The 55,946-nt window shown below is 69.6% G+C and carries 49 protein-coding genes and 1 pseudogene (1 of these 50 running past the window's edge); 22 read left to right on the top strand and 28 right to left on the bottom strand.

The genetic code is table 11. The features are described from left to right. Together D7Y15_RS11920 and D7Y15_RS11915 are read left to right on the top strand one after the other, a co-directional pair. Positions 1-1,123, top strand: the 3' portion of a protein-coding gene (locus tag D7Y15_RS11920) for an imelysin family protein (RefSeq protein WP_121752626.1). Its footprint begins 104 nt before the window's first position; the window shows 1,123 of its 1,227 coding nt (coding positions 105-1,227); its start codon lies beyond the left edge, outside the window; its stop codon occupies positions 1,121-1,123. Continuing rightward, positions 1,116-2,549 (top strand): HTTM domain-containing protein, encoded by a 1,434-nt coding sequence (locus tag D7Y15_RS11915; RefSeq protein ID WP_121752625.1) that lies wholly within the window; start codon positions 1,116-1,118, stop codon positions 2,547-2,549. The genes D7Y15_RS11920 and D7Y15_RS11915 overlap by 8 nt, the downstream gene beginning before the upstream one ends. Positions 2,550-2,558: 9 nt before the next feature. Here D7Y15_RS11915 and D7Y15_RS11910 read toward each other — a convergent pair whose 3' ends face one another. Then, positions 2,559-2,975 carry an EamA family transporter gene (locus D7Y15_RS11910; protein WP_120575235.1) on the bottom strand — a complete coding sequence of 139 codons (417 nt, stop codon included), beginning with the start codon at positions 2,973-2,975 and terminating at the stop codon, positions 2,559-2,561. Positions 2,976-3,103: 128 nt separating this feature from the next. Next, positions 3,104-5,098 (bottom strand): S8 family serine peptidase, encoded by a 1,995-nt coding sequence (locus tag D7Y15_RS11905; protein ID WP_121752624.1) that lies wholly within the window; start codon positions 5,096-5,098, stop codon positions 3,104-3,106. Between the two features lie 149 nt (positions 5,099-5,247). On the opposite strand from D7Y15_RS11905, the gene D7Y15_RS11900 reads away from it, so the two are divergent. From D7Y15_RS11900 to D7Y15_RS11880, 5 genes are all read left to right on the top strand, one after another. Further along, positions 5,248-5,667, top strand: a complete 420-nt coding sequence (locus tag D7Y15_RS11900; protein ID WP_148712747.1) for a MarR family transcriptional regulator — start codon at positions 5,248-5,250, stop codon at positions 5,665-5,667. Positions 5,668-5,726: 59 nt separating this feature from the next. Then, entirely contained in the window at positions 5,727-6,110 is a 384-nt protein-coding gene (locus tag D7Y15_RS11895) for a hypothetical protein (protein WP_148712746.1), read from the top strand. Positions 6,111-6,178: 68 nt separating this feature from the next. Further along, positions 6,179-6,787, top strand: a complete 609-nt coding sequence (locus D7Y15_RS11890; protein WP_158629040.1) for a TetR/AcrR family transcriptional regulator — start codon at positions 6,179-6,181, stop codon at positions 6,785-6,787. Further along, a complete protein-coding gene (locus D7Y15_RS11885) occupies positions 6,784-7,629 on the top strand; it encodes an alpha/beta fold hydrolase (RefSeq protein WP_120575240.1) in 846 nt (281 codons plus the stop codon). Before D7Y15_RS11890 ends, D7Y15_RS11885 begins: the two co-directional genes overlap by 4 nt. 37 nt (positions 7,630-7,666) lie before the next feature. Next, positions 7,667-9,346 (top strand): hypothetical protein, encoded by a 1,680-nt coding sequence (locus tag D7Y15_RS11880; protein ID WP_121752620.1) that lies wholly within the window; start codon positions 7,667-7,669, stop codon positions 9,344-9,346. Positions 9,347-9,376: 30 nt separating this feature from the next. On the opposite strand, the gene D7Y15_RS11875 is transcribed toward D7Y15_RS11880, so the two are convergent. The 4 genes and pseudogenes from D7Y15_RS11875 to D7Y15_RS46745 all read right to left on the bottom strand — a co-directional run. After that, positions 9,377-9,772, bottom strand: a complete 396-nt coding sequence (locus D7Y15_RS11875) for an SRPBCC family protein (RefSeq protein ID WP_121752619.1) — start codon at positions 9,770-9,772, stop codon at positions 9,377-9,379. Between the two features lie 63 nt (positions 9,773-9,835). After that, complete coding sequence (locus D7Y15_RS11870; protein ID WP_120575243.1) at positions 9,836-10,195, bottom strand: VOC family protein; 360 nt, start codon at positions 10,193-10,195, stop codon at positions 9,836-9,838. A gap of 27 nt (positions 10,196-10,222) precedes the next feature. Then, positions 10,223-11,065 (bottom strand): helix-turn-helix domain-containing protein, encoded by an 843-nt coding sequence (locus D7Y15_RS11865; RefSeq protein WP_121752618.1) that lies wholly within the window; start codon positions 11,063-11,065, stop codon positions 10,223-10,225. Between the two features lie 248 nt (positions 11,066-11,313). Then, positions 11,314-11,568 (bottom strand): annotated as a pseudogene (locus tag D7Y15_RS46745) (DUF2917 domain-containing protein); the annotation flags it as partial. 183 nt (positions 11,569-11,751) lie between these two features. Between D7Y15_RS46745 and D7Y15_RS11850 the strand changes: the two are divergent. Next, complete coding sequence (locus tag D7Y15_RS11850) at positions 11,752-13,203, top strand: PLP-dependent aminotransferase family protein (protein ID WP_121752617.1); 1,452 nt, start codon at positions 11,752-11,754, stop codon at positions 13,201-13,203. Here the strand turns inward: D7Y15_RS11850 and tam are convergent. Then, on the bottom strand, positions 13,184-13,954 hold the full coding sequence (gene tam / locus D7Y15_RS11845) for a trans-aconitate 2-methyltransferase (protein ID WP_121752628.1): 771 nt from the start codon (positions 13,952-13,954) through the stop codon (positions 13,184-13,186). The genes D7Y15_RS11850 and tam overlap by 20 nt on opposite strands. Positions 13,955-14,201: 247 nt before the next feature. On the opposite strand from tam, the gene D7Y15_RS11840 reads away from it, so the two are divergent. Then, positions 14,202-17,732, top strand: a complete 3,531-nt coding sequence (locus D7Y15_RS11840; RefSeq protein ID WP_233604904.1) for a VIT domain-containing protein — start codon at positions 14,202-14,204, stop codon at positions 17,730-17,732. On the opposite strand, the gene D7Y15_RS11835 is transcribed toward D7Y15_RS11840, so the two are convergent. From D7Y15_RS11835 to D7Y15_RS11820, 4 genes are all read right to left on the bottom strand, one after another. Beyond that, a complete protein-coding gene (locus D7Y15_RS11835) occupies positions 17,724-18,803 on the bottom strand; it encodes an alpha/beta fold hydrolase (RefSeq protein ID WP_121752615.1) in 1,080 nt (359 codons plus the stop codon). The genes D7Y15_RS11840 and D7Y15_RS11835 overlap by 9 nt on opposite strands. 101 nt (positions 18,804-18,904) lie before the next feature. Beyond that, entirely contained in the window at positions 18,905-19,126 is a 222-nt protein-coding gene (locus D7Y15_RS11830) for a hypothetical protein (RefSeq protein ID WP_121752614.1), read from the bottom strand. Positions 19,127-19,183: 57 nt separating this feature from the next. Then, positions 19,184-19,390: a hypothetical protein gene (locus D7Y15_RS11825; RefSeq protein ID WP_126933772.1), complete on the bottom strand. Its 207-nt coding sequence runs from the start codon at positions 19,388-19,390 to the stop codon at positions 19,184-19,186. A gap of 151 nt (positions 19,391-19,541) precedes the next feature. Next, positions 19,542-20,687 carry a NosD domain-containing protein gene (locus D7Y15_RS11820; protein WP_126933773.1) on the bottom strand — a complete coding sequence of 382 codons (1,146 nt, stop codon included), beginning with the start codon at positions 20,685-20,687 and terminating at the stop codon, positions 19,542-19,544. 180 nt (positions 20,688-20,867) lie between these two features. Here D7Y15_RS11820 and aac(3) point away from each other — a divergent pair, with 180 nt between their 5' ends. Then, positions 20,868-21,665, top strand: coding sequence for an aminoglycoside 3-N-acetyltransferase (aac(3), locus tag D7Y15_RS11815; RefSeq protein ID WP_120575251.1), 798 nt, complete (start codon positions 20,868-20,870; stop codon positions 21,663-21,665). A 13-nt stretch (positions 21,666-21,678) separates the two neighbouring features. On the opposite strand, the gene D7Y15_RS11810 is transcribed toward aac(3), so the two are convergent. Both D7Y15_RS11810 and D7Y15_RS11805 read right to left on the bottom strand, forming a co-directional pair. Beyond that, positions 21,679-22,539, bottom strand: coding sequence for a hypothetical protein (locus tag D7Y15_RS11810; protein WP_233604903.1), 861 nt, complete (start codon positions 22,537-22,539; stop codon positions 21,679-21,681). A 121-nt stretch (positions 22,540-22,660) separates the two neighbouring features. After that, a complete protein-coding gene (locus tag D7Y15_RS11805) occupies positions 22,661-23,104 on the bottom strand; it encodes a putative immunity protein (RefSeq protein ID WP_121752613.1) in 444 nt (147 codons plus the stop codon). Between the two features lie 101 nt (positions 23,105-23,205). On the opposite strand from D7Y15_RS11805, the gene D7Y15_RS11800 reads away from it, so the two are divergent. Beyond that, on the top strand, positions 23,206-24,216 hold the full coding sequence (locus D7Y15_RS11800) for a hypothetical protein (RefSeq protein WP_121752612.1): 1,011 nt from the start codon (positions 23,206-23,208) through the stop codon (positions 24,214-24,216). A 4-nt stretch (positions 24,217-24,220) separates the two neighbouring features. Here the strand turns inward: D7Y15_RS11800 and D7Y15_RS11795 are convergent, their stop codons facing one another. The 3 genes from D7Y15_RS11795 to D7Y15_RS11785 form a co-directional block, all read right to left on the bottom strand. Beyond that, positions 24,221-25,585 carry a sigma-54 dependent transcriptional regulator gene (locus D7Y15_RS11795; RefSeq protein WP_121752611.1) on the bottom strand — a complete coding sequence of 455 codons (1,365 nt, stop codon included), beginning with the start codon at positions 25,583-25,585 and terminating at the stop codon, positions 24,221-24,223. Then, the gene (locus D7Y15_RS11790; protein WP_126933774.1) at positions 25,582-26,931 is read right to left on the bottom strand and encodes a PAS domain-containing sensor histidine kinase; all 1,350 of its coding nucleotides are present in this window, start codon (positions 26,929-26,931) and stop codon (positions 25,582-25,584) included. The genes D7Y15_RS11795 and D7Y15_RS11790 overlap by 4 nt, the downstream gene beginning before the upstream one ends. Positions 26,932-27,089: 158 nt before the next feature. Beyond that, positions 27,090-28,679: a hypothetical protein gene (locus D7Y15_RS11785; protein WP_233596711.1), complete on the bottom strand. Its 1,590-nt coding sequence runs from the start codon at positions 28,677-28,679 to the stop codon at positions 27,090-27,092. Between the two features lie 363 nt (positions 28,680-29,042). Here D7Y15_RS11785 and D7Y15_RS11775 point away from each other — a divergent pair, with 363 nt between their 5' ends. The 6 genes from D7Y15_RS11775 (at position 29,043) to D7Y15_RS11750 (ending at position 36,010) form a co-directional block, all read left to right on the top strand. Then, the gene (locus D7Y15_RS11775; RefSeq protein ID WP_148712745.1) at positions 29,043-30,041 is read left to right on the top strand and encodes an HlyD family secretion protein; all 999 of its coding nucleotides are present in this window, start codon (positions 29,043-29,045) and stop codon (positions 30,039-30,041) included. Next, the gene (locus D7Y15_RS11770) at positions 30,038-30,964 is read left to right on the top strand and encodes an ABC transporter ATP-binding protein (RefSeq protein ID WP_120575259.1); all 927 of its coding nucleotides are present in this window, start codon (positions 30,038-30,040) and stop codon (positions 30,962-30,964) included. The genes D7Y15_RS11775 and D7Y15_RS11770 overlap by 4 nt, the downstream gene beginning before the upstream one ends. Then, on the top strand, positions 30,961-32,097 hold the full coding sequence (locus tag D7Y15_RS11765; protein ID WP_121752608.1) for an ABC transporter permease: 1,137 nt from the start codon (positions 30,961-30,963) through the stop codon (positions 32,095-32,097). Before D7Y15_RS11770 ends, D7Y15_RS11765 begins: the two co-directional genes overlap by 4 nt. A 248-nt stretch (positions 32,098-32,345) precedes the next feature. Continuing rightward, positions 32,346-34,385, top strand: coding sequence for a hypothetical protein (locus D7Y15_RS11760; protein ID WP_121752607.1), 2,040 nt, complete (start codon positions 32,346-32,348; stop codon positions 34,383-34,385). 138 nt (positions 34,386-34,523) lie between these two features. Beyond that, positions 34,524-35,675, top strand: coding sequence for a M4 family metallopeptidase (locus D7Y15_RS11755; protein ID WP_120575262.1), 1,152 nt, complete (start codon positions 34,524-34,526; stop codon positions 35,673-35,675). Positions 35,676-35,692: 17 nt separating this feature from the next. Continuing rightward, positions 35,693-36,010 (top strand): protealysin inhibitor emfourin, encoded by a 318-nt coding sequence (locus D7Y15_RS11750; protein WP_121752606.1) that lies wholly within the window; start codon positions 35,693-35,695, stop codon positions 36,008-36,010. Here D7Y15_RS11750 and D7Y15_RS11745 read toward each other — a convergent pair. After that, on the bottom strand, positions 36,007-37,536 hold the full coding sequence (locus tag D7Y15_RS11745; RefSeq protein ID WP_121752605.1) for a M91 family zinc metallopeptidase: 1,530 nt from the start codon (positions 37,534-37,536) through the stop codon (positions 36,007-36,009). The two genes, D7Y15_RS11750 and D7Y15_RS11745, sit on opposite strands and share 4 nt — an antisense overlap. Positions 37,537-37,885: 349 nt before the next feature. On the opposite strand from D7Y15_RS11745, the gene D7Y15_RS11740 reads away from it, so the two are divergent. Beyond that, positions 37,886-39,199, top strand: coding sequence for a porin (locus tag D7Y15_RS11740; protein ID WP_120575265.1), 1,314 nt, complete (start codon positions 37,886-37,888; stop codon positions 39,197-39,199). Position 39,200: 1 nt separating this feature from the next. Here the strand turns inward: D7Y15_RS11740 and D7Y15_RS11735 are convergent, their stop codons facing one another. From D7Y15_RS11735 to D7Y15_RS11715, 5 genes are all read right to left on the bottom strand, one after another. After that, positions 39,201-41,759, bottom strand: a complete 2,559-nt coding sequence (locus D7Y15_RS11735; protein WP_121752604.1) for a polynucleotide kinase-phosphatase — start codon at positions 41,757-41,759, stop codon at positions 39,201-39,203. Then, the gene (locus tag D7Y15_RS11730; RefSeq protein ID WP_121752627.1) at positions 41,756-43,156 is read right to left on the bottom strand and encodes a 3' terminal RNA ribose 2'-O-methyltransferase Hen1; all 1,401 of its coding nucleotides are present in this window, start codon (positions 43,154-43,156) and stop codon (positions 41,756-41,758) included. The genes D7Y15_RS11735 and D7Y15_RS11730 overlap by 4 nt, the downstream gene beginning before the upstream one ends. Positions 43,157-43,235: 79 nt before the next feature. Further along, positions 43,236-44,240 carry a fumarylacetoacetate hydrolase family protein gene (locus D7Y15_RS11725; protein WP_121752603.1) on the bottom strand — a complete coding sequence of 335 codons (1,005 nt, stop codon included), beginning with the start codon at positions 44,238-44,240 and terminating at the stop codon, positions 43,236-43,238. Continuing rightward, positions 44,237-45,547 (bottom strand): homogentisate 1,2-dioxygenase, encoded by a 1,311-nt coding sequence (hmgA, locus tag D7Y15_RS11720; protein WP_121752602.1) that lies wholly within the window; start codon positions 45,545-45,547, stop codon positions 44,237-44,239. The genes D7Y15_RS11725 and hmgA overlap by 4 nt, the downstream gene beginning before the upstream one ends. 41 nt (positions 45,548-45,588) lie before the next feature. Continuing rightward, complete coding sequence (locus D7Y15_RS11715; RefSeq protein ID WP_120575270.1) at positions 45,589-46,056, bottom strand: MarR family winged helix-turn-helix transcriptional regulator; 468 nt, start codon at positions 46,054-46,056, stop codon at positions 45,589-45,591. Between the two features lie 128 nt (positions 46,057-46,184). On the opposite strand from D7Y15_RS11715, the gene D7Y15_RS11710 reads away from it, so the two are divergent. Then, positions 46,185-46,520, top strand: coding sequence for a hypothetical protein (locus tag D7Y15_RS11710; protein WP_121752601.1), 336 nt, complete (start codon positions 46,185-46,187; stop codon positions 46,518-46,520). 5 nt (positions 46,521-46,525) lie between these two features. Here the strand turns inward: D7Y15_RS11710 and D7Y15_RS11705 are convergent, their stop codons facing one another. Beyond that, positions 46,526-46,924 (bottom strand): hypothetical protein, encoded by a 399-nt coding sequence (locus D7Y15_RS11705; RefSeq protein ID WP_121752600.1) that lies wholly within the window; start codon positions 46,922-46,924, stop codon positions 46,526-46,528. Positions 46,925-47,142: 218 nt separating this feature from the next. Between D7Y15_RS11705 and D7Y15_RS11700 the strand changes: the two genes are divergently transcribed. Continuing rightward, a complete protein-coding gene (locus D7Y15_RS11700; protein WP_121752599.1) occupies positions 47,143-48,852 on the top strand; it encodes a tetratricopeptide repeat protein in 1,710 nt (569 codons plus the stop codon). 2 nt (positions 48,853-48,854) lie between these two features. Here the strand turns inward: D7Y15_RS11700 and D7Y15_RS11695 are convergent, their stop codons facing one another. The 5 genes from D7Y15_RS11695 to D7Y15_RS11675 form a co-directional block, all read right to left on the bottom strand. Next, positions 48,855-49,346, bottom strand: a complete 492-nt coding sequence (locus D7Y15_RS11695) for a hypothetical protein (protein WP_121752598.1) — start codon at positions 49,344-49,346, stop codon at positions 48,855-48,857. Positions 49,347-49,415: 69 nt separating this feature from the next. Next, entirely contained in the window at positions 49,416-50,816 is a 1,401-nt protein-coding gene (locus D7Y15_RS11690) for a hypothetical protein (protein ID WP_120575275.1), read from the bottom strand. 53 nt (positions 50,817-50,869) lie between these two features. Next, positions 50,870-52,150: an MFS transporter gene (locus tag D7Y15_RS11685; RefSeq protein WP_121752597.1), complete on the bottom strand. Its 1,281-nt coding sequence runs from the start codon at positions 52,148-52,150 to the stop codon at positions 50,870-50,872. A gap of 12 nt (positions 52,151-52,162) precedes the next feature. Beyond that, complete coding sequence (locus tag D7Y15_RS11680; protein WP_120575277.1) at positions 52,163-52,900, bottom strand: dienelactone hydrolase family protein; 738 nt, start codon at positions 52,898-52,900, stop codon at positions 52,163-52,165. Between the two features lie 129 nt (positions 52,901-53,029). Beyond that, a complete protein-coding gene (locus D7Y15_RS11675) occupies positions 53,030-53,896 on the bottom strand; it encodes a hypothetical protein (RefSeq protein ID WP_121752596.1) in 867 nt (288 codons plus the stop codon). A 309-nt stretch (positions 53,897-54,205) separates the two neighbouring features. Between D7Y15_RS11675 and D7Y15_RS11670 the strand changes: the two genes are divergently transcribed. Both D7Y15_RS11670 and D7Y15_RS11665 read left to right on the top strand, forming a co-directional pair. Next, a complete protein-coding gene (locus D7Y15_RS11670) occupies positions 54,206-55,321 on the top strand; it encodes an alpha/beta fold hydrolase (RefSeq protein WP_121752595.1) in 1,116 nt (371 codons plus the stop codon). Positions 55,322-55,339: 18 nt separating this feature from the next. Further along, entirely contained in the window at positions 55,340-55,840 is a 501-nt protein-coding gene (locus tag D7Y15_RS11665) for a GNAT family N-acetyltransferase (protein WP_121752594.1), read from the top strand. Positions 55,841-55,946 lie beyond the last annotated feature (106 nt).

The following is a 55,946-nucleotide window of genomic DNA, read 5'->3' as shown; positions in this document are numbered from 1 at the left end:
GCCGGTGGAGCCTGGCCCCGGGGACGGCGGCACGGACGTGCGCGCGCAGCTGTTGAGCGCCGCGGGCGAGTGCATCCTGGGGACGGCGCGGGAGTTCCTGCCCAAGGCCACGGCGCTCCAGACCGCGACGGCGGCGTTGCGGGACGCGCCGGACGCGGCGGCGCGGACGGCGGCGCGCACGGCGTTCCACGAGGCGATGGACGTCTGGCAGGTGATGGAGCCCATGCAGGTGGGGCCCGCGGCGCCGCGCAGCAGCCCGGGCGGCGCGGAGATCCGCGACAACATCCACTCGTTCCCGCTCTACAACCGGTGCTCCATCGAGGAGCAGCTCGTGTCCAAGGGCTACGAGTCGGCCAGCTTCTCCTCCAGCCTGGTGACGCGGCGCGGGTTCCTGGCGCTGGAGTACCTGCTCTTCTACGAGGGCGCGGAGACGGCTTGTGGGCCGAACTCCGTCATCGTGGCGCAGGGGACGTGGGCGGCGCTGTCCGCGGACGACCGGGCGGCGCGCAAGCGGGCCTACGCGGCGGTGGTGGCGGCGGACGTGCACAAGCACGCGCAGGCGCTGGTGACCGCGTGGGCGCCGGAGGGCGGCAACTTCCTGAAGACGCTGGCGACGGCGGGCTCCGGCAACGCGGTGTTCCCCTCGACGCAGGTGGCGCTCAACGCGATGAGCGACGCGCTCTTCTACGTGGAGCGAGAGGGCAAGGACCAGAAGCTGGCGCGGCCGCTGGCGCTGCGCGACTGCTCGTCGTCCATCTGCCCGGAGCTCTTGGAGTCGCAGTTCGCGGGCCGCTCGAAGCAGAACCTGCGTCAGAACCTGGTGGGCTTCCGCCGCCTCATGGACGGCTGCGGCCCGGACTTCACGGGCCCGGGCTTCGACGACGTGCTGGCGGCGGTGGGCGCGGAAGGCGTGGCCACGCGGATGCGCCAGGAGGTGGTGGAGGCCGACGCGGCGCTGGTCGCGGTGGAAGAAGCAGACCTCGCTCAGGCGCTGGTGCAGGACAAGCCGTCGGTGATGACGGTCTACAACGACTTCAAGGGCATCACGGACACGCTCAAGACGGACTTCATCACCACGCTGGACCTGGAGCCGCCCGCGGGCCTCGAGGGAGACAATGACTGACGTGGCTGGCGGCGGGAGCAGGCCGCTGGCACGGGTGTGGGCGTGGCTGCTGGCGCCCCGGGACATCGCCGCGCTGGCGGCGTTCCGGGTGGCGCTGGGGCTGCTCATCACCGTATCGGCAGTGCGCTTCCTGGCCTACGGCTGGGTGGGCGTGTTGTTCGCGCAGCCCCGCTTCCGCTTCACCTATTGGGGGTTCGGCTGGGTGCCGGTCCTCCCCGGTGACTGGATGCCCGCGCTCTTCATGGCGATGGGCGTGCTGGGCGCGCTGTTGATGGTGGGGTTGTTCTACCGGGTGACGGTGGTGCTGCTGTTCGGGGTGTTCGCCTACGTGCAACTGCTCGACGTGACGAACTACCTCAACCACTACTACCTGGTGAGCCTGCTGCTGGGGCTGATGTGCTTCGTGCCCGCGCACCGGGCCTTCTCCGTGGACGCGTGGCGCAAGCCGGCGCTGCGGAGGGACTGGCTGCCGGCGTGGTGCACGGTGCTGCTGCGCTTCCAGGTGTCCGTCGTCTACGTGTTCGCGGGGCTGGCGAAGGTCACCACGGACTGGCTGGTGCACGCGCAGCCGCTCAACATCTGGCTGGCCGCCCGCACGGGGCTGCCGTGGGTGGGGCCGCTCCTGGAGCAGCGCTGGATGGCGTACGCGGCGGCCTGGGGCGGGATGCTGTTCGACACCACCATCGTGCTGTTCCTCATGTGGCGCCGCACGCGGCCGTTCGCGTACGTCGTGGTGCTGGGCTTCCACGCGGTGACGTTCGTGCTGTTCCCCATCGGGATGTTCCCCTTCATCATGGTGACGGCGGCGCTGGTGTTCTTCGACCCGTCGTGGCCGCGCGTGCTCGCGGCCCGGGTGCGGCGCCTTCCTTTGGCCGTGCGTCCTTCCGGGGTGGGCGAAGGCGCGACCCTGGTGGTGCCGGGTTGGAAGTGCCGCCTGGCGCTGGGAGCGGCGTTGACCTACGCGGTCCTCCAGGTGGCGCTGCCGCTGCGCACGCACGCGTATGGCGGCAACGTGCTCTGGCACGAGCAGGGGATGCGCTTCTCGTGGCGGGTGATGACGCGGGAGAAGAACGGCAGCGCGACGTTCCTGGTGCGTGACAGCGTCACCGGCCGGGAGTGGCACGTTCCGCCCAGCCAGTACCTCACGCGGTTGCAGGAGCGGGAGATGGCGGTGCAGCCGGACCTCATCCTGCAACTGGCCCACAGGATTGCCCGGGACTTCGAGGCGAACACGCACCACCCCATGGAGGTCCGGGCCGACGTGCGGGTGTCCTTGAACGGCCGGATGTCGGAGCCGCTGGTGGATCCGCACGTGGACCTGGCGAAGGAGGAGGACAGCCTGGGACCCAAGGCGTGGATCCTCCCCGCGCCCGAAGGGCCCCCGGTGCACCTGCGCCCCTCGCGGCGAAGCGCCCCCGGCGCCTGACGCTGGCCGTCAGCCCAGCGTCAACAGCGCGCCGCAGACCATCAGCCCCACGCCCACGACGAGCTTCCACGACATGGGCTCGCCCAGCAGGCCCCACGCCAGGACGAGCGTGAGGGCCAGGCTGAGCTTGTCGATGGGAGCCACCCGCGAGGCGGGAGCGAGCTGGAGCGCCCGGAAGTAGGCCAGCCACGACAGGCCCGTGGCCACGCCGGAGAGCGCGAGGAAGAGGAGCGTGCGGCGGCTGAGGGTGGGAAGGGCGGCGCCTTCTCCCCGGGCCAGCGCGATGGTCCAGGCGAAGACGAGCACCACCACGGTGCGCAGGGCGGTGGCGAGCGTGGAAGGCACGCCCTCCACACCCACCTTCCCAAGAATGGCGGTCAGCGCGGCGAAACCCGCGGAAGCCAGAGCGTAGATCCACCACGTCATGTGCGTGACTCCCAGGGCGGTCGCATGGCCCTGACACCGAGCGTCCGCCGGCACCTGACACCGAAAAGAGAAGCCCAGCAACCCGGTGGGGTTGCTGGGCCTCTGGACATCGACTTCCCGCCGGCGGACTACCGGACGACGGTCAGCGCCGTGTCGTCAATGAAGAAGCTCGTCTGCAGCGACGAGTCCTCCGTGCCGTTGAAGTAGATGCGGACGGTCTGGCCCTTGTACGCGTCCAGGCTGAACGTCCGCTGAACGTAGGCCGTGCCCTTGTCCAGGTTGCTGTACGTGGCCAGCGTCGCCAGCACCGTGCCCGCGCTGTTGCGGACCTGGACGGCCAGCTTGTCGTAGGCCGTCGAGGTCGTCGTCTCCGCCGTGGTGATGCGCGCCCAGAAGGTGAACGTGGCGCTGCACGCCGTGGCGGGGATGGTGACGTCCTGGTAGGCGAACTCGGTACGCGTGCTGCCGTAGCCGTTCATGTAGGCCTTGTACGTGCCCGTGCGCGGCGCGCTGCCGGACGTGGTGCCGTCGATGACGCCGGAGGACGTGGTCCAGCCCGTGTTGCCGCTCTCGAAGCCCGCGTTGGCGAGGAGTTGCTCGGTGATGGAGCAGCTGCCCGTGCCGTTGTTCACCGTCACGGACACCGTGGCGGACGTGCCCACGTTGTTCGCCGCGTCATACGCCTTCGTGGTCAGCGCGTAGGTGCCGTTGGCCACTGTCGCCGTGTTCCACGAGAAGCTGTACGGCGAGGCCGTCGCCGTGCCCAGCAGCGTGGTGCCCGCGAAGAACTCCACGCGAGACACGCCCACGTTGTCGGTGGCGCTGGCGCTCAGGCTCGCGGTGCCGCTCAGCGTCGCGCCGCCCGCGGGCGAGGTGATGGACGTGGTGGGCGGGGTGGTGTCGCTGCCGCCGCCGCCGGTGATGAAGAGCGTGTACAGCAGCTTGTTGGGCGAGCCGGTCCCCGGGCTGGTGACCTTGTTCGGCGTGGAGTTGTTCACCAGCGCGTCGCGCACCTGCGCGGGCGTCGCGGTGGGGTTCGCGCTCAGGTAGAGCGCCGCGGCGCCAGCCACGTGCGGCGACGCCATGGACGTGCCGCTCATGGACGTGCTGGACGAGTTGCCGGAGTTGGACGCCGAGGTGATGCTCGAGCCCGGCGCGAAGATGTCCACGCACGTCCCGTAGTTGGAGAACGACGAGCGGGCGTCCGTGCTGGTGGTGGAGCCCACGGTGATGGCGTTGGGCGTACGGGCCGGCGAGTAGTTGCAGGCGTTGGCGCTGTCGTTGCCAGCGGCGACCACCGTGGTGACGCCCGCGGCGATCAGCCGCTCCGTCGCATCGTCGATGGCCTGGATGCCGACATCGCCCAGGCTCATGTTGGCGACCGCCGGCTTGACGTGGTTGGCCGCCACCCAGTCGATACCGCCGATGACCTGCGCGTCGTTGCCGTAGCCCGTGCAGTCCAGCACGCGCACGCCGTGGAGGGTGACCTTCTTCGCCACGCCCCAGGTCGTGCCGCCCACCGTGCCCGACACGTGCGTGCCGTGGCCATGGCAGTCGGACGGGTCGCTGTCGTTGTCGATGAAGTCGTAGCCGTTGCCGATGCGGCCGGTGAACTCGGTGTGGGTCTGCCGGATGCCGGTGTCGATGACGTACGCGTGCACGCCGGTGCCGTCGACGTTGTACGTGTAGGAGCTGTTGCGCGGCAGGTCCCGCTGGTCGATGCGGTCGATGCCCCAGGTCGCGCCGGTCTGCGTCGCGGACACGTGGATGAGGCCGTTCTCCTGCACGTACGCCACGCGCGGGTCGGACAGGAGGCGGCGGGCCTCGGCCTCGCTCATGTTCGCCAGGAAGCCGTGGATGGAGTGCTCATAGGTCCGCAGCACGCGGCCGCTGGTGAGGGACACCATCTCCCGGGCGATGTTCGCCGCTCCCTGCTGCCGGACCTCCTGCGTCGAATCGCGCAGGACCACGATGTACTCGTTGGGGATGGCCCGCTCGCGGCGGATCATCTGCGCCGTCTGACCGATCTGCTCGCTGTCGGACTCCGGGCCCTCCGGCATCGGGCCGCACGCCGCGGCCAGAAGGGAGATGGCGCTCACCGCCTGGGTCAGTTTCAGTTTCATTCGGCCTCTCAGGGAACGTGCGGGCACCGGGACGGAAGCCCTCGCACAAACAGTGAAATTATATTTTCGTGAATAAACGGTCAATCCCGTGGTGCCCCGCATGGGAGCACAAGCTGACACACTGTCATCCGGACGGAGGTGGATGAACGGTGGCTGCATCGAAGTCGATGGTGGGATTGACCGCGGGGCTCCTGGTGGGTGGGCACAAGGCGGCCAGGCTGTTGGAGGCCGAGCTGGAAGCCACCGGTCTCAGCGCCGGTGAAGCGGTCCTGCTGTCCGTGCTGGCGTCTGGCGCCATGACGATGACCGGTGTCATGTCCGCGCTGCACATCGGCGCGTCCACGGCGACCAGCCTGGTGTCGCGGTTGGAGAAGCACGGCTACGTGCGGCGCTCCCGCAACCCCGAGGATGGACGCTCCCTGCTGGTCGCGATCACCGACGCAGGAGCTGTTCAGTGCGAGGCGGCGGAGGAGGCCTTCACGAAGGTCGACGCGAAGCTCGTGGAAGCAGGCCGTGACGCTGTCCGGGGACACACCGCGCTGATGAAGCGGCTCTCTGACCTCCCCTGAATCTTTCGTCTACTACGAAACCGTAGTACATTTTCGTAGTAGATGGAGGAGGCATGGCCATGGATGACGACGTGTTTCTCGAAGGATTCTCACGGGGGGAGCTGAGCGGGTTCGCCCATCTCGACCATGTGCGGGTGGTCTACCTCTACACGCTCAGGGCGGGGCGTGATGCGGCCGTCGAGCTCACCCGCGCGGGTCTGCGGGTGCTGACGGGCCGACTCGGAGTTCCGGAGAAGTACCACGAGACCATGACGGTCGCGTGGGTCCAGCTCGTCAGTGCGCGGGCGGCGGCGGGGCCAGGGCGCGACTTCACGGCGTTCGTCAATGACAACCCACGATTCCAGCGCAAGGACCTCCTCGAGGACTACTACTCCCGAGAGGTCCTCTTCGGCGCCGAGGCGCGGACCCGGTTCGTCGAGCCGGACCTGATGCCCCTGGCGTAGGTGGGTGGGGCGGCGTGCCTGCCTGAAGTTCTTTACATTGAGCGAACGTTCACTCAATGATTCGGGGCATGCCTCGTACGGCTGACGCCAATGCAGTCCTCCGGGAGAAGACGCGGGAGCGCGTGCTCCAGGCCGCGGTGCGGCTCTTCTCCCGCCACGGCTTCGACGGGAGCAGTGTCCGCGCGCTCGCGCAGGAGGCGGACATCGCCGTGGGACTGCTCTATTCGCACTTCGAATCGAAGGAGGCGGTGCTCGCGGCGCTGATGCAGTCGTCGATGCTGGACGTCGCGCACACGCTGGAGGCCGCGGACCGCGAACCCTCCGCGCGGGGATTCGTCACGGTCCTGCTCACGTCCGCCGTGGAGATGATGGACGCGCACCGGGACCTCTGGCGACTGAGCCATGGCCTGCGTCACCAGCCGGAGGTGCTGGCGCGGCTGAAGCTGCCGCTGGAGCACTTCCTGGGGGCCACGCACCAGCGGTTGTCGCAGGCGTTGGCGGCGCGCGCGGTGCCCGAGTCTGACATTGAAGCGCGGGTGCTCTTCGCCATGGTGGAAGGCATTTCCCAACAGTACTTGCAGCACGAAGGCGGCTACCCCGTCGCAGAAGTGATTCGTGCCGCGGCCCGAAGGTGGCCCGCGACTCCCTCACGCAAGCGAAAGGCAGACACCCCATGAAGCGGCTGAAGGTCCCCGGCGGTGAGATGGCGTGGCATGAGGAAGGACAGGGCACGCCGGTGGTGCTGGTGCACGGGACGCCGTCGTCCTCGCGTGAGTGGCGGGACGTGGCCCGGCGTCTCTCGCCGTCGTATCGCGTGCTCGCGCCCGAGCACCTGGGCTTCGGTGACAGCGAAAGGCCCGGGGACTGGCGCACGTATTCACTGCCCTGGCACGTGGAGAACCTGCGCGCATGGTTCGACCAGATGTCGCTGGGACCGTTCCACCTGGTGGTGCATGACTTCGGGGGGCCCATCGCGTTGCCGCTCGCCATCGCGGCGCCGGAGCGCGTGCTGAGCCTCACCGTGGTGCAGAGCTGGCTGTGGGACCTGAAGGGCCCCAATGTCGACAACGCGCTGATGCGGTGGCTGTATTTGTCCTGGAACTTCTCCGCGCGGACGCTGGTGAAGATGTCCTGGGGGCGCCGCACGAAGCTGACGCGGGAGTTGCACCAGTCCTTCCTGTCGCAGTTCCCGGACCGGGCGTCCCGGATGGGCACCTGGGGCTTCGCGCGCTCCATCTCCCATGAAGGCCCGTGGATGGACGAACAGGGGCCGGGCCTGGGCCGGCTCGCGGACATTCCGGCGCTGGTCGTCTGGGGCAAGGCGGACAAGCTCGTGAAGCCCGAGCACCTGTCGCGGTGGAAGCAGGCGCTGCCCCGGGCACGGGTGCTGGAGCTGGAGGACGTGGGCCACTTCCCGCAACTCGAAGCGCCTGACGCGGTGGGTGCCGCGCTCATGGAGCAACTGGCCCGTGTGGGTCAGCCCCGCTCCATTGACTCTATGTCGCCAGCGCCCGTTTGATTCTCGACGTTCGCTGCTGCTCCCCAGGAGTCACCCCGTGCCTCATCCCAATGCCCAGACGGCCCTGGACATGCTGGAGTACTGCCGCTTCGCCTACAAGGCGTACGCCCAGGGCTGTGTCTACCCGATGGATCCGTTCTACGAGTCCCACGGGGCCGGGATGTGGCAGGGCGCGAGAGACCGGGTCCTGGCGCAGGTGCACAGGCTGCTCGGCAGCGAAGCGGACAGCCACAAGTTCGACCCCATCGAATACGACCTGAGGACTCCGCCGAACCCCCATAACGGGGTCGTGTACCGGGGCGGCACGGGAGACGCTCCGTACATCCTGTTCCAACCCCGGGACCTGGACCGCTCCATCTCCTTCTCGAAGGGCGTGGACCTGGAAGGGGAGGACATCACCATCAAGGTCCCGGACCTCTTCGGGCAGAGGACGCTGCTGGGCCTGGAGCACTCCGGTGCGACCGGTACGAAGCGGTGCTGCTACTTCCAGGGCAAGACGGGGATGACGCAGACGCACCCGAAGGCCGGCTGGGCCAGCTGGATGGGCGCCGCCATCTACGACCCCGACCTCGAGCGGCTGACGGTGGTCTTTCGCGGCAGCCGGAGCGGGAGCGGCGGACGCGCGCTGGGGCAGGCGCTGGTCAGCAGCGCGGGGAGCCCGGACTGGGTCACCGACATGAATCACCTGAAGGAGGTGAAGGTCGGCCGGTTCAGCAACGCGAAGCTGTCCGCCGGCTTCTGGTACGCCTACGAGAGCTGTCAGGAGTCCCTGGCGGCGGCCTGCCTGGAGGCGATGCACGGCCGTGTTCCCCGGGAGATCATCTTCACCGGCCACAGCCTGGGCGGCGCGCTCGCGCAGTGCGCGTATCTGGACCTGGCGGGCGGCGAGCTCCTGGAGAAGGTCTACGCGAAGATAAAGAGCCGGGTGAGCGTCTGCTGCTACGCCATCTCCGCGCCGCCCGTCGTGCTGGGGGAGTCGTCGAAGGAGAAGCTGGAGCTGCACATCGGCGGGCCCGCGCAGGTGTTCCACCACTTCTCGCCGTACGACGCCGTGCACAACAGCAAGAAGGTGAAGACCTCCGGGGTGACGGCCCTGAACTCGGTCGTGGGCGTGTTCACGCATCCGCTCACGTCACCGGTCCACCTGGGCGAGGAGATTCCCCTGAAGGATTGCACACTGTCCTTCCCGGACGCGCATGAGCCCGAGGAGGTGCGCAAGGGGCTCGTCGGGCTCATCCGGAAGGAGAGCAGGATGGGGCTGCCCGCGGATCTGGGCTTCTGGCCCACGTTCTCCTTCAACCCCACCGGCACCTGGGGAGCGTCGGTGCGGCCGGGTGGAGATTGGGCCGCGGATGCGCTCGCGGAGCATCTGAAGGTCGCGCTCGTCACCAGTGTCTCGGAGTCGCGGGCGCGGGTGCGCGCGCAGCTCTGGGCGGACGTGGTGAAGGGCAGCGGGAAGAAGAAAGGCGACTACGAGGTCGTGGACGACACGGATGGGGCCTCGTTCGACGCCTTCGCCGATGCGTGTGGCCTGGTGGCGGAGTTGAGCAATCCCTTCACGGACAACCGCTCACAGAACAAGACGCAGCTGCGGGCCCTGCGCAACGAGATGATCAAGTACTACCAGGGGGCCTCGGGCCACAAGGCCTCCTCCAGTGTCTACTTCGTCATGCTTCAGTACCTGACCGCCGCGCAGTACGGGCTCGACATCGTCTGACTCGGGAGCCGGACCTGCCGGGCGGCTGTTCTACGCGCCTCCGTACAGTGCCTTCTTCATCGCGACCAGGCCTTCGTCGATCATCGGTCCGACGATGGCGCTCGCCTCGTGAGGAAGGAAATCGGCGGTCCAGACGACCCGGCTCCCCGTGCCCTCCGCGTGGACCTGGACCGCTCCGTTGTAGTGGGTCATCGGTCCGCCTTCCGCGCCCCAGACGAGACGCCGTCCCTCGTCATCGACCGTCACGATGGGCTCCCTGACCACCATCCCGTTGCCGAAGGTGACCACGCGGCCTCCTGGCTCAAGACGTGTGTCGACAACGAAGCCAGGAACCAGTCGCGTGTGAAGCGCGCCAATGTCGCGGATTGCATCCCATACCCACTCGGGCGTGGCGCTCGTCGTGATGTCCTTGCGAATTGAAGCCATGGTGTGTGTGCTCGTGTTGTGTTGGCGCCAGGGTTGAATGCGTGTGCATGCGGCTGGAGGCTTCTACGTGAGGCAAACGGCCTCGACGTTGTTCCCATCCGGGTCGATGAGGAACGCGGCGTAGTAGTTGTCCGCGTAGTCCGCGCGAATGCCCGGCGCGCCATGGTCGCTCCCGCCCGCCGTGATGCCCGCTGCGTGGAACCGGTCCACGGCGGCGCGCTCGCTGGCCCGGAAGGCGACATGTCCGGTGCTCCGGGCGTCGCTCGCGGGATAGAGCCACAGCGCTGGCTGACCCTTGGGGCCGAAGCCCGCGCTCGTCGCGTCCTGGTGGCAGAGCACGTAGCCCAGGGGGGCGAGCACCGACTGGTAGAACTGGATGCCGCGGGGGAGATCCTTCACACGTAGACCGATGTGGTCGAACACGAATGCCTCCTGAAGTGAGACTCACTTCTAGGAGTTGGCCGCCATCTTCTCTTGGAGAATCTTGCGGTCCCCGCGCGATGCCTTCCGGAACGCGCGTGGTGAAACGCCCGCCGCGCGGCCGAACGTGCGCACGAAGTTCGACAGGTCCCCGAAGCCCACGTCGTACGCGATGCGAGCGATGGGGGCATCCGTCGCGAGCAGGCGCGCCGCCTGACGAAGGCGCATGCGCACCAGGTATTGGTGCGGCGTGACGCCCAGCACTCCGCGGAAGACGCGGAGGAAGTGGAACGGGCTCAAGCCGACCTTCGCCGCGAGCTCCTCGAGCGTCAGCGGCTCCTCCGCCTGTGCATCGAGGAGGAGCGCGGCCTCGACGGCCCTCCGACGATCCCGCGCATGCATCCTCAAGGGTGTCTCGCGTTTCCCGGAGACGGTGCCCACGAAGCGCGCCGCGAACGCGAGCGCCACCTCATCCAGGCCCAGGTTCGTCCTTCCCTCGGCCGTCTGCTGCGCGAGCTCACCGAGCATCACCAGGGAGGGGACCGGGGGCAGGGCGCCGACGCGCCACACGTCCAGGGAGGCTCCGAGCGAATCCACGAGCGCGTCGGAGAGCTGGAACGACAGGCACTCATCGCCCGCGAGATGGTGCTCGTGGGTGCAGTGGAAGGCGTCTCCCGCGTACCCGACGAGCGTTGCTCCGGCCACGAGCTCATGCTCCGCGCCGCGGGAGTGGTAGCCAAAGCTCCCCCACCGGACGTACGACACCGAGAAGGCCCCATGCCGCTCCTCGAACTGGCGTTCGCCCGGCTTCGCGTCGCACCGGCAGTCCACGACGGAGAGGGAGCGCGAACGGTGCAGGACGGTGGTGCGCATCCGCGCTGGCTAGCAGGAGGGGGACAAGAAGACTTGGAGAATCTTGCTCAGCGCACTCCGCATCTCAGAATGCGGGGATGACCGCGCCGCTGTAGGTGGCGTCGATGTAGCGGCGCACCTCGTCGGATTGGAGCGCCTTCGCGAGTGCTGTCAACCCAGGGCTTGGGCGACGGCGTTCCCGCTTCCCGCGCCGAACCTGCCCGGCAGTCGGACAAGTTGAAGCGTGACGCGCGCAGGGCCTGCACCACCACGTGCCCCGCGTGTACCTCCAACGTGTCGCCCGCGCCGAGCACGTGGTCGTGCGGGTCGCCTTCGAACGTGAGCCACACCTGTCCCTCTTCGCAGACGAGCTTGCGGGACGGGCCGCGCAGGCGCCTGCTCCACAGGCTGCCTTCCGGCAGGCTCACCCGCTCCTGGCAGGAGTCGGATGCCGGGCCTCCTCGCAGACGCAGGGCCAGCGAGCGCAGCCAGGGGGGATTCAGCAACGTGAAAGGGTCCACCATCTCGGTCCTCCGTGATGGACCCACCATGCGTCCGGAGGCTCGACCAGAACAGATGCAGGAAATGTGAATTGTGACCGGTACAGTTCCAGGACGGAGAACTGTGCTGGTCACGGCGCCGCGAAGCTGTATCTGGGCAGTGGGAGCGCCGGGCGCTATCCGTTGAGGACCGAAGGAGGACCCTGCATGGGCGCACGTGCGCATTCACTGAAGCTCTACGAGCGCGTGGCGGAGCGGCTGAAGGACGCCATCGCCGCGGGCACGCTCCGCCCTGGTGAGCGGCTGCCCTCCGTGCGGCAACTGAGCGCCCGTGAGCGGGTGAGCGTCTCCACCGTGCTCCAGGCCTACCTGCATCTGGAGTCCCAGGGGCTCATCGAGACGCGGCCCCAGTCCGGCCACTACGTGCGCGAACGGGAGCGGCTGCGCCTCGCCGAGCCTCCGGTGTCCCGGCCGCCCGCTTCCGCGACGCCTGTCACCGTCAGCGACCTGGTGTCGCATCTGTACCGGTCGTCACGCGAACCGCGCGTCGTGCAGCTGGGCACCGCGTGGCCGGCGCCGGAGCTGCTTCCGACCCGGCGCCTGTCCCGGGAGCTGGGATTGCTCGCGCGGGAGCGGCAGGCAGAGGGCGTGATGTACGACGTGCCTCCCGGTTCGAAGCTGCTGCGACAGCAGTTGGCGAAACGCTCGCTGGAGTGGGGCTGCGCGCTGGGCGCCGATGACTTCGTCACCACCAGCGGTGCCTCCGAAGCGGTGCACCTGTGTCTCGTCGCGGCCGCGCGCAAGGGCGACACCATCGCCATCGAGTCACCCGCCTACTACGGCACGCTGCTCGCCATCGAGTCGCTGGGCCTCAAGGCCCTGGAGATTTCCTGCCACCCACGCCATGGCATGGAGCTGGACGCACTGGAGTCCGCGCTGGAGCGGCGGCGCGTGGCCGCGGTGCTGGTGGTCCCCAGCTTCAGCAACCCGGTGGGCAGCTGCATGCCGGAAGCACACCGGCGCCGGCTGGTGGACCTGGTGACCGCGCACGACGTGCCGCTCATCGAAGACGACATCTACGGCGACCTGCACTTCGGTCCGGAGCGTCCCCGTCCCTGCAAGGCCTTCGATACGCGCGGGCAGGTGCTGCTGTGCGGTTCGTTCTCCAAGACGATCGCCCCGGGCTTCCGCGTGGGCTACGTGGCCCCAGGCCGGTTCCGGGAGCGCGTGGAGCTGCTCAAGTTCGCGCACACCGTGGCGTCGCCACTGCTGACCCAGGAGGCGGTCGCGCGCTTCCTGGAGAACGGCGGCTATGACAGACACCTGCGCGCCCTGCGCCGCAACCTGGCGTCGCAGGTGGAGCACGTGGCCCGCGCCGTCGCCGAGCATTTTCCCCCAGGCACGCGCGTGGCCCTGCCCTCGGGAGGGCTGCTGCTCTGGGTGCAGTTGCCTCCTTCGGTGGATGCCCACGAGCTCAACGCGCGAGCCCTGGAGACGGGCATCAGCATCGCGCCCGGCTCCATCTTCTCCGCGCGGCCGGACTCCTACCGGAACTTCATCCGGCTGAGCTGTGGCCAACCCTGGACGCCGCGCATCGAGGCCGCTGTCGCCACGCTGGGGAGCATCGCCTGCGGACTTGCTAGCGCGTCGCGACGATGAACAGCCGGGGGAAGGGCAGCAGGACCGTCCCGTCGGGCAGGGTCGGGTAGGCCCGTTCAATCCCTTCCTGATATCGGCCAAGGAAGTCGGTCTTCTCCTCCGCGTCGAGCGGGTCGAGGAAGGGCCGGAGTCCTGAGCCCTTGAACCACTCCACCACCGCGCCAGCGCCTCCGGTCAGCGGGTGGAAGTAGGTCGTGCGCCAGACGTCCACCGTGGCTCCGGCGTCGCGCAGCGTGCGGAAGTACCAGTCGGCATCGTGGCGCTCCGTCCGGGCGCTCGAGGCTCCCTTCAGCGTGTCCGCCCAGGGACCCGCGCTGGCGGTCTCCCGCATCAACCGGTGGGACGGCTCGTCCAGGTTGTCCGGCATCTGCACGGCGAGGCTTCCACCCGGCGCCAGCTTATGGAGGAGCGCCGGCATCAGGGTGGCGTGGTCCGGCACCCACTGCAGCACCGCATTCGCCAGGATGACGTCGTAGGGGCCCGGGTCGCTCCAGGTCGCGACGTCTCCCAGGTCGAACCGCACGTCCGGCAGGCGTTTGCGCGCCGCGGCGAGCATGTCCGGGGAGCTGTCCATTCCGGTGACGGCGGCCTTGGAGAAGCGGGTGCGCAGCAGCTCCGTGGAGTTGCCGGGGCCGCAGCCGATGTCCGCCGCGCGCTTCACGTCGGCCGTGGGAACCCGCGCGAGCAGGTCTTGGATGGGGCGGTTCCGTTCGTCCTCGAATCGCGTGTACTGCGCCGCTGACCAATCCATGGGCATCCCCTTTTTTGGGGAACCTACCGCGTCATGGCGGTGTCATGGGCTGGCCATGTCTTGGCGGGCATGAGCTCGCCACTCGCGGATGGGTTAGCGTTCAATCATGCGCATTTATCGTGTTTCCGCTGTCGTGTTGCTGATGGGGGTCCTCGCCTCGGGATGCAAACGGGACGCGGACGTTCCTTCTCCTCCCAAGGCCGCCGCCCCGGCTGAAACGCCAGCGCCCTTCCTCCAGGCGGGACTGGTGGCTCCCGCCACCGTCGCGGGACAACCGGACACGGGCGAGGTGGACCTCGCGGCGCTGCGCGACTCCGTGGCGGATCCGAAGGTGCTCTCCGAAGAGGAGGTCGCGGCGCTCTCGCCAACCGCCGCCCGTTCACCGAGGGACCTTGCTCGCGCGCGCGCCGCTGCTCCGCCGAGCTCGCACGCCCTCGAGGCCCCCGGGCTGGGGGAGGCGGAGGTGTTGGATGTCGCGACGAGCGGGGACGCGGAACGTCGCGAGATGAGGCCACGCGCGGAGCCTCCACGGCCCGCCGCCGCGCCCTCAGCGCGGGCTCCCGCCGAGCCGGAAGAGGATGGAGTCGAGGGCGGTGTGGCCGGGGGTGTCATCGGAGGTGTCGTGGGTGATCGGTTCGCGGCGCCAGCGCCCTCGGGCGCGCCCCCTCCTTCGGAGCAGCGCCGCCGTGAGATCATCCAGATCATCAAGGGCAGCGGTGGCGGTGGCGGTGGCAGATCCGCTAGCGGCTTCGGCTCCGGCTCTGGCGCGATGCCCGCGAAGAAGCTGGCCGCCAAGGAGGAGGCTCCGAAGCCCGTGCTGCCTCGTGTGGAGGCCGCGCCTCGCGCCGCCAAGGTGCTGGTGATGGGCGATGACGGCCGCTATCAGCCCCTCAAGACCCGCTCCGTTCGCGTCGTCACGTACATCCAGGGCTCCCGCGCGCGGACCGTGGTCGATCACCTCTTCGAAAACGACTCCGGCCGCAGCCTCGAAGGCACGTTCTATTACCCGCTGCCCGGCGGCGCGACGGTGGCGGGCTTCGCGCTGTACTCGGGGGCGGTGGCGGTGGACTCGCCCTCGCTGTTCCAGTCGTCGGACCTGCTGCCTCCCCTGGGCGATGACTCGACGGAGTCGGAGCGGCTCGTGGCCTCCGCGCCGCCCTCGGCCCGTGGCGCGAAGCGCTCCTGGGGCGACATCCAGGAGGCCCGCGTCGTGGAGCAGAAGCGCGCGCGGGAGGTGTATGAGGACGTCGTGCGCCGCAACGTGGACCCCGCGCTGCTCGAATGGTCGGGCGCGTCCACCTTCAGCGCCCGCGTCTTCCCCCTGCCTCCGAAGTCCCTCAAGCGCGTCGTCATCGCGTATGAGCAGACGCTCCTCTTCGACGGAACCCGCCTGCGCTACACGTGGCCGCTGCCTCCGGACGCGGGCAAGGAGTTGCGCGTCACCGCTCGCGTCCACGTGGATCCCCGTCAGGCGTCGGAGATCACCGTGCAGCCGGAGCCGGGCGCGAAGGGCCGCAAGGTAGAGGCCTGGCAGGTCTACGACTTCCCCAAGCTCGCCGGGGACGGCGCGCTGGGCGTGGCACTGACGCCTCGCGGAGAGGACGCGGACGTGCTGGTGGGCGCGGACGACGCGGGACTTCCGGGCCGTGCCTTCCACGCGCGGGTGCGGCTGCCGGAGCGGCTCACCTCCGGCGCGGAGGGGCCTCCCACGGGCCGCGCGGTGCTGGTGGTGGACACCTCGCTGTCCGCCGAGGACGGCAACGCCTGGGCCATCCAGGCGGCCACGCTGCGCGCCCTCCTGGAGAAGGACGCGACGTTGAAGGAGTACGCGGTGCTCCTCTTCGACGTGCGCCCGCGCTGGCTGCACGGGCCGGGCTTCCGCCCGAATGACGCGGCGAACCGCCAGGCCAGCTTCGCGGAGCTGGAGCGCGTCTTCCTGGAGGGCGCATCCCACGTGGACGGCGCGTTGGAGGAACTGGACCGGGCCGGGCGTGAGTGGCTCAAGCCCGTCGTCGCCGGAGAGCGCGTGACGGCCTTCCTGCTGTCCGACGGCAACATCACGTGGGGGCAGAGCCGCGTGGACGCGCTCCTCTCCCGGCACCCGTGCGTGGAGTCCCTGCGCTGGGTGACGTACCGCTTCGGCGAGGCTGCGGTGAACACGGAGCTCTTCGACGCGCTGGCTCGCTCCAGCGGCGGACGTGTCGTGACCGTCCTGTCCGCGGCGGAGGTGGATGCCGCCGCGAAGGCGCACCGCGCGGCGTCCGTGGTGCTGTCCCGCGTGTCGGTGGTGGGCGCGGACGTGAAGGACCTGGTGGTGGCGGGCCGGCCCCGGCTCGTCTTCCCCGGGCAGGAGTTGCAGGTGGCGGGGCGGCTGCCGGGCAAGGGCGAAGCGGCGCTGGAGGTGGTGACCCAGGCGGGCACCGGGTCCGAGCGCACGCTGCGCATTCCCCTGCCGGTGGACGAGGACAGCGCGTTCGCGCCCCGGGCGTGGGCGGAGCTCTTCGTGTCCCAGCTGGTGTCCCTGGATGATGAGCGATTGGACCGGATGATCGTGGCGCTCAGCCAGCACTACCGGCTGGCCAACGCCCGCGCGTCCATGCTCGTCCTGGAGTCCGAGGGCGACTACACGCGCTACGCCGTCCGCGACGAGCAGGTGGACCTGGCGAACCTGGAGTCGCTGCGGCGCAGGGAAGAGGACCAGCGCCGCGACAAGCTCCTGGGCATCGCGCTGGACGAAGTGCCCGCCGAAGGCCGCGCGGTGGTGGCCCGGCTCGCGGAGCAGAAGGGGATGCCCGCGCTCCTGCGGCGCCAGCCACTGAAGGACGCGCCCTACGCGGGCGGTGACGAGCGGCTCCAGGCCGAGGTGGCCTATCGCAAGGCGCGGCAGGAGAACCGGGACGACGTGATGATCTACGAGGCCGTGGCGCGCAGGCGTGCCTTCTCCGGGGACACCTGGGGCGCGGTGCGTGCGCTGTCGTCGCCCGTGGAGCTGCGGCCTCGCGACGCGGAGGCGCTGCGGTTGGTGGGGTACGGCCTGCTGGCGCTGGGGCAGTACCCGGCGGCGGCGGAGCTCTTCGAGCACGTGCGCCTCAGCCGTCCCTTCGAGGCGCAGGCCTTCCTGGAGGAGGCGCTCGCGCTGGACGCGGCCGGACGCTATTCGGAGGCCGCCCGGAACTACGAGATCGTCCTGGCGCGTCCCTGGAAGCGGCATGCCGAGGAGATGCGGACGGTGGCGAGCTTCCACTATGCCCGGATGCTGGCGGGACTGGAGCGGCAGCCCCGGCTCGCGGAGGTGGCCTCCGTGCTCAGGGCGCGCCGTGCCGGGCTGCGGGGGCCTGCCGGCGAGGGGATGTTCGCGGATGCCCGGCCCATCGACTACCAGCTCACCACGCACTGGAACTCGGACAGCACGGACATCGACCTGTGGGTCATCGAGCCGGACGGGGAGAAGTGCTTCTACCAGCACAAGGAGACGTCGCTGGGCGGGCAGCTGTACTGGGACATCACGGACGGCCTGGGGCCGGAGCTGTACCACGCACGGAAGGCGGCGCCGGGGCCCTACCACGTGCTGGTGCACTACTACGGCAACCGCTCGTCGCGGTACGTGGTGCCCACCGCGCTGCTGCTCGTGAGCGACCGGAACGTCTTCACGGCCGACGACATGGCCCAGCGGCGCTTCCAGGTGCGCATCCTGCCCAACACGAACGCGCGTCTGTTGTTGCGGCGCGAGGAGCTGGTGGCGTCGAAGGACCGCGTGACAGCGCAGCCCTCACCGTGAGGTCCGCTCGCGCGGGGACTCCTCCTGCATGAGGAGCCAGGTGGCGATGGCCTGCTCACAGGCCTCATGGTGGTCCAGGAAGGCGAAGTGCCCGCTGTCCACCTCGAACCAGGTCGCGCGCCTTCCCAGGCGCGTGGCCACGTTTCTGGCGATGCGCGCGGGCATCATCGTGTCGCGGGTGCCCTGCACGAGCAGGATGGGGACCCGTGGCGCTGATGCCCGCGCTTCGGCGCCGGAGATCAACACCAGCCCCCGCAACTCGATGCCAGCAGGCATGGCCCGTCCGCCGAGCACATGCGCTCCCACCGCGCCGATGGACAGCCCCGCCAGGTACACGCGGCGGATGCCCTGGCTCCGGAGCCAGACCAGGGTGCGTTCGAGCGTCCTCGCTCCGTCAGCGCTCCACCAGTCTCCCGCAGGACCGACGGAGGGACAGACGGTCCTCGCGGAGATGGCCCGTGCCGCCCGGGCCAGCTGCCAGCAATACACGGTGAAGTTGCCGGCGTAGCCATGGAGCATCACCACGGCCGTGTCGGGGCTCGGCTTCTCGGGCGTGATGACCACCGTGTCGAAGGCCTCCGGTGACTGGAGTCCCAGCCACGTGGAGATGGCGGGCGTCGCCACCAGCCCCTCCTCTTGGGCAAGCCGGTCGAACGCGGACTCCAGCGAGGGAATGAACTCCGCTGCGTCCGAGGCGGGAATCCTCCCCGTACGCCAGAGGACGTGGGCCGCGAGGAGCGTGCCGTCGCGCTCGTCCACCAGCCGGTTCAGGTAGCGCGTTCCCGGCGCAGGCAGCCGCTCGGTGCGCATTCTCGGACCATCCGCCCCCGCGAGCCGGACCGCCGCGACCGTGACGAGGAGCCCCAAGCCCGCGCGTGTCAGGCCACCCCGCGTCCGCCAGGGCTTCGTGAGGAGCCCCAGCGAAAGCACCACGCCCCCCAGCGCATAACCCCAGCCTGACGCCGACGCGCCGATGCAGGCCGCCAATACGAAGAGACCGACAGCGAGAGGGCCCACGAAGAGCCCGAGGACGAAGGCCGCCCTCGCGCGCGGATGCCTCGATGTGTTCATGCAGCGAGCATCGCCGCGGGCCCCGTCTGGAAGTCCTTCCCGTTGCCGAGCGGCTCCACGTCACGGGTGAGCGGTCGTTTTCCCACTCCGTCCAGGGGCCGCTATCGGCTCACGCCCGGGGACGGGCAGAACTCGTTACAGGTGAGGTACTCCCTCGCGCACTGCTGCTGCTCCTCCAGGTCTCCCTGCGCCGCGCGCATGCAGAGGCCGTAGAGCTGCCTGCAGGCGTCGTAACAGGACACCTCCTGCGCCTCGACGTCGGTTCCGCCACAGCCCGTCAGGAGGCCGGCGGCCAGGAGTCCGCCAAGGAGGGTCTTTCGCATGAGCTCCGCCGTCGTGCGGCGTGCCCCGACTCCGGCACGCCGCTTCGGCTCACGCCATCACGGGCACTGCGAGATGCAGAACGCGCGGTAGCTGTTGCAGTAGTAGGGGTCGCCGCCGCCAAAGTAACACTGGTAGTACTTCTGGTCGCACGCGTCGGTACAGGCGCTCGGGACCGCCATCTCGACAACGCGGTTGGCCTCCTCGGTGCTCATGGGCTCCATCTCCTCGGCGCCGCCGCAACCCGCAAGCAGTCCAACGGCCATCAGTCCGGCAATGATTGCCACGCGCATTCGCATCTCCTGGTCTTTGGGGGAATGGGTGCTGCTCCGCCAGGATAGCGCTGCCTTTCAAATCAGGACAATGGGCAGGCGTCTCCGGGAAAGCCTCGTGGTCCCCGGAGACCCCTTCAATGCCTTACGGGGTGCAGGCGACCCCTACGCAGCCGCCCGCTCCGTTGCCGCGCGCGACGTTGCCTCCTCCGTCAATGGCCGTGGGCGCGTGGATGCCCCAGCCCGTGTTGCCCTGGCAGACGTTGTTGGAGAGGGTGGGCGTGCTGCCCGGGAGCACGCGCAGGCCGTCCCCGCGGTTCGACAGGAAGCGGTTGTTGCGCACCGGGCCCTCCTGCGGGACGGGTTCGAAGTCCGGCAGGTTGGACAGCGTCAGCCCTCCTGCGTTGTCCCACCAGAGGTTGCCGCGCACGTCGAGCGTCTGGGCCGCCAGGCGCAGTCCCTCGCCATTGTTCATGACCCACGTGTTGCGCATCTGGAAGTCGAACGCCTGCCAGTCGGGACTCTCGGGCGTCCCGAACGCGGTGTTGTTCGCGAGGATGGAGTTTTCGAACACCAATTCGTAGCAGTTGTCGAAGCGGCCGTTGCTCCACGTCAGTTCCGCCACGGAAGCGTTCTCCGTGAACGTGCTCGACCGGATGAGGACATTGCCGGAGTAGCAGAACAGGGCGGTCTGGTTCGCCGTGAAGGTCGAACCGGAGATGCGGGTGTCGTGAAAGTCCACGAACAACACGAGCCCGTTTCCAGTGAACAGGGATCCTCGGATGTCGATGGAGCCGGACGTCGCGTCGAACTCACTGCTGAACCCCACCACGCTCCCACTCACCCTCGAATCCGTCAGCAGGAACCCTCCACCGCCGTTCGTGTGGAAGATGGCGATCCTGTTGTCGACGAGCGCGACCTGATGCAGGTGCACGGTGGCGTTGTACTCGTAGCCCCGGTTGAAGCCTCGGATGGTGCCGTTGCGCACGGTGCTGTCGCTTTCGGCCGAGATGCCCACCGTGTCGCCCGGCTCGCTCCCGGCCCGGCGCACGGTGTGGCCTCCCAGGTCGAGCACGACGCCCGGCGCGGCGATCCGCAGGGCGGGAATGGGCGTGCCCGCACAGATGAGGTCGCGCGTGAGCCGCGTGTTCCTCGTCAGGACTTCTCCGCAGCGGACGGCGCGGGCCTCGAAGGCCTCCGACTTCTCCTGGGTGCTGGCCTTCGCGGTGGTGGCCGCGAGGAGCAGCAGCGCCAGGGGCCACGTCACCATCCCATCCCGAATTCTTCCCATGCTGCTTCCCCCTCGCCGGAGGCCATCCGCCCCCGAGCGGGGAGGCTGCTCACACCACCTCATGCCCCCCAGTCCGTCTGTCGGTGTCAGGCGATTGCGCGGAGACGCACAGACCTACAGCGCCCCACGGGGCGGGGCGGTTGCTATCCTCCAGAGCCCTGCGACAGGAAGGATGGAGCCATGACGACCCCTGCCACCCGGACCGGCTTGAGGGATTCATTGCGGCGGTTGGGCGTGGAGGAGGGCGACGTCGTGATGGTCCATGCCGGTCTCCGGAGCCTCGGTCCCGTGTTGGGTGGGGTGAACACCGCGGTGCAGGCGCTGCAAGACGCAGTGGGCCGCCGGGGCACGCTCATGGCCTACCTGGACTGGGAGATGGGCGTGGAGCCGGAGGACTTCGAGGACGCGCGCCTGCGCGACGAAATCCCCACCTTCGACAAGCGCACCGCGAGAGCCAGCCGCGACCACGGCATCCTCGCGGAGACGCTCAGGACCTGGCCCGGCGCGGTCCGCAGTGACCATCCGGACGCGGGCATGGTCGCCATCGGCCCGCGGGCGGAGTGGCTCTGCGCGGACCACTCCTTCCTCTATGGCTATGGCCTCGAATCGCCGCTGGCCCGGCTGGTGGAGGCGGAGGGCAAGGTGCTGATGCTCGGGGCTCCGCTGGAGACGCTCACGATTCTGCACCACGCGGAGCACCTGGCGGACCTCCCGGGCAAGCGCGTGGTCCGCTACCAGCGGCCGCTCCAGGTCGACGGCGAGCGGCGCTGGGTGGACTTCGAGGAGTTCGATACCAGCGAGCCGGTGACCGACGCACTTCGCGCGTCCAGCGTGGACCCCTTCACGCGCATTGGAGAGCAATGCCTCGCGGAGGGAATCGGCCGCTCCGGAAGCATTGCCCAGGCCGTGTCACATCTCTTCGACGCCCGCGGGCTGCTGCGCCGGGGCGTCGCATGGTTGGAGGCGTACCCTCGCTGAACGGCGCCGTGACTCAAGGACAGCCGGAGCTGACCTCGAGCGCGTCATAGGCCATCCAGCCGTTGCGGCGGGTGCTGGTGGCGGCGATGACGTAGCCGTAGATGAACTTCATGGTGCCGGACTGCTGACGGTAGCGCCCCGCGCTGTCCAACACCCAGAGCGGGATGTCGATGGAGGGGGCGCCCGAGTTCGTCGGCACGTCCAGGCGCTGGAACTTCGTGCCGGCGGGGAAGTGGTCCACCGCGACGCCGCCCAGGCCGAAGCCCGGCACGTTGAAGGTGAGGTTCGCCGAGCGCAGACCATTGGCGCGCACGAGCGGCAGATAGTCTCCCGCGCGCTCGTTGGACGACGTCGTGTCGTAGACCACCTTCTTCACTTCGAGCGCCGGGTCGTGCGAGTTGCGCACGGCGTAGCACGCCATCTTGCTCAGCCCGGAGCTCAGGGCGGAGACGTGGCCGACCTTGTCCTCGAAGGAGGTGCGGCCGAGGATGGCGGACATGGGCAGCCAGCCGGAGCTGGAGTTGGACGTTGACGTCGCGAACGCGTGCAGCTCGCCGGCGAACGTGCGCGTCTGGCCGTAATTGAAGAGGGAGCTCGTCCGGGTGGACGTGCCCACCACGGTGCCGTTGCCGTCGCGGATGGGCACGCCCGTGGTGATGCCCCAGGCGTCATTGTCGTCCGGGTCATTGGTCTGCACGCGGTTGCCGCCGGAGGGCCGCAGCTTGCAGTTGTACGGGCTCTCCTCGCACACCGTCCCGTTCACGCCGGAGAAGGCCGCCTGCCGCGTGGTGGACAGGTCCTCCGCCGCGACTGATTCACCCTCGAAGGCCTCGCCGCCACAGGCGACGGAGGCCAGCACCACCGTGCACAACATTGGCTTTCTGAAGTTCATGGTAAAAATGGAAAACGGATTTTGCTGGTTTTGTCAAATAGCGCGGCCGAGCCAATGCCGGGTGGGCGGCATGGGCGGGATGCGTCGCGCACGCGCAGTGCGTTCAGCGATTGTTCCGGGCAGGAAGCGCCAGGGCGTGGAGGTGCTCCGGCAGTTGCTGGCGCTGCCAGGCGCGTTCCCGGGCGGTGGCTTCGGCGGCGTCCGAAACTTCGGCCGCGTCATGGGCGGCCGCGGTGGCCGCGAAGGTGGCGGCCTGTGCCGCGTGGCTGGCGACGTGGGCGGTGGCGGCGGCGTGTCCAGCGGCGCGGGCCGCGGCGCATGCAGCGGCGTGTGAGGTGGCATCCGAGGCAGCGGCGTGCGCGGCGAAGCCGGCGACGATTGCGTCGGTGATCATCAGGTGTCCCTGCTGCCACGCGCGTACTGCTTCGATGGCCTGGCGGGGACGGTGGTCCTCCGGGAACTCCTGTTCGAAGAAGGGGAGGACGCGCTCGGCGCAGTCGGCGGCCCAACGGGCCAGGCACTCGTGGTCGGACCTGTCGAGCTCCATGCTCCGCCCCTCCCTGCGTCACACTCCTTGCGTATTCACTGTCATTCCAGCCTCGCAGGTCAATGTGTGGCTAGAATCTCTTCCATGGTCAGGAACGCGTGGTGGATCGCGGTGCTGGTGGGCTGGCTGGCGGTGCCGGCAACCGGGTGGGCCTGTTCATGTACTTTTATCACGCAGGGACTTCCCGGTTCGCTAGAGGGGCTCGGGATCAGGCCGGGTTCATCTACCTGGGGCGGGTCCGTGACTCAGAGGGCCGGTCCGAACGCTTCGCCACCGTGGACGTCCTGGAGGCGTTCAAGGGCAGCGTCAAGGCGGGTGATGTGTTGCAGCTCCCTTACGGGTGGAGCGGTGACTGCGTCCTGAACCTGCCTGGGGGCCAGACATGGTTGCTCTATGCCGACAAGAGCAGCCCGGAGGCGGTCTGGATGTGCACGCGGAGCCGCAGGGTTCTTTCGTCGGATGACAGCGAACTGACCTGGCTCCGCACGGGCGTCCTTCCGCCGGTGCCCGTGTCGCTCCAGCGTGAGACCGTGAGCTGCGAGGCGTGTGACATCGAGGCGGTTGGAGGGCGTCTGTTGGCTCCTCCGCAGATGCCTCCCGCCACACCTGCTGCTCATGCGGAAGCGGAGGCGCTATGGAAGAAGGGCCAACCGTTCTTCACGGCCGAATACGCGGAGCATCTGATGATGTTCGGGGTGTCGCGGGAGGGCCGCGCGTTCGAGTTGACCGAAGTCTCTGGATCGTTCGGAGTGCAGAAGGCTTGCGAGCGGCGGGTCGAACTCCGCTGGTGCAAGCGATTGGAACTCCGTCAGAGGACGCCACGGTTTTCTGCCTTCCACTGTGTCGACCCTGGCGAGCCACAGGAGGCTTGCGACGAGCGTCGGAGCCGGAAGTCGGAGTGGTTTCCGATGGAGCGCCTGCCGGCCAGGGCGTGCATTTGGTTCAATCCCTCCGCTCCCTCGTGTGAGTTGGCCGAAGGCCGCTTCCCCTTTCCATCAGGCGCCCCGCCGTTGCCTGTCCTCGCCTGCCATCCCTGGACACCAGGAGCCCGCTCCGGCAGCTACTCCTGTGAGGTGAAGACGGCGCCGGAGCCCGTACCGCCAGAGCCGTGAGTCTTCATTGCTCGGGCTCCTCGCCTTCGTTGAGGAGGCCATGCTTGCGGAGCTTGTCGTGCAGCGTCGCACGGCCGATGCCCAGCGCCTTCGCGGCCTCCGTGCGCTGGCCCTTGGACGCCAAGAGCGCCGCGAGGATGAGCTCACGCTCGTGTGCATCCAGTTTCTCGCGCAGGGTGGTGCCGGTGTTGGCCTGGGACGTGGGCGTGCTGGCGCCTCCGGGCAACAACTCCAGGTCCAGGGTTCCGTCGGCGGACAGCACCACGGCGCTCTCCAGGGCGTTCTCCAACTCGCGCACGTTGCCGGGCCAGGGGTGGGCCGTGAGACGCTCCAGGAGGGCGGGCGTCAGGGGCACCGGTGGCATGTGGAAGCGCTCGGTGTGGCGGGCGAGGAAGTGTCTTGCGAGCGCGGCGATGTCCTCCGGGCGGCTTCGCAGCGGGGGCACCTGGAGCGTCACGACCTTGAGGCGATAGTAGAGGTCCTCGCGGAAGCGGCCCTCCGCCACGCGCTGGGGCAGGTCGCGGTGGGTGGCGGCCAGGACGCGGACATCCACCGGGAAGGAGCGGTCTTCTCCCACGGGCCGGACTTCGCCCTCCTGCAAGACGCGCAGGAGCTTCGCCTGGAGGGGCAGGGCGAGCTCTCCCACTTCGTCCAGGAGCAGGGTTCCTCCGGAGGCCTCGCGGAAGAGACCGGGCCGGGCTCGCACGGCGCCGGTGAACGCGCCCCTCGCATGTCCGAAGAGCTCCGCCTCCGCGAGCTCCGGCGTGAGGGCGGCGCAGTTGAAGCGCACGTAGGACTTGTCCGCGCGCGGAGAGGCTCGCACCAGTGCCTCGGCGACGCGCTCCTTGCCGGTGCCGCTCTCTCCCGTGATGAGCACGGTGACGTCTCGAGGGCCCACGCGCTGGATGAGCAGGGCCAGCCGCGCCATCGACGGTGAAACGAAGACCAGCGAGCGCAGCAGGTTCACTTCTCCGGACAGCCGCTCGTTCTCCGCCTCCAGCCGGACCATCCCGAGCGCCCGGCGCACGACGGCCAGCACGTCGTCCACGTCGAAGGGTTTGCGGAAGTAGTCCAGCGCGCCCAGCTTCATGGCCTCCACGGCGTGGCGTTCCGAGCCGTGCGCGGTGATGAGGATGACGCGGGGCGCACTCGGTCGCGCGGCGACGCGGCGGAGCAGCTCCATGCCATCCACGCGTGGCATGCGCAGGTCGCTGAGCACCAGGTCCACGGGCGGCTCCTGCTGCAGGCGCGCGAGCGCGGCCTCGCCGTCCACCGCTTCTTCCACGGTGAGCCCGTCATCCTCCAGCAAGCCGCGCAGCGTGTAGCGCACGCCCGCGTCGTCATCCGCCACCAGCACGCGGGCCTTCATGGCAGGGCCTCCTGTCGCTGTGTTTCGACCGGCTTGGGCGTGGCCGGGAGGCTCAGCTCCGCCACGCAGCCTCCGCCCTCACGGGCGCGCAGGCTCAACTCTCCGCCGTGCTGGCGCATCAGGGCTCGCGACAGGGCCAGGCCCAGGCCGGAGCCGTGGGGCTTCGTGGTGATACCCGGCTCGAAGACGCGCTCGCGCACCTCCGCCGCGAGCCCGGGACCCCGGTCCCTCACCTCCACGCGGCCGCCACCTTCCGGGGCCGTCCAGGCCTGGAGCTCCACCGTGGTGCCCCGAGGCGCGGCGTCCAGCGCGTTCTGCACCACGTCGATCAACACCTGGCGCACCTTGCGTGCGTCGCACCAAGCCTCCACCGGCGGCCCTTCCGCGACCCTCAATGCCACGCCTCGTTCTCCCGCCATGCCCTCGTGCAGCTCCGCCACCTGCCGGCACAGGCCATCCAGCTGCATGTGCGCTTCATTGAGCGGGAGCAGCGGCCGGGAGAAGTTGAGGAACCCTTCGAGGATCTCCTGCATCCGGTCCACCTCCCGGCGCAGCACCGCGAGCCGCTCCGCGGGCCGGCCCTCCACCTCGCGGGCAATCATCGCGGCCAGGCCCTTCACGCTCGCCAGCGGGTTCTTCAATTCGTGGGCAATCTCTCCCGACAGCGTGGTGAGCGAGCGCACCCGTTCCTCGTGCGCGCTCAGTGCCTCATCCCGCGCATCCAGCGCCGTGCGGACCATGCCGCGGTACGTGCGCCGCAGATGGATGCCGATGAAGTTCGTCCACATGACGAGGAACACCGTCACCGCGAGCATCGTCAGGAGCAGCGCATTGTTGTGTCCCGCGCGCGGGCCTCCACCGAAGAGCACGGGCACCAGGTCATCTACCGCGCCCGTCAACGTCACCGCCGCCTGCACGCCCACCAGCGCGAGCAGGTAGCCCGCCCACCTTCGAGCCCGCGCGGGCGTGAAGAGGATGGCCGTGGCCAGGGACGCCGGCAGCACCAGGGGAATGAGCGGGCTCTCCAGTCCTCCCAGCGACAGGTTCATCACCGTGAAGAGGGGGAACGCCACGGTCGGCAGCAGCCTGCCCGGCTCATGCGACACCACGGCTTGACGCCGCCACACCACGATGGCCCCCACCCCCGCCACCACGAGCGTCAACGCCAACGCCACACACCAACGGCGCCATGCGGCCGTGTCCCCGATGAGCCCCAGCGACACCATCACCACCGGCAGGGGACTCAGGAACGACAGCACCTTCGTCACCTGCCGGAACATCCGCGAGAACGCCTCGCGTTGGACCTGCTCGACTCCGGCGGACGTGGGCGGGGGTAGGGAATGCAAGGCGCGTCCTCCTGGACCGTGGGCGCTACCCTATGCCCAAGCAAGGCGGATGCCCCAGCCCGTGTGCCCTGGGGCCTCTTCCTCACTGCCCCCTTCGTGTTCGGAGACCCGGCACCGGGCGTCGGAAATCCGAACACTCCCGGTGCCGAGGACGGCCTCTACTTCCGGATGCGCAGCGTGACGGAGGTGAACACCTCGACGCTCTTCCCGCCCTCCTGGACGAAGCTGCTCGTGTAGCCCACCGGCTTGAGGAAGAGGCCGCTCGCTTCGTGCTCATTGACGGATTTGGGACCGAACCGCGCCATCTGCATCGTGCCCATGGCCATGCCCGTGCAGCCCACGCACTTGGGGGCCCGGTACGCGAACACCGTGCCGCCCTCGATTTGATTCGTGCCATTGAGGCGCGGCTTCGGGACGGCGATGAACAGCCGCTGATCGGTGCCAGGAATCTCCCAGACCGCGCCCAGCGGGAGGCTGCTGGTGCTGTCCGCGTTGGTGCCCACCGGACGGAGGGTCACCTCGGTGGAGCCACTGCTGTCGATGGCCGGGTTGATGCCGACGAGCTCCTCCTTCTTCGTCCACCCCAGCCAGTGAAGCTGCGGGAGGTTGTAGTTGTCCGACGCGAAGGTGCTCATGAAGCTGCTCGAGTCCGCGGACGAGCGGACCTGGCCGGTGGAGGGGTCTCGCACGTTGCTGTGCGCGAGGCCGAGGACGTGCCCGATCTCGTGGGCATAGTCCCGCGCCAGGGTGCCCTTGAGGAAGACGCTGCGCGAGCCGGCGTTCGAGGTGGAGCACATCCCGCCGGGCAGCACGAAGACCGTGAGGAACGCGCTCGAGTTGGCCTTCTGGCGGGCCTGGTTCTTCGCGGTGGTGCAGTTGCTGCTCGTCACCTGCACGGTCTGGGAGCCAGTGAACTCCAGGCTCACCTGGCCGCGAGACGCGACGGCGAAGTCGCGGTACACACCCCGGATGGTGTTCTGGATGGTGCTGAGGGCGGGCGTCGTCCTGCCATCCAGGGTGATGCGGACGACCTTGACGGTGTGCTTCGTGTTGATGGCGCCCAGTCTGCTGACGCCGTTGTAGTTCCTGACGCAGGTCGACTCATTGCCAGCGCAGTCATAGCGGTGCGCCGAAGGGAGCACCTCGACGTCCTGGACGCGGAACGAACGCACCTGGTCGTTCGCGCTCGCGCCGCTCCCGAACGAGGTCTCACAGAGGTTCGTGTCGGTGTCGACCGTGACCGAGTCGCCGGTGCAGTCCCCAGCGGCATGGAGCGTCACGGCCTTGCCGATGGGCACGTCGACGAAGGAGGCGCCCGCGGCCTGCGGGAGGGTGTGGCAGCCGTTGGATGCGGCTTCCTGAATCACCTGGGAGACACCGTTACAGCTTTCACGCACGCGGACGAGCGGCGCGCGCGGGGCGATGAGCTGCTCGCGCAGCACGGTCCAGTTGGCCGCCGTGCAGTTCTCGGCCTGCACCTCATCCAGGAAGAGGCCGTCCTCGAGCTCCGCGTGCTCGTAGGTCTGGCACGTCTCCCACAGCTCGCTCCAGTGTGCCCAGTCGCAGGTCCCCGCGCCGACATACGTCTCGACGCACGCGAGCGACGCCGCGAGCTCCGGGGAGACGACCGCCTGCCGGGTGGTCGCCCCGCCGGGCTGTTCGTGCGCGGGCGGCTCCCAGTCCTCACCCTGACACCCTGACACCAGTGCGCCGAACAGCATCACGCCCATCATGGACAGCTTCCGCATACCTCTCCCTCGCAGCCAATGGCCGCATGACACCGCGAAACATGTGCAGTGGATGAAAAGGCTCTTTACACGACTCTCCTGTAAATCATGGACAATCCGCATGGTATGTTTTGACGCGCTGTGCGTCTGGCATTCCGGCGACCCGGCGTCCGGCGCCGGAACTCCGAACAGGTGAAGGCCCTGCCCCCGGGGGCTCCCCTGTCGTTCAGTGTTGGCACGCCGGGTGCTCAAGGTGACGCCAGGACACGGGTTCAGGACCTGCCCGTGAGCTGGACGCGGACCCCCGGGCGAGGCAGGCGTAGCGTGGACCCGCCGCGCTCGGGGGGCGCTCCAATCGCGGCGAGGCCGCGCCAGGAGGCACGGGTGTCGGGACCGGGCAGGAAGAGGAAACACTCGAAGCGGGGCATCGTCGCGGGGGCGGTGCTGGTCGCCGTCATCGTCAGCGGCATCCTGTGGCTGCGGCGGCCGGCCCAGGAGCCGCCGCCACGCTTCACCGGCTTCGTCGTCAGCGACAACGTCTACCTGTCCTCGCCGGTGGCCGGCATGGTGGCGTCCGTGGCGGTGGTGCGCGGACAGCGCGTGGAGGTGGGCACGCCGCTGTTCCGCATGGAGCCCACGTCGCTGACTGCGCGGGCCGACCAGGCGCGGGCGCAGGTGGGGCAGATCGAAGCTCAGTTGCTCGCACGCCAGTCGGACGTGGCCCGGGCGCGTGCCTCGCTCGCCGCCGCGCAGGCGGAAGCGGACCGCGCGGACGCGGACCTGGCCCGGCTCGTCGCTGTCGAGAAGTCCGTGGAGGGCGCCGTGGCGCCCCAGCAATTGGACCTGCTGCGCGCGACGGCGACGCGCGCTCATGCCCAGCGAGACGCGGCCCGCACGGACGTGGCGGCGGCGGGCGCGCAGCTGGAGGTCGTCCGCGCACAACTCGCCAGCGGGCGCGCGGGCGTCACCGCAGCGGAGCAGCAGGTCGTGGAGCTGGCGCCTGTGTCTCCCGTCGTGGGCCGGGTGGAGGACGTCCTCTTCCAGCAGGGCGAGTGGGCCATGCCCAACGCCCCCGTCGTCAGCATCATCCCGGACGCGCAGCTGAAGGTGCGCTTCTACGTGCCGCAGGGGAGGGTGGCGTCCTTTCCGCCAGGCACCACGGTGGCCATCGCCTGCGACGGCTGCGACACCGGGATGACGGCGCGCGTGGACTACGTCGCGCCGCGCCCTGAGTACACGCCGCCCATCATCTACAGCCTGGAGACGCGGCAGAAGCTGGTGTTCCTGCTGGAGGCGGTGCCCTCCGCGCCCACGCGCCTCCTGCCCGGGCAGCCCATCGACGTGACACCCCTGAAGCAGGCACCCGTGGAGGCGGACCGATGAACGAGCGGGCCATCGACGTGCGCGGGCTCAACAAGTCCTTTGGCGACCGGCACGTCGTGCGGGACGTCTCCATCGCCGTGGATGCCGGACGCATCACCGGCTTCCTGGGCCCCAACGGCTCCGGCAAGACGACGACGCTGCGGCTGCTGTGCGGGCTGCTCACGCCCGACAGCGGCGAGGGCACCGTGCTGGGCCTGGACTTCCGTGCCCGGGGCGACGCCATCAAGCGCCAGACGGGCTACATGACGCAGAAGTTCTCCCTCTACGAAGACATGACGCTGGAGGAGAACCTTGCCTTCGTCGCGCGCGTCCACGGTCTGGACCAACGGCGCGAGCGGGTGGAGGACACGCTCCACCGGCTGGGCCTCTTCGACCGGAGAGACCAGCTGGCGGGCGCGCTCTCCGGCGGCTGGAAGCAGCGCCTGGCCCTGGCCGCCGCGACGCTGCACGAGCCCCGCCTGCTGCTCCTGGACGAGCCCACCGCGGGCGTGGACCCCAAGGCCCGCCGTGAGTTCTGGGACGAAATCCACACGCTCGCCGCGGGCGGGCTCACGGTGCTGGTGTCCACGCACTACATGGACGAGGCGGAGCGCTGCCACGACATCGGCTACATCCTGTATGGGCGCCTCATCGCGCGGGGCACGGCGGACGCGCTCATCCGCGACTCCGGGCTGGTGACGTTCCTGGGGGAAGGGCCGGGCATCGACCGCGCGGCGCACCTGCTGGCCCAGGCGGACGGCGTGCTCAGCGCCTCCGCGTTCGGCGCCGCCGTGCACGTCAGCGGGCTGAAGCGAGAAGCCCTGGAGGCCGCGCTCGTCCCCTGGCGCAAGGAACCCTTCCGGTGGAGCGAGGTGACGCCCTCCCTGGAGGACGTCTTCATCCAACTCATGGGTCGCGAGCGCGACGAACGGTACACGTCATGACGGGTTCGCTTCCGCGCATCCTGGCCGTGCTGCTCAAGGAGTTCACGCAGCTGCGGCGCGACCGCATCACCTACGCGATGATCCTCGTCATGCCGGTGATGCAACTGCTCATCTTCGGCTACGCCATCAACATGGACCCCCGGCACCTGCCCGCCGCGGTGCTGTCCCACGACACCAGCACCCTGGCGAACTCCGTCGTCGCCGCGCTGGAGCGCACTGGCTACGTGGACGTGCGCTACCTGCCGCGCTCCGACGAGGAGTTGGATCAGCTCATCCGCAGGGGACAGGTGATGCTCGGCATCACCATCCCCCCGGACTTCAGCAGGCGGGTGCTCAAGGGCGAGCGCGCTCAAATCCTCGCGGAGGCGGACGCATCCGATCCGCAGGCAGCGGCGGGGGCGCTCGCCGCGGTGAGCGTGCTGCCCACGGAGGCGCTGCGGAACGAACGGCTGGGGCTGGGGGCGCCCCGGTCCACCGCGCCCGCCTTCGAGGTGGTGGTGCACCGGCGCTACAATCCGGAGAGCCGCTCCCCGTTCCACATCGTGCCGGGTCTGCTGGGCATCATCCTGTCCATGACGCTGGTGATGATGACCGCCATGGCCGTCACCCGCGAGCGAGAGCGCGGCACCATGGAGACGCTGCTGTCCACGCCCGCCACCCCGGCGGAGATCATGGTGGGCAAGCTCACGCCGTACGTCGTCGTGGGGTTGGTGCAGACCGTCGTCGTGCTGGGCATGGCGCGAGGGTTGTTCTCGGTGCCCATGGCGCGCACGCCCGCGGGGTGGCTGGCATTGGTGTGCGGCATCGTGCTGTTCATCGTGGGCAACCTGTCGCTGGGCTACCTCATCTCCACCGTGGCGCGCAGCCAGCTCCAGGCGATGCAGATGTCCATGTTCTACATGCTGCCGTCCATCTTCCTCTCCGGCTTCGCCTTCCCCTTCCTGGGCCTGCCGCCGTGGGCGCGGGTGCTGGGCGAAATCATCCCCGTCACGCACTTCCTGCGCATCGTCCGGGGCGCGCTGCTCAAGGACCAGGTGCTCGCGGACATGGGGAACGACCTGCTGGCACTGGGCCTGTTCGTGCTCGCGGTGGCCGGCGCGGCACTCGCGAGGTCACGCACGACCTTGGATTGATTGACGCCACACGTCGAGCATGACGCAGCCGCGAAAGGAGGGTGCTTGGACGTCCGGACGATCCAACCGGACCGCCGTTTGCAACCTTACTTCCGCACCGGAGCCACGTTTCACGTGGTTTCGCGGGGTTCAGTCCCGCCTCCGGTCTGGAGATGCCCATGTCCCGTGACGACTCCTTCGCGGTAGGTGCGGTGCGGACTTCGCGCCTGCAGGATGCGCCGCGTTCAAGCTCCCATCGGTGGGGGAGGGTGACCCTCCCCTTCGTGCTCCTCTGCGTGGCGACCTTCGCCGCCGGCTGTGGGGACGATGATGACAACTGCGTTCCCAGGACGTGCGAGTCGCGGGGCTTCAACTGTGGCGACACGACGGATGGCTGTGGCCACGATCTCGACTGCGGCACCTGCGCGACGCCCGCTACCTGTGGCGGCGGTGGCGAGGCCAATGTCTGTGGTTGCCCCGACATCAAGACGGCGTGCAGCCCCGGGGTCGAGTGCGGCACCGAGCCGGATGGCTGCGGTGGCACCGTCTCCTGCGGGACGTGCGCGGCGCCGGAGGTGTGCGGCGGACGCGGCGTGGAGCAGACGTGTGGCATCCCCGCCGCGAACCGCGAGTGCAGTGATGGCTGGTGCTGGGAGTATCCACTGCCCCATGGCTACAGCTTCAAGGGCGCGCACTTCAGCGCGGCCAATGACGGCTGGGCCGTGGGCGAGGACGGCTTCATCCAGCACTGGGACGGAACGCGCTGGACGCGCGTGGCCAGTGGGACGCTGACGTCGCTGAGCGACGTGCACGCCCTCTCCGCGACGAACGTGTGGATGGTGGGCGCGGGCGGCACCGTGCTCCACTCCACGACGGGCAGTGCTTTCTCTGCCGTGAGCTCCGGGACGACGCGCGACCTGAACTCCGTGTGGGCCTCCGGTCCGGGCGACATCTGGGCCGTGGGCGCCAACGGCACCGTGCGGCGCGACCAGGGCAGCGGCTTCCAGGGCGTGGACGTGTCCACGACGAAGAACCTCAATGGCGTGTGGGGCAGCGGGCCTTCGGATGTCTGGATGGTGGGGCAGTCCGGGACGCTGCGCCGGTACGACGGCAATGCGGTCTCCGGCATCGACGCGGGCACCACGGACATCGACTTCCATCAGGTGACGGGCACCGGTCCGAACGACGTCTGGACCGTCGCCTCGGATGACCCCTGCATCTTCTGTGACGACTACGGCCAGGTGTTCCGCACCACGCCCGCGGGCATCGAGCAGTCCCTGCGCTCGTCGGATCAACTGTTCTACGTGTACGCCGCGTCGCCCTCGCTGGTGCTGTCGGGTGGAGAGGACTTCGGCTACGTCTACAACGGCACGAAGTGGACGGACACGGACGAGGACGCCGTGGGGCCCATCACCGGCAGCGGGCCTGACAACGTGTGGTCCTTCGGTTCGGGCGGGCAGATGCAGAAGTGGAGCGGGCAGGCGTGGATCTCCCAGACTCCGCTGCGCACCTTGAGGGTGGCGCGGGCCATCCATGGCACGGGGCCGTCGGACGTGTGGGCGGTGGGTGACCCGGGCCGCGTGCTGCACTGGAACGGCGGCGGCTGGATCGAGCCGCAGCTGGACTTCTCCCCCGTCGACGACGTGACGGGCGTCTACGCGGCCTCCTCGACAGACGTCTGGGTGACGTCCTCCTTCCATGACCGCATCTACCGGTTCGACGGAGCCCGCTTCATCACGCAGTACACCGCGGAGTCGTCGCTGGCGCTGAACGCCATTCACGGCGTATCCGCGGCGGACATCTGGGCGGTGGGCGCGTCCGGCCAAGCCGTCCATTTCGACGGCACCACCTGGACGCGGAAGCCCACGGAGGTTCAGGCGACGCTCAACGCTGTCTGGGTGCAGGGGCCCTCGCTGGCCCTCGCGGTAGGCGACGCCGGCACCATCCTGCGCTGGGACGGCACCGCCTGGAGCACGATGACCTCCGGAACCAACAAGGCCCTGAAAGCCGTGTGGGGCAGCGGGCCGGCGGACGTCTGGGCGGCGGGCGCGGAAGGCACGCTGCTGCGCTACAACGGCGCCCTCTGGCTCCCCGTGGCCAGCGGCACCTCGTCCCAGCTCAACGGGCTGATGGGGCGCTCCGCCAACGAGGTCTGGGCGGTGGGCGACAACGGCACGCTGCTTCGCTTCGATGGCGGCAAGTGGAACGCGGAGACCACCGGCACCCGCCGCGTCCTCCGGGGCGTGTGGGCGCCGTCTTCGTCGGAGCTGTGGCTGGTGGGGGACACGGCCGTCCTTCACAAGCCTTGACGCCACGCGAGCAGGCTTGAGCGCGAGGCGCCGCATGGGTTCCCTGTCGACCGGGGAGCCCATGCCGCGCCGTGTCCCGAGCACGGCCTGCCGTCATCACCATCGTCTTCTGGTACCCACTTCAGAAGGAGATTGGTGATGTGCTGCAACACCCGAATCTGGCATTCCCACCACTGCATCCTGCCGCCGTACGTCAGCCGGCAGATTGCGCAGAACGGCTCACCGCAGCAGCGCGCGAGGGCCCTGCGGACGCTCTCCATCGACAACACCCTGCGCGCCATCCGCCTGTCGAGCAGCGGTGCGCCCCAGGCGGCGAAGCGCCTCATCCCCGCCCCCATGGTCGTGGAGAGCCAGAAGCTCCGCACCATCTACGACGTGAAGAACACCGAAGCCCTTCCGGGAACGGTGGCCCGCAAGGAGGGCGATGCCGACGTCAGCGACCAGGCGGTCGACGAAGCCTATGTCGGCCTGGGCGCGACCTACGACCTCTACTGGGACGTCTACGGGCGCAACTCCATTGATGGCAACGGCATGCCGCTGAACGGTCACGTCCACTATGGCAGTGGCTACGACAACGCCTTCTGGGACGGCGAGCGCATGGTGTTCGGCGACGGCGACGGGGAGCTGTTCAACCGCTTCACCATCTCGGTGGACGTCATCGGGCACGAACTGGCCCACGGCGTGACGGAACACGAGGGCCCTCTTGCCTACTTCTCCCAGGCGGGCGCGCTCAACGAGCACATGTCGGACTGCTTCGGCTCGCTCGTGAAGCAGCGCCTGTTGAACCAGACGGCGGAGCAGGCCGACTGGCTCATCGGCGCGGGGCTCCTCACGGACAAGGTCCAGGGCAAGTCGCTGCGCTCCATGAAGGACCCCGGCACCGCGTTCGATGATCCGGTGCTCGGCAAGGATCCGCAGCCGGCCCTCATGAAGGACTTCGTGAACACGTGGGAGGACAACGGCGGCGTGCACATCAACTCTGGCATCCCCAACAAGGCCTTCTGCGTCGCGGCCACCAACCTGAAGGGCTACGCGTGGGAGAAGGCCGGCCTCATCTGGCTGGAGACGCTGCGCGACCCCCGGCTGAAGCCCAACGCCTCGTTCCTCTCCTTCGCCCGGCTCACCGTGACGGCGGCCGTCCGCCTCTACGGCAGCGGTGACGAGGAGCAGATCGTGCGCGACGCCTGGAACCAGGTGGGCATCAAGGTCTCCAAGGAGCGGGCGGGCGCGCCGGCCTGGACGCCGCAGGTGCCGAAGCAGGCCGCGCAGCCGGTGCAGCGCAAGCACTAGGCCCTGGGGTCGACGGAATGCGAATCGAGCTCAAACGGGAGGGAGGCGTCGCCTTCTTCCCGGGCCTCGCCAGGCCCCGCACCGTGGACCTGGCGGCCCTGCCTCCCGCCACGGCGGAGGCGCTCCAGCGGGAGGTGCGGGAGGCCCGCTTCTTTGAACAGCCGGCCACCGTGGGGGCTTCGCCCCAGCGGGGCGCGGACCGGACGCGCTACACCGTCACCATCGAGGACGATGGCGGGAGGAGGCATTCGGTCCAGCTGATGGAGCCCGTGACGGAGCCGCACCTGCGCTCCCTGCTGGAGCTCATCCAGAAGGCGGCTCGGGACACGCGCTAGTAGCGCGGACGGGTGGGCAGGTTCAGGTCGTCGCGGAGGACGTTCTCTCCGGGGCGGCCGCCCTGCACCACGTCCGGCGTGGACGGGTCCTGGTCCAGGTCGATGGGCAGGCCCACCGCGGACGTCTCGCGGTTGTTCACGCCGTCCTTCTCACCGACCGCCAGCGTGCCGTTGGCGTAGTCCGAGGCGTGCACCATCTCGTGGAACAGCGCGACGACGGGCGGGCGGTTCATCCAGTCCTCGCTGCCCAGCGAGATGCGCGTGGTGTTGTAGTTCACCGTGCCGTTGGTGCCCTTGCCCGGCGTGCCGTCCGCGTTGAACCAGGCGTCGTCCTTGTTCTGCGCGGACGCGGAGTTGCCGCTGGACGTCTCCTTGATGGTCGTGGTGTGGCCGCTGTCATCCAGCGTGCGCAGCAGGTCCTGGCCCGAAGGCAGCGAGCGCATCGCGTCCAGGTCCGACTGCACGCGCGCCTGGAAGTCCGCGCTGCCCGACACCGTCACCGAGCGGCCGCGCTGGTCGGCGTTCGTCATGTCGACGATTTCGCGCTCGCCCTCGGCCGCGTCGGCGGTCTTCTCGTTCTCTTCGACGTAGAGCTTGTCCGTGCCCGTGCCGCCACGGACCGTGTCCTTGCCCGCGCCACCCGCCACCGCGTCGTTGCCGGCGCCGCCGCTCAGCGTGTCGTCGCCGCGCCCGCCGATGACCTGGTCGTCGCCCTCGCCGCCGTAGGCCCGGTCGTTGCCCGCGCCCGCGTCGATGTAGTCCCGGCCCTTGCCGCCGGACAGGGAGTCGTTGCCGTCCAGGCCGTACATCACGTCGCGGCCCTCGCCACCCATGATGCGGTCATCGCCCGCGCCGCCCTCCAGGTAGTCGTCGCCGTCCTGGCCCTTCAGCGTGTCCTTGCCCTCGCCACCGATGAGGGTGTCGTTGCCCGCGCCGCCGATGAGCGTGTCGTTGCCCTTGCCACCGGTGAGCTTGTCGTCGCCCGCGCCGCCGTCCAGGGTGATGTCCTGCGTGACGCTCGCGTCCACGGTGATGGAGTCGTTGCCGTCACCGCCGTTGATGATGGCGCCCTTGGCCTGCTCCGCGGTCAGCGTGACCGTGTCGCTGCCGGACTTGATGGTCAGCCCGCCGTCCTTGTTCTGCGACACCGTCGCGGTGTTGTTGCCCGCGCCCAGGTCCACCACCGTGCGCCCATCCGCGTTCGTGCTCACCTGGGGCCCGGCAAGGGCGCTGCCCACGCGGCCCGCGATCTTGCCCAGCGCCTCGCCGATGCCGCCGGCCGCCTTGCCCGCGGCCTTGCCCAGGGCGCCCCCGATGCCCCCAGCGCCCTCACCGGAGCGGATCTCCGCGGACAGCACCGGCCGGGAGGCGGCGCCCGAGCGCGGGGCCGAGTCGAAGCCGTCCTTCATCCGCTGCGCGACAGCGGCCTTCACCGCGTTGGGCTTCGCCGTGACGGGAGCCTTCACCGGCTGCGTGCTCACGGGGGACGAGGTGGGGCGCGAACCGGGCTTGCCAATCGAGGTCATGTCGCTTCTCGCGGGTGACGGAGACACCCGGTGCGGGTCCGGCGGACGGCTGCCGGGGAGCGGATGAATGCCGCCCGAAGGGGATTGTCGCGGAATCGTGACGCCGGTTGCCTCGGACCGCTGTTTCCAGGCCAACCCCTGGGAATGACTCGTTCAGGGGCGGGGGCAGGGCCATGTCACGGGCGTGTGACACGAGCCGCTCGTTCGTGTGACAGGACCGCGTCGCCGGTAACGGTGTGGCAACAACAGGGGTCGGTGCATGGCGGAGGGCCGCTCTCTTCGGTAACGGGAGCGCCACAACGGGACCGGGCGGGTCCCTCCCTGCTCCCCGCCCGTCTCCTACGAACCCATGACCCTCGCCTCGTCCCACCGCTCCGTCCTTCAGGCCCTGCTGGCTGGTACCGCGCTCTTCTTCTCCTCCTCCACCCTGGCCCAGGCCCAGGAGACTCCGCCCGAGCCCGCTCCCCAGGGCGAGGTCGTGCCTCCCGCGGCCCTGCCGCCCCCCGCGGAGGAGAAGGAAAAGGAGAAGGAGAAGAGCAAGCCCTGGTACGAGAGCATCCGCCTCCGGGGCTACACGCAGGTCCGCTACAACCGGCTGCCCAGCTTCCGGGTGAACGACTCGCTCATCAACGACCAGGGCGACCGCTTCCTGGGCAAGGACACCGGCTTTGGCATCCGCCGCGCGCGGCTCGTCATCTTCGGGGACGTGCACCCTCACGTGTCCATCTACCTGCAGCCGGACTTCGCCTCCGTCATCGGTGACCAGTACAACGTCGCCGTCATGCGGGACTGGTACGCGGACATCTTCGTGGACGCGAAGAAGGAGTTCCGCTTCCGCGTGGGCCAGTCGAAGGTGCCGTTCGGCTTCGAGAACCTCCAGTCCAGCCAGAACCGCCTCGCGCTGGACCGCAACGACGCCATCAACAGCGCGCTGAAGGACGAGCGCGACGTGGGCGTGTTCTTCTACTGGGCGCCCTCGCACATCCGCGAGCGCTTCAAGTACCTCGTCGACAGCGGCCTCAAGGGCTCCGGCGACTACGGCGTGGTGGGCCTGGGCGTCTACAACGGCCAGACGGCCAACCGCGCCGAGCGCAACAACAGCCCCCACGCCGTCGCGCGCGTCAGCTATCCCTTCCTCTTCGGTTCCCAGTACGTGGAGGTCGGCACCGGCGCCTACTACGGCCGCTTCAACCTCAGCGCGGCCCCGCGCGATGACGCGGCCTATGCGCTGGCGCGTGGCCCCAACATGGTGGATGCCCGCGCCATCGTCAGCCTGATGATCTACCCGCAGCCCCTGGGCTTCCAGGCCGAATACAACATCGGGCGTGGGCCGTCGCTGGGCTCGTTCCCGGACGAGGCGCTGCTCATCGACAGCCGCAACCTGCATGGCGGCTACGCGCAGCTCATGTACAAGCTGGACGGCGTGGTGGGCGTGTCACTCATCCCCTACGTGCGCGGCACGCTCTACAAGGGCGGCAAGAAGTTCGAGACCAACGCCCCCCTCTACGACGTGCGCGAGCTGGAGCTGGGCGCGGAGTGGCAGATCTGGAAGGCGCTGGAGCTGACGGCCGCCTACGTCATCGCGGACCGCACCTCGTCGCGCTACCCGTATGAACAGGAGCAGGGGCACGTGACGCGCCTCCAGCTCCAGTTCAATTACTGAGTCAGAGTCGCGGGTCGACGGGCTCGCTCTCCAGGGCGAGCACGCCGAAGACGCACTCGTGCACGCGGCGCAGGGACTCCTTCTTCGTGAAGCGCTCCAGTCCCTCCACGCCCAGCGAGAACTCGCGCAGCGCGAGTGAACGCTTGGTGCCCAGGCCGCGCTGGCGCAGCCGGTCCAGGTTCGCGGGCGTGGTGTACTCCGGGCCGTAGATGATGCGCAGGTACTCCGTGCCCCGGGACTTGATGGCGGGCTGCACCACGCCCTTGCGTCCGCGCACCGCGAAGCCGAAGGGCTTCACCACCATGCCCTCGCCGCCGCGCGCGGTGAGCTCCTCCCACCACCGCACGCCGCCGGCCACCGCGTCCGCGTCCTCCAGCGCCACGACGCGGTAGGGCGTGGCCACCAGGAACGACGGGTCCGCGCGGCACACGCGGGCCAGCGTCTCCATGTGCCAGACGTGGTCCTTGTCCACGTGGGTCGAGCCCTCCGTGGCCAGCAGGTGGAACGGCGCCAGCCGCACGTCGTCCAGCGACGTCACCGGCCAGCAGTAGCGCCGGTACGCCTCCACGTAACGCTGGACGTCGGTGGCCTTGTCCGTGAAGCGCGCGGACAGCTCGCCCAGCGGCAGCCCCCGGGCGGTGGCCTGCCCCAGCACGGACACCACGTCCGTCAGCGCCGCGCGGGAGGCAGCCCCCACGGCGGCGTACGGGTCACGCAACAGCTCCTGGGCCTTGAGCGACCAGGGCATCAGCTCGCAGTCCAGGCAGGCCCAGTCCGTCTTCAATTCCTCCCAGAAGCCGGACGCGTCCAGCGCTGTACGGACGCGCGCGAGGAACGCGGCCTCCATGGCTTCGTCGGTGAAGAAGCGCCGGCCGGTGCGCGTGTAGCAGACGCCCGTCTCGCCGGAGGTGACGCCGAAGCGGCGGCGGGCGGCGTCCGCGTCGCGCGCGATGACGACGACGGCGCGCGAGCCCATGTGCTTCTCCTCGCAGACGACCTGCGCCACGCCCTCCTTGCGGTAGTAGTCGAACGCCTGCTGGGGATGCTCCAGGAAGCCGGGCTCGGTGCTCGTCTCCGACGGCGACATGGTGGGCGGCAGGTAGATGAGCCAGCGCGGATCGATGGCGAAGCGGCTCATCGCCTCCAGCGCCGCGGTGGTGTTCTCCTCGCGCAGGGTGACGTGCGCGGCCAGCCGCGTGGAGATGACGCGCTTGCCCCGCACGTCCTCCAGGTCCAGCACGTCATCCGCCTGTTGCTGCGCGCTCAGGCCGGACGGAGCCGGAGCGGCCAGGGGCTTCACCGGCTCGCAGTACACGCGCTGCGCGGGGACGGAGACCAGCTCACGCTCCGGGTAGCGCAGGGCGGTGAGCTGGCCGCCGTAGACGCAGCCGGTGTCCACGCACAGCGTGTTGTTGACCCACTCGGCCTCCAGCACGGCCTGGTGGCCGTACACCACCGACGCGCGGCCCCGGTACTCCGCCGCCCAGTTGAAGCGCACCGGAAAGCCGTATTCGTCCGTCTCGCCCGTCGTCTCTCCGTAGAGCGCGAAGGTGCGCACGCGGCCGGAGCCCCGGCCCTGCATGCTCTCCTTCAGGCCCGCGTGCGCCACCACCAGTCGCCCGTCGTCCAGCACGTAGTGGGACACCAGGTCGTCGATGAACTTCGCCACGCGCTGGTGGAACTCCGGCGGCTCCTGCTCCAGCTGCTCCAGCGTCTGGGCCATGCCGTGGGACACGTTGACCTTGCTGCCGCGCAGCTTGCGCAGCAGCTTCATCTCGTGGTTGCCCGGCACGCACAGCGCGGTGCCGGCCTCCACCATGTCCATAACCAGCCGCAGCACGCCCGGGATGTCCGGGCCGCGGTCCACCAGGTCGCCCAGGAAGACGGCCTTGCGGCCCTCCGGCGGGCGCACGTCGAAGCCCGGCGTGCCGTCCGCGCGCGGACGCACCTGGTAGCCCAGCTTCGCGAGCAGCGCCTCCAGCTCCTCACGGCAGCCGTGGATGTCTCCGATGATGTCGAAGGGCCCGCGCTCGCGCTTGAGGTTGCACCAGAGCGGCTGGCGCTCCAGCACCACGCGTTCGATGGCGTCCGGCTTGAGGACGTGGAGGTGGCGGAAGCCCTCGCGCTCCAGGCCGCGCATGGAGCGGTGCATCTGCGAGACCTGGTTGCGCACGAAGCGGAAGCTGGCGGCGCGGTCCGGCCGCTGCTGGTTGCGCTCGATGCAGGTGCGCTCCGGCACGTCCAGCACCAGTGCCACGGGCAGCACGTGGTACTCGCGCGCCAGTTCGACGAAGGCCTTGCGGGACTCCGGCTGCACGTTGGTGGCGTCCACCACTGTGAGCAGGCCCCGCGCCAGCCGCTTCGCCGCGACGAAGCGCAGCGTCTCGAAGGCGTCCTTCGTCGCCTCCTGGTTGTTCTCGTCGTCGGACACGACGCCCCGGTAGGTGTCCGAGGAGAGCACCTCCGTGGGCTTGAAGTGCCGACGCGCGAAGGTCGACTTCCCCGAGCCGGACGGGCCAATCAGCACGACGAGTGACAGCTCTGGAATGTGGATGTTCATCGCGTGAATACCGCCATCTGCGTCGGCGCGCCGACCTCCGCGTCGTTCTCGCCCACCGGCCGGAAGCTCACGGTGTAGCCGTAGCGCTCGCACATGCTCGCCGCCCACGCCTCGAACTCGGCGCGGGTCCACTCGAAGCGGTGGTCGCGGTGGCGGAAGGTACCGGTGGGGAGCGAGGTGAAGCGCACGTTGTACTCGGCGTTGGGGGTGGTGAGGAGGATGAGGCCCGGCCGCGTGTACTCGAAGAGCACGCGCTCGAAGGCCGCGAGGCGCGGCATGTCCAGGTGTTCGATGACCTCGATGACGGTGGCGGCGTCGAAGCCCGCGAGCCGCTGGTCGCGGTACAGGAGCGAGCCGTGCAGCAGCTTCACGCGCTGCCGTTGCAGGTCCGGCATCCGTTCGATGCCGAGCCGGTCGTGGGCAATCTCCAGCGTGCGGTAGGACACGTCCATGCCGACGAGCTCGGTGAAGCGGCGGTCCTTCAGCAGGGCCTTGATGAGCTTGCCCTCGCCGCAACCCAGGTCCACCACGCGCGCGGCGCCGTGCTCCTGGAGGACGGACATCACCGTCTGGAGCCGCTGTTCGTTGAGGCTCAGGCGTGATTCGAGCACGGCCTCCTCGGCGTTGCGCGCCTCCTGGCGTTCCTCGGGCTCGGGGGCCTCGTCGCCCGCGAGCCGCTCCAGGGCTTCGCGCGCCAGGCTGTGGCGGTGGCGCAGGTAGCGGCGGGCAATCTGCTCGCGCTCCGGGTGCGCGGCGAGCCAGCCCTCACCGTGGCGCACCAGCTTCTCCACCTCCTCGTCGCCGACCCAGTAGTGCTTGTCGTCGTCGAGCACCGGGATGAGGACGTACAGGTGCGAGAGCAGGTCGCCCAGGCGCACCTGTCCCTCCAACGTCACGGTGAAGTAGCGGCTGTCTCCCCACGCGGGCACCGTCTCATCCAGCGCATGGCGGGTCGCGGTGACGGTGTAGCCGAGCGGCTCGAAGAGGCGGCGCAGGAAGGTTTCACCGCCCCGGCAGGGCAGCACCGACAGGCGGGCGGAGAAGGGCAGGGGTTGTGCGGCCAGCTCCGGCCGGTCCTTGCTTCGCCCCGACAGAGCGGTGCCGAAGACGCGGGACAGCGCCACGCTCATGAAGGACGACGCCACGTAGGGCCGGTCGTTGACGTACTGGTCCAACGTGCCGCCCTGGCCTCCGGACGACGGACGGCCGCGCACCAGGGCGACAGGGTCCACCTCCAGGAGGAGTGCCGCGGTGGTGCGGCCGGCGGAGGCCTCCGGGTAGAAGACGTGCGCCAGTCCGAAGGGAAGCTCGAAGGACTGGGGCCGTTCCGGGTTCTTGTGCAGCAGGTAGCCCAGGTCTGTCGCGGGCGAATGGGTCGTCGATAGGGTCAGGAGCATGGGGGGCGCGCGTGAATCCTGCTGCGCGCTGGACGGGTGGAACAAGGGGCCCTGACGGAAGAAGCCCCTTCTTCCCCGCCTACCCGCCGACTGACTGGTCGATGGCGCCGAAGATGCTGGCGCCCGAGTCGTCCCGCATCTCGATGCGCACGTGGTTGCCGCGCTTCAGGAACGGCGTCTTCGGCGCGCCGTCCCGGAGCGTCTCCACGACGCGCACCTCCGCGATGCACGAGTAGCCCGCCCCACCCGCACTCACCGGCTTACCGGGACCGCCGTCCGGGCCCCGGTTGGACACCGTGCCGGAGCCCACGATGCTGCCCGCGCACAGCGAGCGCGTCTTCGCCGCGTGGGCCACCAGCGTGCCGAAGTCGAACGTCATGTCCACGCCCGCGTCCGCTCGGCCGAAGGGCTCGCCGTCGAGGAAGACCTCCAGGCGGCGGTGCAGCTTGCCTTCCCGCCACGCGGTGCCCAGTTCGTCTGGCGTGACGAACACCGGAGAGAACGCCGACGCGGGCTTGGACTGGAAGAAGCCGAAGCCCTTCGCCAGCTCGTTCGGAATCAGGTTGCGCAGCGACACGTCGTTGACCAGGCCCACCAGCACGACGGCGCCCAGGGCCTGCTCGCGCGTGGCCCCCAGCGGCACGTCGCGCGTCACCACCACGACCTCGCCCTCCATGTCGCAGCCCCAGGCCTCGTCGGCGAGCGGGATGGGCTGGCGCGGCCCGAGGAACCCGTCGGAGCCGCCCTGGTACATCAACGGGTCGGTCCAGAAGGAGGGCGGAAGCTCCGCGCCGCGCGCCCTGCGCACCAGCTCCACGTGGTTCACGTACGCGGAGCCGTCCGCCCACTGGTAGGCGCGGGGCAGGGGCGCCGCGCACCGTGCGGGGTCGAAGGGCGCTCCCGGAACCTCTCCGCGCTCCAGCCGCTCCGACAGCGCGCGCAGGGCTGGTGCGTGGCGGTCCCAGTCATCCAGGGCGGCCTGGAGCGTGGGCGCGATGGCGGACGCATCCGCCTGCCGGGACAGGTCCTTCGTCACGACGACGAGCCGCCCGTCCCGTCCTGCGTCGACCGAGGCGAGCTTCACGACTGGCCGCCTCCCGTGGAGGACATCTTCGCCTTGGGCAGGTCCGCCCAGCAGGCGTCGTAGTCCTTCTGGAGGACGGGGCTCTCCATGGCCTGGAGCGTGGGCGCGATGACCCAGCGGGTCTCGAACATGAAGGCGAGCGTGTTGTCGATCTTCTTCGGCGTCAGCTCCGCGGCGACGGCGGCTTCGTACGTCTTGCGGTCCGGGCCGTGGGCGCTCATGCAGTTGTGGAGCGACGCGCCGCCGGGCAGGAACGCGTCCTCCTTGGCGTCGTAGACGCCGTGGACCAGGCCCATCAGCTCGCTCATCACGTTGCGGTGGAACCAGGGCGGCCGGAAGGTGTTCTCCGCCACCATCCACCGGGGCGGGAAGATGACGAAGTCGCAGTTCGCGGTTCCCGGCGTGTCACTGGGCGACGTGAGCACCGTGAAGATGGACGGATCCGGGTGGTCGTAGCTCACCGTGTTGATGGTGTTGAAGCGCGCCAGGTCGTACGTGTACGGCACGTTGTTGCCGTGCCACGCCACGACGTCGAACGGCGAGTGGTCCAGCGTTGTCTCCCAGAGGTTCCCCTGGAACTTCTGCACCACGCGCGTGGGGCGCTCCACGTCTTCATACGCCGCATGAGGCGCCACGAAGTCGCGAGGGTTCGCCAGTCCGTTGGAGCCGATGGGCCCCAGCTCCGGGAGCCGGAACTGCGCGCCGTAGTTCTCACAGATGTAGCCGCGCGCGGAACCGCCGGGCAGCTCCACCCGCATGCGCATGCCGCGCGGGATGAGCGCGATGTGGCCGGGAGGGACCTCCAGCACGCCCAGCTCCGTGACGATGCGCAGTGTCCCGGACTGGGGGACGATGAGCATCTCACCGTCGGCGTTGAAGAACGCCGTGTCCGTCATGGACGCCGTCGCCGCGTAGAGGTGCACCGCCGCGCCCGCGTTCTCGGCCGGGGAACCATTGCCGCCCAGCGTGAAGAGGCCCTCCAGGAAGGTGGTGGGCGTGGTGGGCATGGGCGCCGGGCTCCAGCGCAGCCGGTTGGGCGAGGGAGGCACCTCCCGGAAGGGGCCGCTCTTGAGCGTGCGGGCCTCCACGGGCCGGTACGCCGGGTGGCCCGCGCTGGGCCGCAGCCGGTACATCCACGTGCGCCGGTTCACGCCGCGAGGCGCTGTGAACGCGGTGCCGGAGAGCTGCTCGGCGTAGAGGCCGAACGCGACGCGCTGGGGCGTGTTCTGGCCTACGGGAAGCGCACCGGCGACAGCCTCCGATGCGTGCTCGTTTCCAAAGCCTGTCAGATGGCGGACGTTTTCCATGGCGCCCGAAATAGTAACAGATGTAACCAATCCGGCAAGGCTCAGGGGCCGGGCTTGAGGGCGCGGATGGCGGCGCGCTCCACGCGCTCCAGCAGGGAGCGAAGCACCTCGCGTTCAGAGGGCGACAGCTCCGCGAGCACCTCCGCCTCCGCTTCGAGCGCGGCGGGGGCCACCCGCTGGTAGAGCCTGCGTCCCGAGGCGGTCAGCGTCAGGCGCCGTGAGCGGGCGTCGCTCTGGCTCGTGGCGCGCCGCACCAATCCGCGCTCCTCCAGCGAGCGCGCGGCGCGGCTCACCGGGACCTTCTCCATCCGCGTGCGCCGGACGAGCTCCAGCTGCGAGCGCTCCCCGTCCTCGCCCAGGACGGCGATGAGCCGCCACTCCTGCGTGGAGAGGCCGTCCTCGGCCGCGTACACGCGGGCGATGCGCTGGCTCACGACGTTGTCCGCGACCGACAGGCGATAGGGGAGGAACTCATCGAGGGTGAGGCTCGCGGTGCGTGCTTTCTTCATCGGGCGTCCGACTATAGCGAGCGTGGCCCGCGTGCCACGGCTCGCGTGAGGGGTGGTGCTGGTGTCGCGCGCCCATCCGTCCCCGGATTGAGGGCATCCGCCTGGGGCGCCCTCGCAGCTCGAAGGTCATGACGACTATCGGCTTCATCCTCGCGGCGGCGCTGCTCATTGGCGTGCCGGTGATGATCGACGGCCTGATGGACTCAGGCTTGGATCAGACGACGAAGCTGCTCGTGGGTCTGCCCATCACGGACGTGGGCTTCGTGGGCGTGGTGCTGGTCGTCGTGGGCTTCAGCTGGGGAGGGCGCATCGCGCGGGAGAACAAGGCCCGCCGCGAAGCGCTCGTCGAAGAGAAGACCCAGGTGGAGGCGGAGTTGCGGGACCTGCGGGCCCGCCGCGATGGCCTGCGCTCGCGGCAGTGGCAGCCCCGCCCCTCCGTCCCCCTCATCGCCGTGAACTTCTGACCGGGTCAGTAGGTGCAAGCGCGGTTGTTGCAATACCCCTGACGCGTGCCGCAGACGCAATCCGAGTCGTCGATGCAGCGGCTGGACGGGCACGTCGGGCCGCCACCGCCGCCTCCGCCCGGGAGTTGGTAGGAGCAGGCGTTGCGCGCGCACGTCACGGACCGCGCGTTGGGACACGCGTTCCAGCAGTCATCCTCGGAGGAGCACCGGACGGAGACACAGACCAGGCTCGCGGCCTCCTCGGGCGTGGGCTCTGAGGTCAGGGCCTCGGATGACTCGGCGGCGGCGCACACCGCCTGCGTGGCCATCTCCAGGGCCGTCGCGGACGGCTCCGCGAAGGCCGCGGTGGCCGCGAAGGACAACAGGACAGCGACGCTCCAGGACAGGCTTCGACGGGACGACATGGCGGCGGGCTCTTTCCTCCCAGGGAGGCCATGCGGCACTTGCATGGGAATTCCTGGGACCACCAAATTAGCATGGCTGTCCTGACTGGCGCCGGTGCCGCCGGACGCATCCCGGGCAAGGGGGGCATCGGTTGGATTGACACCCCGCCCGGAGCCGATTGCCGCGTGCGCCAGGTCCCCCCACCGTTCCTGGAAGATCGCAGGCCCGAGGGGACCTCATGCGCGCGCAACTCCTGTTCATCCTCATCCCGTCTTTGATTGTCCCGGGCACGTATGCCGGAGCGCAGGACGCCAGCCCGCCGGATGCTGGCGCGGCCGCGCACGGGGCGCATGGCAAGTCTTCCGCGCTGTCGAGCCTGACCTCGCTCGCCCAGGGCGCGGTGCTCTTCGATGACCTGGGGACCCTCCAGCGGAAGGTGACGACCCGGTCGCCCGAGGCGCAGGCCTTCTTCGACCAGGGCATGCGGCTCACGTATGCCTTCAACCACGACGAGGCCGCGCGCTCGTTCGCCCGCGCCGCGCAGTTGGATCCTTCCTGCGCCAGCTGCTTCTGGGGCGTCGCCCTGGTGCTCGGTCCCAACTACAACGTGCCCATGCTGCCGGACCGGGCCGCGACTGCATGGACGGCCCTGCGGAAGGCCCAGGCGCTCGCCCCCACGGCGACCCCCACGGAGCAGGCGCTCATTGGCGCGCTGTCCCGGCGCTACGGCGGGCCGGAGCCGCGCACGCCCGAGCAGATGAAGCCCTTCTCCCAGTCCTACGCCAACGCCATGCGCGACGTGGCGAAGCGCTTCCCGGATGACAACGACGTGCAGGTGCTCTTCGCCGAGTCCCTGATGAACCTCAACCCGTGGAAGCTGTGGACGCTGGAGGGCAAGCCGGAGCCGGGGACGGGAGAGATTGTCTCGCGGCTGGAGACGGTGCTCGCTCGCGCGCCGAACCACCCGGGCGCCAATCACTATTACATCCACACCATCGAGGCCTCGGAGCACCCCGAGCGCGCATTGCCCTCCGCGGACCGGCTGCCGGGGCTGATGCCCGGAGCGGGCCACCTGGTGCACATGCCGGCGCACATCTACCAGCGGGTGGGCCGGTACGCGGATGCCTCGGAGAGCAACCGCCGCGCCGTGCAGGCGGACAATGACTATCTGCGCCAGGTGGAGCCCATCGGGTACTACCCGATGTACCTCGCCCACAACTGGGGCTTCCTGTCGTTCTCCTCGTCCATGGAGGGACGCGCGGGGGAGTCCATCCGCGCCGCGCGCGAGTCCGCGAACGTCCTGCCTCCGGAGATGCTGAAGGAGATGCCGGGCATGGACTTCTTCGCGTCAGAACCCCTGCTCGCGATGGTGCGCTTCGGGCGCTACGACGCGCTGCTCACGGAGCCCCGGCCGGACCCGAAGTACCCGGTGCTGACGGGGCTGTGGCTGCACGCGCACGGGCTGGCGCTCGCGGCGAATGGGGAGTTCAAGGAGGCCCGTGCGGAGCACGCGGAGCTGGTGAAGCTGGCCGCGAACGTTCCCGACACGATGACCGCTGGAAACAATTCGGCGAAGGACGTGCTGGACGTGGCGGCCCGCGTGCTCGACGCATCCATCTCCGAGCGCCAGGGCTGCGCCGACGCGCTGACGCGCTGGGAGGACGCGGTGCGCGCCGCGGATCAGCTGGCCTATTCAGAGCCCAGTGACTGGTTCTACCCCGTGCGTCACTTCCAGGGCGCGGCGCTGCTGGACGCGAAGCAATACAAGGCCGCGGAGGCTGTCTACCGGGAGGACCTGCGCCGCAACCCCGGCAATGGCTGGGCCCTCTTCGGACTCGCCCAGTCGCTGAAGGGGCAGGGGCGCACGGCGGAGGCCAACGCCGTGAATCAGCGCTTCAAGACGGCCTGGGCGGGCTCCGACTTCGCGCTCACCCGCACGGCCTTCTGACGTCAGCGGGCTGCGGCGCGGCGGAAGCCGTACACCCACGCGCCCGTGGCGATGAGCGCGGGCAGCACCACCGACACCGTGAGCGCGCCGAACACGGCGTCGTTGGCGGGCTGTCCGATGAAGTCCACGCCGGACACTCGCAGCCACGCCTTCACGCAGGTGATGCCCCAGTTGGCCCAGTTGGCGACGATGACCGCCCAGGCCAGCCGCCGCTGTCCCACGGGGCCGTAGCGCAGCATGGGCAGCGTCCACGCGACGCCCAGGAGGAAGAACGTGCCCATCAGCGCGTTCAGGTGCGCGGCGAGCGCCATCTGCGGATCCGCTGGCACCTTGCCCGTCATCGCCGCGGAGACGTAGCCGCCGGTGAGCAGGCCCACCAGCATCAGCCACGCCGCGGCGTGGGCCATCAGCCGGGCCGCGGGCTGGACGAGCGGGACGACGGGGGACTCGGGGACTGCGGCCTCGGAGAGGGGACGGGCGGATGCGTTGCGCATGGTGGGCGGAACGGCATCCTCGCACCCGGCCGCGCAGGGACGCCAATCACCGCCTCCTGACTCCCAGCGTCAGAAGCGCGCCTGGAGCAGCACGCTGAAGCCCACGGCATTCGCGGGTTGGAAGACCGGCGTTCCGACGCCCGTGACGTCATCCTCGAAGCGGGTCCGGTTCGGGTCGTGCGTGTAGGAGATCTCCGCCAGTACGCCAGCCACCTTTCCCAGGTCCCAGCGCACCGTGGCCTTCGCCGTCACCACCAGCCCCGGGGCCTCGCCTTCGGGCAGCAGGCTGAGGAGGTTGGGGCCCTGGAACACGGCGGTGTAGTTGCGGCCCGGGATGCCCACCGGCGCGTTCCGGAGCGAGGCGGGGCGGGTGACGCGCACGAGCAGCCCGGGCGTCAGCCCCCAGTCCTGGAGGTGGTAGTCACTGCTCAGCGTCCCGGAGACCTCCGCGCGGGTCTCCGCGTCGTTCATGAAGGCGATGTACGGAGGGATCCCGGGCGCGTCGAGCTGGATGAAGGACAGCGTGCGGACGTAGGCCAACGCGTGCGCGCGCCAGAAGCCCTGTTTCACCCGCGCCTCCAGGGCCCCCGCGCCTCCCGTCTGCGTGGTCCGTTGGAGGAAGGCGTCCGGATCCAGCAGCCCCTGGGACACGATGCTGCCCTCCAGCGACACCGACGCCGCGAAGCCTCCGGGGTAGGTCTCGGGCTGGAAGAAGCGCTCGAAGAAGGTCGGGTCGCCCTGGTAGAGCTTCAGGTCGACGTTGTTCCCGATGGGGGCGCCCCGGTGCCAGACCGCGCCCAGCGAGGCGCCGCGCATGGGGACGTGCATCTCGATGCCCTGGATCGCGGCGCCGGGAATCTGTCCCCGGTCGAGCACGGTGCCCTTCACGGCCAGCCGCACTTCGGGCGTGACGTCCAGGAAGCCGCCCGCCAGCAGGGCGTAGCGGCGCCCGAACTCCAGCTCCAGGTCGTCGAGTACGGGGGCGGACTTGAGCGCCACGAAGGCGTCCCACCGCTGCCGGGACAGGCGCAGCTCCAGCGCGGACTCGGCGGCCGAGCGGCGCGGGAAGGCCTGCCGCTCCCACGTCACCGGGTAGGCGAAGCCCATGTAGAGCCGGGACGTGGACATGGGGTGGACCACGGCGGAGAGCCCCTCTCCGGCTTCCCATCCGGAGGGCCGGTAGCGCAGCCGGACGGTGCTGCCGTTGTCCGCGAAGCCCATGCCCTGCGAGCCACCCGTGGTGAGGAAGAACGACAGCGCGGCCTCCGCGCGCAGGCCCGACGCGAGCTCCGGTGTATGTCCTTCCAGCGCCGCGTGGAAGGAGGTGGCGGTGGGGGCGCCCAGGGTGTCGATGTCCTCGTCGGTGGCGTAGAAGGACAGCCGCGCCTGGAAGGACGGCTCGGTGGACGTGGGCGCGGAGGACTGCCCCAGCAGGAGCAGCAGGGGAAGCGTCAGGAGTGGAGACGTCATGGGCGCGCGCGTCTAGCACGTCCCGCCCGGGACAGGCATTCCCACCAAGCGCTTCAGGACGGCGCGTCGATGCGGCTGTGGCGCCGCGTGTCCGGCATCACCGTGTAGACGAGCAGCGAGCAGAAGATGCAGGCCGTGACGTACCAGAAGAACCACTCCTCGCGCCCGGCCAGCTTCAGGCGCGTGCCCACGTACTCCGCGGTGCCTCCGAAGAGGGACACCGTCAGCGCGTAGGGCAGCCCCACGCCCAGGGCGCGGATGCGCGCGGGGAACAACTCCGCCTTCACCACGGCGTTGATGGACGTGTAGCCGGAGAGGATGACCAGCGCGGCGAGCACCAGCAGGAACGCGGTGAAGGCGTCCCGCGTCCGCGTCAGCGCCGTGAGCAGCGGCACCGTGCACAGCGTGCCCAGCACGCCGAATCCCATCAGCACCGGCCTGCGTCCCACGTGGTCGGAGACGAACCCCAGCACCGGCTGGAGGAACATGTAGAGGAACAGCGAGCCCGCGGAGATGAGCGTGGCCTCATCCCTTGTCAGCCCCACGGAGTTCACCAGGAACTTCTGCATGTAGACGGTGTATGTGTAGAAGGCCAGCGTCCCGCCCATCGTGAGCCCCACCACGACGGCGATCTCCTTCGGGTGGCGCAAGAGCTCCCGCATGGGGTGGTGCTCGGACTTCTTCGCGGCCTCGCGGGTGAAGGCCTCCGTCTCCACCATGTTGCGGCGCATGTAGAAGCCGAAGATGGCCAGCGCCGCGCCAATGCCAAACGGGATGCGCCAGCCCCACGCCTCCAGCTGCGGGCCCGTCAACACCAACCGCTGCAACACCAGCAGCGTCAGCGTGGCCAAGAGCTGTCCCATGATGAGCGTGACGTACTGGAAGGAGCTGTAGAAGCCGCGGTGGCGGGAGGTGGCCACCTCGCTCAGGTAGGTGGCGCTGGTGCCGTACTCGCCGCCCAGGGAGAGGCCCTGGAGCAGCCGCGCGAGCATCAGCACCACGGGCGCCGCCACGCCGATGCGCGCGTACGTGGGGCACACGGCGATGACCAGCGAGCCCAGGCACATCAGCGTGACGGACAACGTCAGCGCGGACCTGCGGCCCCGGAGGTCCGCGTAGAGCCCCATCCACCAGCCGCCCACCGGCCGGATGAGGAAGCCCAACGCGAACACCCCGGCGGTGTTGAGCTGCTGCACCAGCGGATCCGCGTCCGGGAAGAACGCCTGCGCGAAGTACAGTGAGAACGCCGAGTAGACGTAGAAGTCGTACCACTCGATGAGGTTGCCCACCGAGCCGCCGAAGATGGAGAGCAGCCGCTGCCGCACAGGGGACATCGGGCTCAGGGCTCAGGCCTTCAGCGTGCGGCCGAACAGGTCCTCGAGCCTCTTCCAGTGCGTCTCCGCGACCTCCGCGTTGAACGCGGCCGAGCCCGCCACCGAATAGCCATGCTGCGCGCCAGGGTAGAGCTCCGAGCGGTACTTCACGCCCGCGTCCTTCAGCGCCGCCTCCAGCGTGTGGATGGCGTCCGCGGGCATGGAGTTGTCCTGGTCCGCGTGGCCGAAGTACAGCTCGCCCTTCACCTGGTTCACCAGGCGGTGGGGGCTGTCGGGCGAGTCCGTGGCCAGGCGGCCGCCATGGGAGGACGCCACCGCGCCGATGCGGTCCGGGAAGTCCGCGCCCATGCGCACGGCGATGCCGCCGCTGAAGCAGTAGCCGGCCACGCCCGCCTTCGGGCCCTTCACGAAGGGCTGCCGGGAGAGGAAGTCCAGCTCAGCACCCGCGTCCAGCTTCAGGCGCTCCGGCGTCAGCGCGCCGATGAGGCCGTAGAGGCGCTTGCGGAACGCCTCGTCCGCGAAGGAGCCCTGGAGGTCCAGCTTCGAGGTGTGTCCGTCCCGGTAGAACACGTTGGGCATCAGCACGACGTAGCCGGACTTCGACAGACGCCGGGCCATGTCCTCGAAGACGGGCCGGATGCCAAAGGCATCCGGAATCATGATGACCGCCGGCCACGGTCCCGAGCCCTCCGGCTGGAACAGCTTCGCGTCCATCACTCCATCCGCGGTCTTGATGTCGACGTCCTGCATGGCGTGGGTGACCTCCCGCGCGGGCGGTGCATGCGCCCGGCAGGAGGGTGACACCACACGCGCGAGCGATGCGCCATCCGTTTCGCGACGGGCCCCCTCCTCCCCGCGCGAAACGGACACTTGCTTGCGCTACTTGACGCAGTTGCTCCAGCCGCGCTTGCTGTTGCTGACCGTCATCTCCCAGTAGCGGGTGCCGCTGTTGTAGTCGATGGAGACGCCGTCGTTGAAGTTGCTGGTGTTGAAGTTGCCGCCGATGCCGGACAGCAGGCAGGCCACGCCGCCCGGGTTGTAGTCCAGGTTGTGCGTGAAGGTGCCCGGGTTGCCCGCGATCCACAGCCAGCCGCCCTGGGCCGTGGGGACGTCCACGCAGATGGCGCGGGCGCCGCCGGAGCCGCCCAGGCTGCCGCCCAGGTACCAGTTGTAGCCGTCGTTCCAGACGCGGGCGTAGTCGGAGTTGGCCGTGAAGCCGCCCGCGGCCTCCACCTGCGTGAGGAAGCAGCGGCGCGACGCGGTGACCGCGCCCAGGAGCTTCGCCGCCTGGCCGTCGTACCAGGCCATCTCAGGGGTGCGGTTGGTGGCGGTGTCGAGGCACTGGACGCCCGTGCCCAGCGCCTTGCTGTTGGTGTGGTTGACGAAGATCTGCCAGTTGCCGGCGTACTGGAACACACCCGCGCCGGCCCAGCTGGTGCCCTTCAGGTTGCCCTGGACGCCGGTCAGGAAGCAGGTCCGGCCCGTGGAGGTCCCGATGGCGGTGGAGGTCAGGCCGTTGTTGGAGGTGCCCCACCAGTAGGTCCCGCCCAGGTTGACACCCTGCTCGGCCGTCGCGAGGGCCGCGTCGTCGGGCGCGGCCGGGGCGGCGGTCTCGGTGACGGCCTCGCCCGTGGGGGCCTCACCCGCCAGGGTCTCGTCCATCATGGGGTCGCCGCCACAGCCCACCGCGAAGAGGCAAAGGGGGGCCGCCAGGAACAGCTTCCGCGCGAAGTGATTCGTGTGCATGTCGCTTCTCCGTTCGTCGTTTGGAAATGCCAGCGATGCGTCCGCTGGCCGGGGTTCGTCCCGGCCGGGTCGCCAGCGGGGAACGTGGCGGGACATGAGCAACGGAGATGCCAGCGCCGCGTCCCTGGGGAGCGTGTCGAGGGAGGGCGTGGGGAACGGCAATCCTTGCGTGTCCACGACGCGTGCGGGTCGGCAAGGCTTGCACGGACGGCAAGAGTTGCACGACCGGGGCGGCCGGGAGGTGTGTCCGCGCGGGGCTCCTGGCAGGATCGCGCCATCAGTCTACGGAGCGGGGAGGGCACGTTGGTCATGCATCGCGAAGGCGCGGCCGTGGTCCGGACGCTGGTGGTGCTGGGCGCGCTGTTCGGGGCCGGCGCGCGGGCGGAGGTGACGCGCGCGGAGTTCCTGGTGCCGTCGGAGGAGGGCATCGAGGTGTCCGTGCGCGAGGTGAAGGACACGGGCATGCAGGTGGCCAACCTGCCGCCGCTCATCCTCCTGCACGGCGCGCGGGTGCCGGGGCGGGCCTCGTTCGACCTGCCCGTCGAGGGCGGCTCCATCGCGGCGGAGCTCGCTCGCGCGGGGCACGCGGTGTACCTCATGGATGCGCGCGGCTATGGCGGCTCCACGCGGCCCCTGGCCATGAGCACGCCCGCGAAGGGCCGGCCCCTGGTGGGCTCGCACGAGGTCGTCCAGGACGTGCACGCGGTGGTGGGCTGGGTGAAGGCGCGCACGGGGCAGCGCCGCGTGGGGTTGGTGGGCTGGGCCACGGGAGGGCACTGGGCGGGCATGTACGCCAGCCTCCACCCGGACAACGTCAGCCACCTGGTGATGCTCAACGCGCTGTACGCGGGCAGCGCGGAGCACAAGCTGTTGGGGAAGGGCACGGACTTCGAGGACCCGAAGCGGCCGGGGCACTTCAACGCGGAGGGCATTGGCGCCTACCGGTGGAACACGGGTGCGTCGCTGATGGCCGTGTGGGACCGGCAGTTGCCCGAGGCGGAAGAGGAGCGGGTGAAGTGGCGGGACCCGGAAGTGGCGGCGTCGTTCCAGCGCGAGGCGGTCACGAGTGATCCGCTGGGGCCGTCACGCACTCCGTTCGCGTTCCGGGCGCCATCCGGGGCGCTGGAGGACAGCTTCTATCTGGCCACGGGCCGGCAGCTGTGGGACGGAGCGTCCATCACCGCGAAGGTGCTCATCCTGCGCGCGGAGAACGACTTCTGGAGCAGGCCGGAGGACGTCACGCGCCTCCAGGAGCACCTGAACCACGCGGCCAGCGTGAAGGCCGTGGTGCTCCCGGGCGCGACGCACTTCGTGCACCTGGAGCGGCCGGAGCGGGGCCGCCGCCTGCTCATGGACGAACTGCTGCGCTGTACCGGCGCCCGCGTCACCCCCGCGCCGAAGCCTCCGAAGCCCGCCACGCCGTGAGCCGCTAGACTGGTGGGGATGATTTCCATCCGGAGACTCGAACAGGCGACCCCCGAGGAGCGGGAGGCGTTGGCCGAAGTGCTCATCGACTCCGTCGACGGAGGCGCGTCGGTGGGCTTCCTGCCGCCGCTCTCTCGGGACGCGGCGGTGGAGTACTGGCGGGGCGTGCTCGCGGCGCTGGGGCCGGGGCTGGTGCTTTGGGTCGCGGAGGTGGACGGTCGCATCGACGGCACCGTGCAACTCGCGCCCTCGCTGCGCCCCAACGGGCTGCACCGCGCGGAGGTGCAGAAGCTGCTCGTGCATTCGCGGGCCCGCGGACAGGGGCTCGCGTCGCTGCTGCTTCAGGAGATTGAACAGTACGCGCGGGGCGCGGGGCGCACGCTGCTGGTGCTCGACACGCTGGCGGGCTCGAAGGCGGAGTCCGTCTACCAGCACTTCCAGTGGCAGCGCGCCGGCGAGATTCCCGACTGGGCGCGGCACACCGATGGTGAGCTGCACCTGAGCCATCCCCTCATATGAAACCGAGCGCTTCTTTGAAGACAGGGTGCTGGTGGAGGAGTTCGGCGAAGCGCTCGACGAGAGGCCGCAATCGCTCCTCCTTCATCATGGGAATGGCTTGGTAATA

Origin of the sequence: Corallococcus sp. AB030, from assembly GCF_003668965.1 — a bacterium.
Taxonomy (GTDB): Bacteria; Myxococcota; Myxococcia; order Myxococcales; family Myxococcaceae; genus Corallococcus; species Corallococcus exiguus.
The sequence above is the reverse complement of the archived record's forward strand: the minus strand, read 5'-3'. Positions and strand labels throughout refer to the sequence as shown.

Excerpts from the sequence above, each read along its gene's own strand:
- D7Y15_RS11915 (WP_121752625.1), top strand. The coding sequence starts at position 1,116 with ATGACTGACGTGGCTGGCGGCGGGAGCAGGCCGCTGGCACGGGTGTGG.
- D7Y15_RS11910 (WP_120575235.1), bottom strand. The coding sequence starts at position 2,975 with ATGACGTGGTGGATCTACGCTCTGGCTTCCGCGGGTTTCGCCGCGCTG.
- D7Y15_RS11905 (WP_121752624.1), bottom strand. The coding sequence starts at position 5,098 with ATGAAACTGAAACTGACCCAGGCGGTGAGCGCCATCTCCCTTCTGGCC.
- D7Y15_RS11895 (WP_148712746.1), top strand. The coding sequence starts at position 5,727 with ATGGATGACGACGTGTTTCTCGAAGGATTCTCACGGGGGGAGCTGAGC.
- D7Y15_RS11890 (WP_158629040.1), top strand. The coding sequence starts at position 6,179 with ATGCCTCGTACGGCTGACGCCAATGCAGTCCTCCGGGAGAAGACGCGG.
- D7Y15_RS11885 (WP_120575240.1), top strand. The coding sequence starts at position 6,784 with ATGAAGCGGCTGAAGGTCCCCGGCGGTGAGATGGCGTGGCATGAGGAA.
- D7Y15_RS11875 (WP_121752619.1), bottom strand. The coding sequence starts at position 9,772 with ATGGCTTCAATTCGCAAGGACATCACGACGAGCGCCACGCCCGAGTGG.
- D7Y15_RS11865 (WP_121752618.1), bottom strand. The coding sequence starts at position 11,065 with ATGCGCACCACCGTCCTGCACCGTTCGCGCTCCCTCTCCGTCGTGGAC.
- D7Y15_RS11850 (WP_121752617.1), top strand. The coding sequence starts at position 11,752 with ATGGGCGCACGTGCGCATTCACTGAAGCTCTACGAGCGCGTGGCGGAG.
- tam (WP_121752628.1), bottom strand. The coding sequence starts at position 13,954 with ATGGATTGGTCAGCGGCGCAGTACACGCGATTCGAGGACGAACGGAAC.
- D7Y15_RS11835 (WP_121752615.1), bottom strand. The coding sequence starts at position 18,803 with ATGAACACATCGAGGCATCCGCGCGCGAGGGCGGCCTTCGTCCTCGGG.
- D7Y15_RS11830 (WP_121752614.1), bottom strand. The coding sequence starts at position 19,126 with ATGCGAAAGACCCTCCTTGGCGGACTCCTGGCCGCCGGCCTCCTGACG.
- D7Y15_RS11825 (WP_126933772.1), bottom strand. The coding sequence starts at position 19,390 with ATGGCCGTTGGACTGCTTGCGGGTTGCGGCGGCGCCGAGGAGATGGAG.
- D7Y15_RS11820 (WP_126933773.1), bottom strand. The coding sequence starts at position 20,687 with ATGGGAAGAATTCGGGATGGGATGGTGACGTGGCCCCTGGCGCTGCTG.
- D7Y15_RS11810 (WP_233604903.1), bottom strand. The coding sequence starts at position 22,539 with ATGTTGTGCACGGTGGTGCTGGCCTCCGTCGCCTGTGGCGGCGAGGCC.
- D7Y15_RS11805 (WP_121752613.1), bottom strand. The coding sequence starts at position 23,104 with ATGGAGCTCGACAGGTCCGACCACGAGTGCCTGGCCCGTTGGGCCGCC.
- D7Y15_RS11795 (WP_121752611.1), bottom strand. The coding sequence starts at position 25,585 with ATGAAGGCCCGCGTGCTGGTGGCGGATGACGACGCGGGCGTGCGCTAC.
- D7Y15_RS11785 (WP_233596711.1), bottom strand. The coding sequence starts at position 28,679 with ATGCGGAAGCTGTCCATGATGGGCGTGATGCTGTTCGGCGCACTGGTG.
- D7Y15_RS11770 (WP_120575259.1), top strand. The coding sequence starts at position 30,038 with ATGAACGAGCGGGCCATCGACGTGCGCGGGCTCAACAAGTCCTTTGGC.
- D7Y15_RS11765 (WP_121752608.1), top strand. The coding sequence starts at position 30,961 with ATGACGGGTTCGCTTCCGCGCATCCTGGCCGTGCTGCTCAAGGAGTTC.
- D7Y15_RS11755 (WP_120575262.1), top strand. The coding sequence starts at position 34,524 with ATGTGCTGCAACACCCGAATCTGGCATTCCCACCACTGCATCCTGCCG.
- D7Y15_RS11750 (WP_121752606.1), top strand. The coding sequence starts at position 35,693 with ATGCGAATCGAGCTCAAACGGGAGGGAGGCGTCGCCTTCTTCCCGGGC.
- D7Y15_RS11745 (WP_121752605.1), bottom strand. The coding sequence starts at position 37,536 with ATGACCTCGATTGGCAAGCCCGGTTCGCGCCCCACCTCGTCCCCCGTG.
- D7Y15_RS11740 (WP_120575265.1), top strand. The coding sequence starts at position 37,886 with ATGACCCTCGCCTCGTCCCACCGCTCCGTCCTTCAGGCCCTGCTGGCT.
- D7Y15_RS11735 (WP_121752604.1), bottom strand. The coding sequence starts at position 41,759 with ATGAACATCCACATTCCAGAGCTGTCACTCGTCGTGCTGATTGGCCCG.
- D7Y15_RS11730 (WP_121752627.1), bottom strand. The coding sequence starts at position 43,156 with ATGCTCCTGACCCTATCGACGACCCATTCGCCCGCGACAGACCTGGGC.
- hmgA (WP_121752602.1), bottom strand. The coding sequence starts at position 45,547 with ATGGAAAACGTCCGCCATCTGACAGGCTTTGGAAACGAGCACGCATCG.
- D7Y15_RS11715 (WP_120575270.1), bottom strand. The coding sequence starts at position 46,056 with ATGAAGAAAGCACGCACCGCGAGCCTCACCCTCGATGAGTTCCTCCCC.
- D7Y15_RS11710 (WP_121752601.1), top strand. The coding sequence starts at position 46,185 with ATGACGACTATCGGCTTCATCCTCGCGGCGGCGCTGCTCATTGGCGTG.
- D7Y15_RS11705 (WP_121752600.1), bottom strand. The coding sequence starts at position 46,924 with ATGTCGTCCCGTCGAAGCCTGTCCTGGAGCGTCGCTGTCCTGTTGTCC.
- D7Y15_RS11700 (WP_121752599.1), top strand. The coding sequence starts at position 47,143 with ATGCGCGCGCAACTCCTGTTCATCCTCATCCCGTCTTTGATTGTCCCG.
- D7Y15_RS11695 (WP_121752598.1), bottom strand. The coding sequence starts at position 49,346 with ATGCGCAACGCATCCGCCCGTCCCCTCTCCGAGGCCGCAGTCCCCGAG.
- D7Y15_RS11690 (WP_120575275.1), bottom strand. The coding sequence starts at position 50,816 with ATGACGTCTCCACTCCTGACGCTTCCCCTGCTGCTCCTGCTGGGGCAG.
- D7Y15_RS11685 (WP_121752597.1), bottom strand. The coding sequence starts at position 52,150 with ATGTCCCCTGTGCGGCAGCGGCTGCTCTCCATCTTCGGCGGCTCGGTG.
- D7Y15_RS11680 (WP_120575277.1), bottom strand. The coding sequence starts at position 52,900 with ATGCAGGACGTCGACATCAAGACCGCGGATGGAGTGATGGACGCGAAG.
- D7Y15_RS11675 (WP_121752596.1), bottom strand. The coding sequence starts at position 53,896 with ATGCACACGAATCACTTCGCGCGGAAGCTGTTCCTGGCGGCCCCCCTT.
- D7Y15_RS11670 (WP_121752595.1), top strand. The coding sequence starts at position 54,206 with ATGCATCGCGAAGGCGCGGCCGTGGTCCGGACGCTGGTGGTGCTGGGC.
- D7Y15_RS11665 (WP_121752594.1), top strand. The coding sequence starts at position 55,340 with ATGATTTCCATCCGGAGACTCGAACAGGCGACCCCCGAGGAGCGGGAG.